At 72.0% G+C, this 56,383-nt stretch carries 52 protein-coding genes (1 of these 52 only partly in view); 35 read left to right on the top strand and 17 right to left on the bottom strand.

Going from position 1 to position 56,383, the window contains the following annotated elements:
- The first annotated feature begins 100 nt into the window (after window positions 1-100).
- The 16 genes from ACWCRJ_RS15295 (at window position 101) to ACWCRJ_RS15220 (ending at window position 18,230) form a co-directional block, all read left to right on the top strand.
- A complete protein-coding gene (locus tag ACWCRJ_RS15295; RefSeq protein ID WP_450939726.1) occupies window positions 101-955 on the top strand; it encodes an SRPBCC family protein in 855 nt (284 codons plus the stop codon).
- 56 nt (window positions 956-1,011) lie between these two features.
- Complete coding sequence (locus tag ACWCRJ_RS15290) at window positions 1,012-1,806, top strand: aldose epimerase family protein (protein ID WP_450939725.1); 795 nt, start codon at window positions 1,012-1,014, stop codon at window positions 1,804-1,806.
- Window positions 1,807-1,939: 133 nt separating this feature from the next.
- On the top strand, window positions 1,940-2,494 hold the full coding sequence (gene pyrE, locus ACWCRJ_RS15285) for an orotate phosphoribosyltransferase (protein WP_013001905.1): 555 nt from the start codon (window positions 1,940-1,942) through the stop codon (window positions 2,492-2,494).
- A 167-nt stretch (window positions 2,495-2,661) separates the two neighbouring features.
- Window positions 2,662-3,684: a class II fructose-bisphosphate aldolase gene (gene fbaA / locus ACWCRJ_RS15280; protein WP_450939724.1), complete on the top strand. Its 1,023-nt coding sequence runs from the start codon at window positions 2,662-2,664 to the stop codon at window positions 3,682-3,684.
- A gap of 297 nt (window positions 3,685-3,981) precedes the next feature.
- The gene (locus ACWCRJ_RS15275; protein WP_450939723.1) at window positions 3,982-5,454 is read left to right on the top strand and encodes an MFS transporter; all 1,473 of its coding nucleotides are present in this window, start codon (window positions 3,982-3,984) and stop codon (window positions 5,452-5,454) included.
- Window positions 5,455-5,891: 437 nt separating this feature from the next.
- Window positions 5,892-6,305, top strand: a complete 414-nt coding sequence (locus tag ACWCRJ_RS15270) for a DUF3151 domain-containing protein (RefSeq protein WP_450939722.1) — start codon at window positions 5,892-5,894, stop codon at window positions 6,303-6,305.
- Window positions 6,306-6,567: 262 nt separating this feature from the next.
- The gene (locus tag ACWCRJ_RS15265; protein ID WP_005483732.1) at window positions 6,568-7,413 is read left to right on the top strand and encodes a tryptophan 2,3-dioxygenase family protein; all 846 of its coding nucleotides are present in this window, start codon (window positions 6,568-6,570) and stop codon (window positions 7,411-7,413) included.
- On the top strand, window positions 7,406-8,674 hold the full coding sequence (gene kynU / locus ACWCRJ_RS15260; protein WP_450939721.1) for a kynureninase: 1,269 nt from the start codon (window positions 7,406-7,408) through the stop codon (window positions 8,672-8,674). Before ACWCRJ_RS15265 ends, kynU begins: the two co-directional genes overlap by 8 nt.
- Window positions 8,675-9,328: 654 nt before the next feature.
- Complete coding sequence (locus ACWCRJ_RS15255; protein ID WP_450939720.1) at window positions 9,329-10,276, top strand: alpha/beta hydrolase; 948 nt, start codon at window positions 9,329-9,331, stop codon at window positions 10,274-10,276.
- A 357-nt stretch (window positions 10,277-10,633) separates the two neighbouring features.
- Window positions 10,634-11,536 carry an alpha/beta hydrolase gene (locus tag ACWCRJ_RS15250; RefSeq protein WP_450939719.1) on the top strand — a complete coding sequence of 301 codons (903 nt, stop codon included), beginning with the start codon at window positions 10,634-10,636 and terminating at the stop codon, window positions 11,534-11,536.
- Window positions 11,529-12,767 (top strand): acyltransferase family protein, encoded by a 1,239-nt coding sequence (locus tag ACWCRJ_RS15245; RefSeq protein ID WP_450939718.1) that lies wholly within the window; start codon window positions 11,529-11,531, stop codon window positions 12,765-12,767. The genes ACWCRJ_RS15250 and ACWCRJ_RS15245 overlap by 8 nt, the downstream gene beginning before the upstream one ends.
- A 10-nt stretch (window positions 12,768-12,777) precedes the next feature.
- Entirely contained in the window at window positions 12,778-14,133 is a 1,356-nt protein-coding gene (locus tag ACWCRJ_RS15240) for a sensor histidine kinase (RefSeq protein WP_450939717.1), read from the top strand.
- A complete protein-coding gene (locus tag ACWCRJ_RS15235) occupies window positions 14,130-14,804 on the top strand; it encodes a response regulator (protein ID WP_005483741.1) in 675 nt (224 codons plus the stop codon). Before ACWCRJ_RS15240 ends, ACWCRJ_RS15235 begins: the two co-directional genes overlap by 4 nt.
- Before the next feature lie 135 nt (window positions 14,805-14,939).
- Complete coding sequence (locus ACWCRJ_RS15230; RefSeq protein ID WP_450939716.1) at window positions 14,940-16,289, top strand: sensor histidine kinase; 1,350 nt, start codon at window positions 14,940-14,942, stop codon at window positions 16,287-16,289.
- A complete protein-coding gene (locus ACWCRJ_RS15225; RefSeq protein ID WP_028796421.1) occupies window positions 16,286-16,951 on the top strand; it encodes a response regulator in 666 nt (221 codons plus the stop codon). Before ACWCRJ_RS15230 ends, ACWCRJ_RS15225 begins: the two co-directional genes overlap by 4 nt.
- Before the next feature lie 61 nt (window positions 16,952-17,012).
- Window positions 17,013-18,230: a cytochrome P450 gene (locus ACWCRJ_RS15220; protein ID WP_450939715.1), complete on the top strand. Its 1,218-nt coding sequence runs from the start codon at window positions 17,013-17,015 to the stop codon at window positions 18,228-18,230.
- A gap of 131 nt (window positions 18,231-18,361) precedes the next feature.
- Here the strand turns inward: ACWCRJ_RS15220 and ACWCRJ_RS15215 are convergent, their stop codons facing one another.
- From ACWCRJ_RS15215 to ACWCRJ_RS15205, 3 genes are all read right to left on the bottom strand, one after another.
- On the bottom strand, window positions 18,362-18,625 hold the full coding sequence (locus ACWCRJ_RS15215; RefSeq protein ID WP_450939714.1) for a hypothetical protein: 264 nt from the start codon (window positions 18,623-18,625) through the stop codon (window positions 18,362-18,364).
- A gap of 291 nt (window positions 18,626-18,916) precedes the next feature.
- On the bottom strand, window positions 18,917-20,584 hold the full coding sequence (locus ACWCRJ_RS15210; RefSeq protein WP_450939713.1) for an ABC transporter permease: 1,668 nt from the start codon (window positions 20,582-20,584) through the stop codon (window positions 18,917-18,919).
- Window positions 20,581-21,507 carry an ABC transporter ATP-binding protein gene (locus ACWCRJ_RS15205; protein WP_450939712.1) on the bottom strand — a complete coding sequence of 309 codons (927 nt, stop codon included), beginning with the start codon at window positions 21,505-21,507 and terminating at the stop codon, window positions 20,581-20,583. Before ACWCRJ_RS15205 ends, ACWCRJ_RS15210 begins: the two co-directional genes overlap by 4 nt.
- Window positions 21,508-21,638: 131 nt before the next feature.
- Here ACWCRJ_RS15205 and ACWCRJ_RS15200 point away from each other — a divergent pair, with 131 nt between their 5' ends.
- Window positions 21,639-22,202 (top strand): GbsR/MarR family transcriptional regulator, encoded by a 564-nt coding sequence (locus ACWCRJ_RS15200; RefSeq protein ID WP_450939711.1) that lies wholly within the window; start codon window positions 21,639-21,641, stop codon window positions 22,200-22,202.
- 4 nt (window positions 22,203-22,206) lie between these two features.
- On the opposite strand, the gene ACWCRJ_RS15195 is transcribed toward ACWCRJ_RS15200, so the two are convergent.
- From ACWCRJ_RS15195 to ACWCRJ_RS15180, 4 genes are all read right to left on the bottom strand, one after another.
- Window positions 22,207-22,659 (bottom strand): DNA-binding protein, encoded by a 453-nt coding sequence (locus ACWCRJ_RS15195; protein ID WP_450939710.1) that lies wholly within the window; start codon window positions 22,657-22,659, stop codon window positions 22,207-22,209.
- Between the two features lie 150 nt (window positions 22,660-22,809).
- Entirely contained in the window at window positions 22,810-23,379 is a 570-nt protein-coding gene (locus ACWCRJ_RS15190; RefSeq protein ID WP_450939787.1) for a YciI family protein, read from the bottom strand.
- A gap of 279 nt (window positions 23,380-23,658) precedes the next feature.
- The gene (locus ACWCRJ_RS15185) at window positions 23,659-24,228 is read right to left on the bottom strand and encodes a hypothetical protein (protein WP_450939709.1); all 570 of its coding nucleotides are present in this window, start codon (window positions 24,226-24,228) and stop codon (window positions 23,659-23,661) included.
- A gap of 584 nt (window positions 24,229-24,812) precedes the next feature.
- Window positions 24,813-25,871, bottom strand: a complete 1,059-nt coding sequence (locus ACWCRJ_RS15180; protein WP_450939708.1) for a diacylglycerol kinase — start codon at window positions 25,869-25,871, stop codon at window positions 24,813-24,815.
- A 197-nt stretch (window positions 25,872-26,068) separates the two neighbouring features.
- On the opposite strand from ACWCRJ_RS15180, the gene ACWCRJ_RS15175 reads away from it, so the two are divergent.
- Both ACWCRJ_RS15175 and ACWCRJ_RS15170 read left to right on the top strand, forming a co-directional pair.
- Window positions 26,069-27,352 carry an adenylosuccinate synthase gene (locus ACWCRJ_RS15175; protein ID WP_046918153.1) on the top strand — a complete coding sequence of 428 codons (1,284 nt, stop codon included), beginning with the start codon at window positions 26,069-26,071 and terminating at the stop codon, window positions 27,350-27,352.
- Between the two features lie 207 nt (window positions 27,353-27,559).
- The gene (locus ACWCRJ_RS15170) at window positions 27,560-27,853 is read left to right on the top strand and encodes a DUF3303 family protein (RefSeq protein WP_450939707.1); all 294 of its coding nucleotides are present in this window, start codon (window positions 27,560-27,562) and stop codon (window positions 27,851-27,853) included.
- Window positions 27,854-27,892: 39 nt separating this feature from the next.
- Here the strand turns inward: ACWCRJ_RS15170 and ACWCRJ_RS15165 are convergent, their stop codons facing one another.
- From ACWCRJ_RS15165 to ACWCRJ_RS15150, 4 genes are all read right to left on the bottom strand, one after another.
- On the bottom strand, window positions 27,893-28,543 hold the full coding sequence (locus tag ACWCRJ_RS15165; RefSeq protein WP_450939706.1) for a hypothetical protein: 651 nt from the start codon (window positions 28,541-28,543) through the stop codon (window positions 27,893-27,895).
- A 98-nt stretch (window positions 28,544-28,641) separates the two neighbouring features.
- Entirely contained in the window at window positions 28,642-31,101 is a 2,460-nt protein-coding gene (locus ACWCRJ_RS15160; protein WP_450939705.1) for a dolichyl-phosphate beta-glucosyltransferase, read from the bottom strand.
- 122 nt (window positions 31,102-31,223) lie between these two features.
- Window positions 31,224-31,928 carry a GntR family transcriptional regulator gene (locus tag ACWCRJ_RS15155; RefSeq protein ID WP_450939704.1) on the bottom strand — a complete coding sequence of 235 codons (705 nt, stop codon included), beginning with the start codon at window positions 31,926-31,928 and terminating at the stop codon, window positions 31,224-31,226.
- A gap of 154 nt (window positions 31,929-32,082) precedes the next feature.
- A complete protein-coding gene (locus ACWCRJ_RS15150) occupies window positions 32,083-33,438 on the bottom strand; it encodes an aminotransferase class III-fold pyridoxal phosphate-dependent enzyme (RefSeq protein ID WP_450939703.1) in 1,356 nt (451 codons plus the stop codon).
- Window positions 33,439-33,694: 256 nt separating this feature from the next.
- Between ACWCRJ_RS15150 and ACWCRJ_RS15145 the strand changes: the two genes are divergently transcribed.
- From ACWCRJ_RS15145 to ACWCRJ_RS15135, 3 genes are all read left to right on the top strand, one after another.
- On the top strand, window positions 33,695-34,300 hold the full coding sequence (locus ACWCRJ_RS15145; RefSeq protein WP_450939702.1) for a DJ-1/PfpI family protein: 606 nt from the start codon (window positions 33,695-33,697) through the stop codon (window positions 34,298-34,300).
- Complete coding sequence (locus tag ACWCRJ_RS15140; protein WP_450939701.1) at window positions 34,297-34,782, top strand: MarR family winged helix-turn-helix transcriptional regulator; 486 nt, start codon at window positions 34,297-34,299, stop codon at window positions 34,780-34,782. Before ACWCRJ_RS15145 ends, ACWCRJ_RS15140 begins: the two co-directional genes overlap by 4 nt.
- Window positions 34,783-34,898: 116 nt before the next feature.
- A complete protein-coding gene (locus ACWCRJ_RS15135; protein WP_450939700.1) occupies window positions 34,899-37,097 on the top strand; it encodes a serine/threonine-protein kinase in 2,199 nt (732 codons plus the stop codon).
- A 133-nt stretch (window positions 37,098-37,230) separates the two neighbouring features.
- Here ACWCRJ_RS15135 and ACWCRJ_RS15130 read toward each other — a convergent pair whose 3' ends face one another.
- Window positions 37,231-37,998 carry an SLATT domain-containing protein gene (locus ACWCRJ_RS15130; protein WP_020113715.1) on the bottom strand — a complete coding sequence of 256 codons (768 nt, stop codon included), beginning with the start codon at window positions 37,996-37,998 and terminating at the stop codon, window positions 37,231-37,233.
- A gap of 254 nt (window positions 37,999-38,252) precedes the next feature.
- Between ACWCRJ_RS15130 and ACWCRJ_RS15125 the strand changes: the two genes are divergently transcribed.
- The 6 genes from ACWCRJ_RS15125 (at window position 38,253) to ACWCRJ_RS15100 (ending at window position 44,092) form a co-directional block, all read left to right on the top strand.
- The gene (locus ACWCRJ_RS15125) at window positions 38,253-38,600 is read left to right on the top strand and encodes a YbaB/EbfC family nucleoid-associated protein (RefSeq protein WP_450939699.1); all 348 of its coding nucleotides are present in this window, start codon (window positions 38,253-38,255) and stop codon (window positions 38,598-38,600) included.
- 109 nt (window positions 38,601-38,709) lie between these two features.
- Window positions 38,710-39,309 carry a recombination mediator RecR gene (gene recR, locus ACWCRJ_RS15120; RefSeq protein WP_450939698.1) on the top strand — a complete coding sequence of 200 codons (600 nt, stop codon included), beginning with the start codon at window positions 38,710-38,712 and terminating at the stop codon, window positions 39,307-39,309.
- Window positions 39,302-39,964 (top strand): DUF5063 domain-containing protein, encoded by a 663-nt coding sequence (locus ACWCRJ_RS15115; RefSeq protein ID WP_450939697.1) that lies wholly within the window; start codon window positions 39,302-39,304, stop codon window positions 39,962-39,964. Before recR ends, ACWCRJ_RS15115 begins: the two co-directional genes overlap by 8 nt.
- Before the next feature lie 125 nt (window positions 39,965-40,089).
- Window positions 40,090-42,387 (top strand): tetratricopeptide repeat protein, encoded by a 2,298-nt coding sequence (locus ACWCRJ_RS15110; protein ID WP_450939696.1) that lies wholly within the window; start codon window positions 40,090-40,092, stop codon window positions 42,385-42,387.
- A gap of 120 nt (window positions 42,388-42,507) precedes the next feature.
- Window positions 42,508-42,960, top strand: a complete 453-nt coding sequence (locus ACWCRJ_RS15105) for a hypothetical protein (RefSeq protein ID WP_450939695.1) — start codon at window positions 42,508-42,510, stop codon at window positions 42,958-42,960.
- A 196-nt stretch (window positions 42,961-43,156) separates the two neighbouring features.
- Window positions 43,157-44,092 carry a M56 family metallopeptidase gene (locus tag ACWCRJ_RS15100; protein ID WP_450939694.1) on the top strand — a complete coding sequence of 312 codons (936 nt, stop codon included), beginning with the start codon at window positions 43,157-43,159 and terminating at the stop codon, window positions 44,090-44,092.
- Here ACWCRJ_RS15100 and ACWCRJ_RS15095 read toward each other — a convergent pair.
- Together ACWCRJ_RS15095 and ACWCRJ_RS15090 are read right to left on the bottom strand one after the other, a co-directional pair.
- On the bottom strand, window positions 44,089-44,946 hold the full coding sequence (locus tag ACWCRJ_RS15095; protein ID WP_450939693.1) for an alpha/beta fold hydrolase: 858 nt from the start codon (window positions 44,944-44,946) through the stop codon (window positions 44,089-44,091). The genes ACWCRJ_RS15100 and ACWCRJ_RS15095 overlap by 4 nt on opposite strands.
- Entirely contained in the window at window positions 44,924-45,382 is a 459-nt protein-coding gene (locus ACWCRJ_RS15090; protein ID WP_450939692.1) for a hypothetical protein, read from the bottom strand. Before ACWCRJ_RS15090 ends, ACWCRJ_RS15095 begins: the two co-directional genes overlap by 23 nt.
- On the opposite strand from ACWCRJ_RS15090, the gene ACWCRJ_RS15085 reads away from it, so the two are divergent.
- A complete protein-coding gene (locus ACWCRJ_RS15085; RefSeq protein ID WP_450939691.1) occupies window positions 45,299-45,478 on the top strand; it encodes a DUF397 domain-containing protein in 180 nt (59 codons plus the stop codon). The genes ACWCRJ_RS15090 and ACWCRJ_RS15085 overlap by 84 nt on opposite strands.
- A gap of 168 nt (window positions 45,479-45,646) precedes the next feature.
- Window positions 45,647-46,147 (top strand): SgcJ/EcaC family oxidoreductase, encoded by a 501-nt coding sequence (locus ACWCRJ_RS15080; protein WP_275456905.1) that lies wholly within the window; start codon window positions 45,647-45,649, stop codon window positions 46,145-46,147.
- A 92-nt stretch (window positions 46,148-46,239) separates the two neighbouring features.
- Here the strand turns inward: ACWCRJ_RS15080 and ACWCRJ_RS15075 are convergent, their stop codons facing one another.
- Entirely contained in the window at window positions 46,240-47,625 is a 1,386-nt protein-coding gene (locus ACWCRJ_RS15075; protein ID WP_450939690.1) for a sensor histidine kinase, read from the bottom strand.
- Window positions 47,622-48,341 carry a response regulator transcription factor gene (locus ACWCRJ_RS15070; RefSeq protein WP_450939689.1) on the bottom strand — a complete coding sequence of 240 codons (720 nt, stop codon included), beginning with the start codon at window positions 48,339-48,341 and terminating at the stop codon, window positions 47,622-47,624. The genes ACWCRJ_RS15075 and ACWCRJ_RS15070 overlap by 4 nt, the downstream gene beginning before the upstream one ends.
- A 158-nt stretch (window positions 48,342-48,499) precedes the next feature.
- On the opposite strand from ACWCRJ_RS15070, the gene ACWCRJ_RS15065 reads away from it, so the two are divergent.
- The 5 genes from ACWCRJ_RS15065 to ACWCRJ_RS15045 all read left to right on the top strand — a co-directional run bounded on the left by ACWCRJ_RS15065 (window position 48,500) and on the right by ACWCRJ_RS15045 (window position 56,083).
- Entirely contained in the window at window positions 48,500-50,602 is a 2,103-nt protein-coding gene (locus ACWCRJ_RS15065; RefSeq protein ID WP_450939688.1) for a tetratricopeptide repeat protein, read from the top strand.
- Between the two features lie 319 nt (window positions 50,603-50,921).
- Window positions 50,922-52,202, top strand: a complete 1,281-nt coding sequence (locus ACWCRJ_RS15060; protein ID WP_005483785.1) for an aspartate kinase — start codon at window positions 50,922-50,924, stop codon at window positions 52,200-52,202.
- A gap of 31 nt (window positions 52,203-52,233) precedes the next feature.
- The gene (locus tag ACWCRJ_RS15055; RefSeq protein WP_450939687.1) at window positions 52,234-53,307 is read left to right on the top strand and encodes an aspartate-semialdehyde dehydrogenase; all 1,074 of its coding nucleotides are present in this window, start codon (window positions 52,234-52,236) and stop codon (window positions 53,305-53,307) included.
- A 449-nt stretch (window positions 53,308-53,756) separates the two neighbouring features.
- Window positions 53,757-54,434 (top strand): SigE family RNA polymerase sigma factor, encoded by a 678-nt coding sequence (locus ACWCRJ_RS15050; RefSeq protein WP_450939686.1) that lies wholly within the window; start codon window positions 53,757-53,759, stop codon window positions 54,432-54,434.
- A gap of 578 nt (window positions 54,435-55,012) precedes the next feature.
- On the top strand, window positions 55,013-56,083 hold the full coding sequence (locus ACWCRJ_RS15045; RefSeq protein ID WP_450939685.1) for a hypothetical protein: 1,071 nt from the start codon (window positions 55,013-55,015) through the stop codon (window positions 56,081-56,083).
- A gap of 182 nt (window positions 56,084-56,265) precedes the next feature.
- On the opposite strand, the gene ACWCRJ_RS15040 is transcribed toward ACWCRJ_RS15045, so the two are convergent.
- Window positions 56,266-56,383 carry the 3' portion of an SURF1 family protein gene (locus ACWCRJ_RS15040; protein WP_450939684.1) on the bottom strand. It continues 710 nt past the right edge of the window, so 118 of the gene's 828 nt are visible here — the last part of the coding sequence; its start codon lies beyond the right edge, outside the window; it ends in the stop codon at window positions 56,266-56,268.

Below are 56,383 nucleotides of genomic sequence, written 5' to 3'. Positions count from 1 at the left end.
TGCGGGGCAGGTGCGGCATGCGGGCCGAGTGGGACGGAACACGGGCGAGAACGCGTATGTACGGGTGCGGCGCCGTGCCACCTGGGTAGGCTCGGTTTCCATGGAGCATGAGGTGTTCGTTCCGGTTCCCGTCGGCCGCCTCCGGGAGGCCCTGTCCGACCCCGAACGGGTGGCCCGAGCCGTCCCCGGGCTCCAGCAGGAGGCGGGCGCCCCACCCGTCGCCGGCCGCATGAAGGTACGCGTCGCCGGCCACACCATCACCTATCGCGGCACCCTCCGCGTCACCGCCCGGGACGACGGTTCCTACGCCGTGGAGGGCGACGCCACCGAGGCCCGGGGCTCCGGCACGGTGAAGCTCACCCTCACCCTCCGCCTCAGCCCGGCCACCGAGGGCACCACCCTCGTCTGCGCCGGCACGGCCACCGCCGACGGCCGTATCACCGAACTCCCGGCCGATTCCGTCTCCTCGGCGATGACACGGCTGCTGGGGAGGTTCGCGGAGAACCTGGCGACGACGGCCGGGCCCGACACCGGGACCGGCACCGGGACCGACACCGACACCGGCACCAAGGCCGAGGTCGAGACCGACGTCGAGGCCGAACCCGGGCCCACGGCTGACGCCGCCGCAGAAACCGGGCCCCCGCCCCCCGTCGAGCCCGAGCCCCCCGCCTCCGTCTTCGAGACCGAGGTCCCGCCCTCGCCCCTGGAACCCTTCGACGAGGGGGACTTCGTCGCCGGGGGCGAACCGCCGGCGGAGGCCGCGCACGCCCGCCGGACGATGATCGGCCGAAGCGCCGAGGAGGTGGACCACGCGCCGCCGCGCGGCCGTTACGCCCCGGTCCCCGCCCCCGAGCCCGCCTCCGCGAGCGCCACCCTCCGCTGGGCGGCCCCCGCGGCGGCCTTCGCCGTGGCCTCGGCCATCATCGTCAGCCGGGCTTTGCGCAAGCGCCGCTGACGACACCCACCGTGGGCGACCAACTCCTCGGCGGGGTGGGCCAGTAGGGTCGAGGGGTGAGTAGCGAAGAGATCACGTTGGCCGCGGGTGACGCGGCGGTGGTGCTGGCGCCGGGGAACGGCGGCCGGGTGGCGGGCCTGCGGGTCGCCGGGGCCGAACTGCTGCGGCAGGGCGAGCGGTTCGGGTGCTTCCCGATGGTGCCGTGGTGCGGACGCCTCCGCGACGGACGGTTCCGCGACGGCGGCAGCGTGCGGCAGATGCCCCTCAACGCCCCGCCCCACGCCATCCACGGCACCACCCGTGAGGGAGCCTGGCGCGTCGCGAGCCACAGCGGTACCGAGGCCGTCCTCACCTACGACCTGGTCGAGCCGTGGCCCTACCCCGGCCGCGTCACCCAGGTGGTCACCCTCACCCCGGACGCCCTCACCCTCACCATGTCGGTGGAGGCGCACGACTCCTCCTTCCCGGCCCAGATCGGCTGGCACCCCTGGTTCAACCGGAGCCTGGCCGACGGCGGCGAGGACGTACGGGTCGACTTCACCCCCGCCTGGCAGGAGGAGCGCGGCGCGGACCACCTGCCCACCGGCAACCGCGTCGACCCCCGGCCCGGCCCCTGGGACGACTGCTTCGGCATGCCGGGCGGCGTGGACGTCACCCTCACCTGGCCGCAGCGGCTGGAACTGAAGGTCGCCTCCCGCGAGGAATGGGTCGTGGTCTACGACGAACAGGCAGAAGCCGTGTGCGTCGAACCCCAGACCGGCCCGCCGGACGGCCTCAACACCCACCCCCGCCTCGTCACCCCCATCGACCCCCTCGAAGCCACGACCACCTGGACCTGGCGCCGCCTGTGAGCGGGGCGCGGGGCGCGGGGCCGTACGGCGGGCGCGGACAGGGCCGTACAGGTCCGTAGGCGGGCGGACAGGTCCGGACAGGTCCGTACAGGTCCGTACGGCGGGCGGACAGGTCGCCTTTAAGCTGGCTGCCATGACTGACGTGGACGTACGTGGATCTTTGCTGCAGCAGATCAAGGACAAGGCCGTGGTGCACGGCAGGGTGACCCTGTCGTCGGGTCTGGAGGCGGACTACTACGTCGACCTGCGCCGCGTCACCCTCGACGGCGAGGCCGCCCCGCTGGTCGGTCAGGTGCTGCTCGACCTGACCGCCGACCTCGACTTCGACGCGGTCGGCGGTCTCACGATGGGCGCCGACCCCGTCGCCGGCGCGATGCTGCACGCGGCCGCCGCGCGGGGCCGCAGGCTGGACGCGTTCGTCGTCCGCAAGGCGGCCAAGGCGCACGGGCTGCAGCGCCGCGTCGAGGGGCCGGAGATCAGCGGCCGTCGCGTCCTCGTCGTCGAGGACACCTCCACCACCGGCGGCTCCCCGCTGGCCGCCGTGGAGGCCGTCCGCGAGGCCGGGGCCGAGGTCGTCGCCGTCGCCACCATCGTCGACCGGGCGACCGGTGCCGCCGAGAAGATCGAGAAGGGCGCCGGGGTGCCGTACCTCTTCGCGTTCTCGAAGGACGAGCTGGGCCTGGACTGACGGCGGCCGGTACCGGAGGGAACCCCGAGGTCAGGGTTACCGAAGAGTTCTGGACGCCCTGACCGGAGCATCGGGTCCCGTCTGGAAGGATGGGGCCGACGATGACGTCGCAACCCTAGGTCAGGGCTCGTAAGCACAACGCCACCCGCACATACAAGGAGCGGACCATGCCCATCGCAACCCCCGAGGTCTACAACGAGATGCTCGACCGGGCGAAGGCAGGCAAGTTCGCCTACCCGGCCATCAACGTGACCTCGACCCAGACGCTGCACGCCGCGCTGCGCGGCTTCGCGGAGGCGGAGAGCGACGGCATCGTCCAGATCTCGACCGGCGGTGCCGAGTTCCTGGGCGGCCAGTACAGCAAGGACATGGTGACGGGCTCCGTCGCCCTGGCCGAGTTCGCGCACATCGTGGCCGAGAAGTACCCGGTCACGGTCGCGCTGCACACGGACCACTGCCCGAAGGACAAGCTGGACGGCTACGTCCGTCCGCTGATCGCCGTGTCGGAGGAGCGGGTCAAGGCCGGCCGCAACCCGCTGTTCCAGTCCCACATGTGGGACGGCTCGGCCGAGACCCTCGCCGACAACCTCTCCATCGCGCAGGAGCTGCTCGCCCGCGCCGCCGCCGCGAAGATCATCCTTGAGGTCGAGATCACCCCGACCGGTGGCGAGGAGGACGGCGTCTCCCACGAGATCAACGACTCCCTCTACACGACGGTCGACGACGCGATCCGTACGGCCGAGGCGCTGGGCCTGGGCGAGAAGGGCCGGTACCTCCTTGCCGCGTCCTTCGGCAACGTCCACGGTGTCTACAAGCCGGGCAACGTCGTCCTGCGCCCCGACCTCCTCAAGCAGCTGAACGAGGGCGTCGCCGCCCGCTTCGGCAAGGAGTCCCCGTTCGACTTCGTCTTCCACGGCGGCTCCGGCTCCACGGAGGAGGAGATCCGCACCGCCCTGGAGAACGGCGTCGTCAAGATGAACATCGACACCGACACCCAGTACGCGTTCACGCGTCCGGTGGCGGCCCACATGTTCCAGAACTACGACGGCGTCCTGAAGATCGACGGCGAGGTCGGCAACAAGAAGACGTACGACCCCCGCACCTGGGGCAAGCTAGCGGAGGCGTCGATGGCGGCCCGCGTCGTCGAGGCCTGCGGCAACCTGCGCTCCGCCGGCACGAAGATCAAGTAGCCGGCCCGGACCGGGCGGCCCCGCCGCCGCCCGGCCCGAGACTCCGGCCCCGCTCCACCGCACCCGCCCGCAGTCGCGCACGCGACTGCGGGCGGTGTCGTCCCGGGACTGGCTCACACCGGCCCCCGCGGGTCCCCATTGGCCCGTCTCCAGTCCCCCGGCCGCCGTCCCCCGGTCGCCGTTCCCCCGGTCGTCGTCACCCGGTCGCCGTTCCCCCGGCCGTCGTCACCCGTCCGCCGGGCCCAGGTCATGTTCCGCACCTGGCCCGAACGGCTCCCGCGCGGCATGATTCCGACCATGGCCGACGTACGCCTTGCCTCCGCCCAGGGCAAGTGGATCCTGCTGACCACGGTGCTCGGTTCCAGCATGGCCCTGCTGGACTCGACGGTCGTCAACGTCGCGCTCCCGCGCATCGGCCTCGACCTGGACGCCGACCTCGCGGCCCTCCAGTGGACCGTCAACGCGTACATGCTCACGCTCGCCGGACTGATCCTCCTCGGCGGAGCGCTGGGCGACCGCTTCGGCCGCCGCAAGGTGTTCGTGGTGGGCGTGGTGTGGTTCGCCGCGGCCTCACTCCTGTGCGGCATCGCCCCGAACGTCGGTGTGCTGATCGCCGCCCGCGCCCTCCAGGGCGTCGGCGGAGCCCTCCTCACCCCAGGTTCGCTCGCCCTCATCCAGGCGTCGTTCCACCGCGACGACCGCGCGAAGGCGGTCGGTCTGTGGTCCGGCTTCGGCGGCATCGGCGCGGCCGTCGGCCCGTTTCTGGGCGGCTGGCTGGTCGACGGCCCCGGCTGGCGCTGGGTCTTCCTTCTGAACGTCCCCCTGGCCCTCCTCTGCGTCCCGATCGCCTTCCGCCACGTACCGGAGTCGGGGGACGGTCGCGCCCACGACCGGGGCTTCGACATCCTGGGGGCCGTACTCGGCGCCGCGTCCCTCGCGTTCCTCACGTACGCGCTGATCGAGGCGAGGGCGGGCACGCTCGCGGTCGCGGTCACCGCACTCGCCGGCGTGGCGACGGCCGTGGCCTTCGTCCACGTCGAGCGGCACCGGCCCGACCCCATGATGCCGCCGCAGATGTTCGCGTCCCGCCAGTTCACGGCGGTCAACATCGTCACCCTGTTCGTGTACGCGGCCTTCGGCGGTTTCTTCTTCCTCGTCGCCCTCCAGCTCCAGGTGGTCTCCGGGTACTCCGCCCTCGGCGCCGGCACGGCCCTGCTGCCCATCACCGTCCTGATGCTGCTGCTCTCCGCCCGCGCGGGCGCCCTCGGCGAACGCATCGGCCCCCGCATCCCCCTCACCGTCGGCCCCCTGCTGTGCACGGCGGGCGTCCTGCTGATGCTGCGGGTGGGCCCCGACGCCGCGTACGCCACCGATGTCCTGCCCGCCCTCCTGGTGATGGGCCTCGGCATGGTCACCCTCGTGGCCCCGCTGACCGCGACCGTCCTCGCTTCGGTCGCCACCGACCATGCCGGTATCGCCAGCGGCATCAACAACGCCGCCGCCCGGGCCGCGGGTCTGCTGGCCGTGGCCGCGCTCCCGCTGATCGCCGGCATGGGCCCGGAGGCCTACCGCTCACCCACCCAGTTCGACAACGCGTTCGACAAGGCCATGCTCGCCTGCGCCCTGGCCCTCCTGGCCGCCGCGGCCCTGGCCTACGCCGCGGTCCGCCGCCCCGCCCCCGACTGCCACCACCCCGAATGCCGCACCCACGGCTGCGTGACGGCTCCACCACTGGAGGGCCGACAGAAGGGGGAGACGACGATGGAGTAGCGGGCGGGGGTGGGTGCGGGGCAGGGGTGGGTGCGGGGGCGACGGGGGTGCTGTGCGGAGGCGGGTGCGGGTGCGCGTCCGGGTGGTCAGGGTCCGGCGTTTGGGTGCGGGCCTGTTGTGGCTGGTCACGGGATTGCCGGTGCTTCTCGCGGCTCAGGGGTGCGCCCGTGCTTTTCAGGGGCGCGGGGAACTGCGCGAGCAACCCCGTACAACCCGCACCCACCCACCCACCCATCCACCCTCCTCCCCACACCCCTCCCCGACCCGTAGCTCCCAGGGCGCAGAAGGGGGTCGAAGGGGCGCAGCCCCTGGGGATGGGACGGGTAGGGGCGGCGGGGGCGAGCAGAACCCGCCCCGACACCCGGCGGCCGAACCCCACCCCCCACCCCGACCCCACCCGACGTACCCCACCCCCCACATGGGCCAGACTGGAACCCATGACGATTCACGAGAACCTCCTCGGCGGCCCACCCCCCACGCACCTCCCCGACGACCCGGAACCCCGCGAGCTCCTCGCGAACGGCACACCCCCGGCCGAGGTCGCCGCCAAGTACCCCACCTCCTCCCTCGCCTGGGCCCAGCTCGCCGACGAGGCGTACGAGCGGGGCAGCGTCGTGGAGTCGTACGCCTACGCCCGTACGGGCTACCACCGCGGCCTGGACGCCCTGCGCCGCAGCGGCTGGAAGGGCCACGGCCCCGTCCCCTGGGAGCACGAGCCGAACCGCGGCTTCCTGCGCGCCCTGCACGCCCTGTCCCGCGCCGCGGGCGACATCGGCGAGCAGGAGGAGTACGAGCGCTGCTCCCAGTTCCTGAAGGACTCCTCCCCGACGGCGGCCCAGACCCTGAGCTGAGGCACGAGCCGAGGCACGAGCTGAGGCATGAGCCGAAGCAGGAGCCGAAGCATCGGCCGAGGCATGAGCCGAGGCACGAGCCGAGGCGTGAGCTGAGGCACTGAGCCGTTCGAAGGACTGTTCGTGCAGGTCCGCCTGGTGTGACCAGGCGGACCTTGCGGGGCGGGGGTGGTATCACCGACCATGCGGTGGGGACCGGGGCCCCCGTGTCGGAATTCGGCAGGGGCGGACCGCTACCCGGAGTACACATCAGGAGACAGCGATGTCCCTTCCGGCTCAGCCCCACGAGGCTTCGGAGCCCGAGACCCCGCATCTCGACTTCCAGGGCACCACCCCGTACGAGGACTACGTCCAGGCGGACGTGCTCACCCACCTCCAGCACCCCCTCTCCGACGACCCCGGCGAGATGGTCTTCCTGGTCACCACCCAGGTCATGGAGCTGTGGTTCACCGTCATCGTGCACGAGTGGGAGACCGCGACCGCCGCGATCCGGGGCGACGACGTGGCGAGGGCGAAGGACGCCCTGAAGCGTTCCGTCCGCGAACTGGAGGCCCTGACCGCCTCCTGGAAGCCCCTCGGCCAGCTCACCCCGGCCCAGTTCAACTCCTACCGCGCCGCCCTCGGCGAGGGCTCCGGCTTCCAGTCGGCGATGTACCGCCGGATGGAGTTCCTGCTCGGCGAGAAGTCCGCCTCCATGCTCGTCCCGCACCGGGGCGCCCCCCGCGTCCACGCCGAGCTGGAGAAGGCGCTGCACGAGCCGAGCCTCTACGACGAGGTCCTGCGGCTCCTGGCCCGCCGCGGCCACGCGATCCCCGAGTCCGTCGTGAGCCGTGACGTCTCCCAGCGCTACGAGCCCTCCCCCGAGGTCGAGGCGGTGTGGACCGAGCTGTACTCCGGCGACCCGGACCACGAACTCGCCCGCCTCGGCGAGGCACTGACCGATGTCGCCGAACTGGTCTGGCGCTGGCGCAACGACCACCTCGTCGCCACCCGGCGCGCGATGGGTTCCAAGGCCGGCACGGGCGGCTCCGCCGGCGTGGCGTGGCTGGAGAAGCGCGCCCGGAAGAACGTCTTCCCCGAGCTGTGGACGGCGCGCTCCCATGTCTGACATCACCGCATCCAGCGGCACTGAACTGGCCGCTCTGGCAAAGGAGTTGGACGCGGCCGACGAGCTGTCCGGTCTGCGTGCCCGCTTCGTCCTCGACGACGCCGTGTACCTCGACGGCAACTCGCTCGGCGCGCTGCCGGCGTCGGTCCCCGGCCGGCTCGCGGACGTCGTCCACCGCGAGTGGGGCGAGCTGCGCATCCGTTCCTGGGACGAGAGCGGCTGGTGGACCGCGCCCGAGCGGATCGGCGACCGTATCGCCCCGCTGGTGGGCGCGGCGCCGGGCCAGATCGTGGTCGGCGATTCCACGAGCGTCAACGTCTTCAAGGCGGTCGTGGCGGCGGTACGGATGGCGGACGAGGACTCCGGCTCCGGTGACGGCCGCCGCGACGAGATCCTGGTCGACGCGACCACGTTCCCGACGGACGGCTACCTGGCCGAGTCGGCGGCCCGGATGACCGGCCGCACCCTGCGCCCGGTGACCCCGGCGGAGGTTCCGGCCGCCCTCGGCGACCGTACGGCCGCCGTCCTGCTCAACCACGTCGACTACCGCTCGGGCCGCCTCCACGACCTCCCCGCCCTGACGGCGGCGGTCCATGAGGCCGGTGCCTACGCGGTCTGGGACCTGTGCCACAGCGCGGGCGCCCTCCCCGTTGACCTCGACGAACACGGGGTCGACCTCGCGGTCGGCTGCACCTACAAGTACCTCAACGGCGGCCCGGGATCCCCGGCGTACCTCTACGTCCGCCGGGACCTGCAGCCCCGCTTCGACTCCCCCCTGCCCGGCTGGACCTCCCACGCCGCCCCCTTCGCCATGGACCCGGCCTACGAGCCGGCGGCGGGGGCTCCGCGAGGCCGGGTCGGCACGCCCGACATCCTGTCGATGCTCGCTCTGGAGGCGGCACTCGACGTCTGGGACGGGGGTGGTGACGGCGGTCCCGCCGGGACCGGGGTGCCGATCGAGTCGGTCCGCGCCAAGTCCCTCGCCCTGACGGACTTCTTCCTGCGCTGCGTGTCGGCGTACGTCCCCGAGGGCCGGGTCGAGTCCATCACGCCGGTCGCCCACGCGGAGCGCGGCAGCCAGATCGCCCTGCGCTGCGACGACGCCGGTGACGTCATGAAGCGCCTCATCCACCAGGGCGTCATCGGCGACTTCCGCCACCCCGACGTCCTCCGCTTCGGCTTCACCCCTCTCTACGTCACCTTCGCGGACACGGAGCGGGCGGCCCGGGTGTTGGGGGAGACGCTGGGGGAGATGGGGTAGCGCGAGCGGTTCGGTCGTCCCAGCGGCGGGGGCTCTGCCGCTGGGGCGCCGGGCGCCGGGCGGCTGGGGTGCGGGGGCGGCGGGCCGCCGGGGGCGCTGGGCCGCCGGGGTGCCGGGGGCGCTGGGGGAGGGAGGCCGGGCTCCGGGGGCCGTCGGCGGTCCGGCGGCGGGCGCTGACCTGGCCGCCCCGGTTGTTCCGACCGTTCCGGTTGTTCCGACCGTCCCTACTGTCCCGACCGTCCCCGCTGTCCCGACCGTCCCCGCCGTCCAGCGGCGGCGGCCGTCGTTCCGCCGGGACGGTGGCGCGGGTTCGGGCTCAGGTCCGCCGGCCGGTGGTGAGGGCCGGGCGCGGCGGCATCCGGTCGGGCCGGTGTGCGCGTCGGTGGGTGTCGATGAGCGTCGGTGAGGGCCGGTGGGCCGAACCCGCCCCCGCCCAGTCTCCCGCCCAGTCTCCCGCTCAGCCCCCGGCACGGGCTCCGCTTCGGCCCCGCTCCGCGGCCGTCCCGCCCCGCCGCGGCTCCTGACCCGGCGTCACATCCCGGTGTCGACGCACGTCACGGGCCTGATACCGTCCCCGCCAACGGCAGGCGCCCCTTTCCCCGGCACCCGCCCACCCAAACCCTTCCAAATCCGTTTCACCCGAGAGGTTGGCGCATGCCGGACGACGACGCCGCAGCCCGCGATGCCGCCGAAGAGGCATCCGCCTTCTCGCACCCCCCGGTCGCCCCCGACGCCACGGCGGCCTACGGCGACCACCCCGACCAGGTGATCGACTTCTACGCCCCCCGCACCTCCGACACGGGCATCGGGACCATGGGCGTAGGCGTCGGCGCACCCTCCGGGCCCGGCGCGGCCACGGGCCCCGCCCCCGTGATCGTGGTCCTGCACGGCGGTGCCTGGCGGGCCCCCTACGACCGCCACCACATCACCCCCTTCGCGGACTTCCTCGCCCGCCACGGCTTCGCGGTGGCCAACATCGAGTACCGGCGAGGAAGCTCGCTCCCCGCCCAGACCGGCCTCAACGGCACCCCTGCCCCGACCGCGGGCCGCTGGCCGGAGACGTTCGACGACATCGCCGCCGCCCTCGACACCCTGCCGGACCTCGTCCGCGTGGCCCTGCCCCAGGCGGACCCCCGCCGCATGGTGGTCACCGGTCACTCCGCCGGCGGCCACCTCGCCCTGTGGGCCGCGGCCCGCCATGTGCTTCCGCCCGACGCCCCGTGGCGAACCTCCCGCCCCGCCCCGCTCCGCGGAGTCGTCGCCCTGGCCCCCATCGCCGACTTCGCCGTGGCCGAGAAGCTGGACGTCTGCGGCGGCGCGGCCACTCAACTCCTGGGTGGTCAGGGCAAGTTCGCTGAGCGTCGCCCCTGCGCCGACCCCGCGCTCCTCCTCCCGACCGGCATCGCCACCACGCTTGTGCAGGGCCGCTCCGACATCGTCGTCCCCGAGGCCGTCGCCGAGGCGTACGCCGACGCCGCGGCCAAGGCGGGCGAGGTCGTGGGCCTGACGCTGCTGGAGGACGTGGGCCACTTCCCCCTCATCGACCCGGCGGCGGACGCGTGCGCGGTGGTGGTGGAGGAGATCGCCCAACTGGCCTGGTGAACGGGGCCCGACGCGGCCCCGACCCGTCCCGGGGCGCCATGCCCACCCTCCCCGCTGATACCCGTAATACCTGAGAGCTACATCCCAGGTGAGCTCCCCGGCGGGACGCCGACGACGGCCCTCGTTCCATAACTTCCTTGCCAGGGCGGCCCGATGGACGGGCTGTCCGGCAGGGAAGGGGTGGGTGACATGGGGGTCGCGACATGGCCGGAGGCAGATCACCGGCCACCCACGGAACCGCGCCCCACGGCGCAGCCACTGCGACCGTTCCCCACACCGAAGGGCCTTCGGCGCCTCACGTCCCGGCTCCGACCGTCGTGGTCGTCCCGGCTGCGCCGCACACTGCTCGCCCTCCTTGTGGCGACGGCCGTGGTCGCCCCGGTCTCCGCCGCGGCCAGACCGCGGATCCCGGCCCCGCCCCCGGCTCCGCTCGCCCCGCCGACCCCGACGACACTCCGGTCGACGTACGAGGCCAACCGTGCGAACGCCGCGGAGGCGGCCCGCATGGCCGACGCCCACGGCGACCACAGCCGAGCAGCGACCGACCGGTGGCTCGCGGCACCCACCCGCAGGCTCCTGATGTTCGACGGCCGAGGCCCCGGCCAGGCCGTGGAGGTCCTGGGCGACCTTCTGAAGGCCGACCATCTGGCGGTCCTGGTCCCGGGCTCGGACACGAGCCTGGACACCTACGACCGCTTCCACAGAGCCGCGCAGGCCCTGCACGACCGCACGGGCCCGGACACCGCGGTGATCGCCTGGCTCGGCTACGAAACCCCGGGGACGATCAGCACGACGGTCCTCACCCCCACCCGAGCCGAACAGGCGGCCCCGCACCTGCGCACGTTCCTGCGCGAACTGCGCGCCCTGGTGGGCGAGTCCGCCGGCCTCACCGTCGTGTGCCACTCCTACGGCACGGTCGTCTGCGCCCGCGCCGTCACCGGTCTCGACGACGTCGACGACATGGCCCTGATCGGCAGTCCCGGCACGGGCGCGGACAGCGCGGCCCGCCTGCGCACCTCGGCACGCGTATGGGCGGCCCGAGGCACGGACGACTGGATCGGCAAGGTCCCCCACACCCGGACCGACCTCTTCGGCACGACCGTCGGCTTCGGCCCCGACCCCACGTCCCCCTCCTTCGGCGCCCGCGTCTTCACCGCGGGCGCGGCCGGCCACAGCGGCTACTTCACCCCCGGCTCCACTTCCCTGGAGAACCTCGCCCACATCACTCTGGGCGCCCGCGCGGAGGTCACCGATGCGTGACCGCACCCTCAGGCCCACGGCTCTCCGTACGGCCGCCCGCCGGGCCGTCCGGCACATCGACGCCGCCACCCCACCCCACCGGGACCGCGCGGTGGACGCCCTGCGGGCCCTCGCGATACTCGGCATCATCCTGGGCCACTGGCTGGTCACCGCCCTGGTCGCGGACGGCAGCACGCTCCACACCACCAGCCCGCTCCAGCACATGCCCCAACTGGCCCCCGTCTCCTGGATCTTCCAGACCCTCGCCGTCTTCTTCCTGGTGGGCGGCCATGTAGCCGCCAAGAGCTACACCTCGGCCCGGGCGCGCGGCATCACCTACACCCCGTGGCTCGGCGCCCGCCTGACCCGTCTGTTCCTCCCGGTCGCCGCCCTCCTGACCCTCTGGACGGCGGTCACGATCGCCCTCCTGGCCACGGGCACCCGCATGGACACGGTCGAGACCCTGCTGAAACTGGCCCTGTCGCCGCTGTGGTTCCTTCTGGTCTTCGCCGCCCTGACGGCGGCGACGCCCTTGCTGCTCCGTCTCAACCCGCTCTGGCCCCTGGCCGTCGTCCTCCATGTGGATCTCATTCGTTTCGGCCTCGGCGGCCCGCAGGGCCTCGGCTGGATCAACCTGGCAGCGGGCTGGCTGGTCCCCTACACGCTGGGCGCGGCCTGGACCCGGGGCGAGCTGGAGCGCCGGCGGGCGGGCTGGGCCCTGTTGGTGTCCGGCACCGCGGCGACGGCGGGGCTGATCATCTGGGGCGGCTACCCGGCGTCCATGGTCGGCGTTCCCGGTGCACAGATCTCCAACCTGAACCCGCCCACCTTGGCTGCCGTCACCTTCGGTCTGGCCCAGTGCGGCCTGGCGCTCCTGCTGCGCGGCCCCCTCCGTCGCACCCTGCGACGCCGGCAGGCGGCCTGGGCCGCCGTGGCGGTCGTCAACCTCTCGGCGATGACTCTGTTCCTCTGGCACCAGACGGCGATGATGGCGACGACCGCCACCGGTCTGACGGCAGGCCGACTGCCCGGCCTGCACACCCTCCCCGACGACCTCGGCTGGGTGGTCGCCCGTCTCGCCTGGCTGCCGGTGTTCGCCCTGGCACTGCTGCTCTGCCGATCGGCCTTCCACAGTTACGAGAACCGCCGTCCCCGTACCCGCGAGGGCTCCCGCGTGGTGCGCGTCCAGCGGCGGCCCGACAGCACACGGGCGTCGAGGAATCCGGAGACCGAGGGGGTTCCTCATGCCTAGGGTGGTGCGGATGAGTGCGGTGGAGAAGCGGCTGACCAGGGGCCTACGGGTGCTGCGCGAGGACCTGTGGGACGGCACGGTCCACCCGCTGCCCCCGTCGGTCTGGCTTCGTTGGCTGCCGCACGGCATGGTCTTCCTGGTTGCCTTCGGAACCACGTTGGCCGGCGCCGATCACATGGTCGACAGATACCAACTGGGCTCGGAGTACGGCCTGTTGTGTGCGGCCGCGCAAGGAGTGGCGGTGTCGCTCGCGCTGTGGTGGCCCGTCCCGGCGTGGTGGCTGTCGACCACGGTCATGGTCGTTTCGGCCTTGGGCGCCCGCGTCCTCGATGCGGCGGCGGACGAGCCCTTCTGGCCGTGGAGCGGGCCCGGGATCTTCGCTCACGCCATGGTGCTGTTCCTGCTCGCACTGCGGCTGCCCACCCGTGTGACCGCCGAGGTGCTGGCCCTCACCGCGCTGGTCACGTATGTCCTCCAGGATGTCGTCGGCGGTCGGAACCACGAACCGTCGGGCGCGCTGTCGATGGCGATGTTCGCGGGCGTCACCCTCCTCGGCGGAGCCCTGCGCGGCCGCCGCGAGGCCCGTACCCAACTCGTCGAGCAGACGAGCATCACCGCCGAGGAGCGGGCCCGCCGCACCGTGCTGGAGGAGCGCAGCCGCATCGCGCGCGAGCTGCACGACGTGGTCGCCCACCACATGTCGGTGATCTCCATCCAGGCCCAGGTCGCCCCGTACCTGGTGGAGAACCCGTCCGAGGAACTGAAGGAGAACCTCCACGGCATCCGGCAGAACGCGCTGGAGGCGCTCACCGAACTCCGCCGCGTCCTGGGAGTTCTGCGCTCCGAGTACCCGCCGGGCGCCGGCCCCGACGATCCGCACGCGAGAGCGGGCGTCACCGAGGGCATCGCCCCACACGCCCCGCAGCCCACCCTGGACCGTCTCGACGCGCTCATCGACAACACCCGCGCGGCGGGACTCGCGGTCGTCACCGAGATCCACGGACAGGTGCGTCCGCTGCCGCCGGGCGTGGAGCTGTCGGCGTACCGGATCGTGCAGGAGGCGCTCAGCAACGCCCTGCGCCACGCGCCCGGTTCCACCGTCCGCGTGGAGCTCACCCATTTCCCGCGGGGTCTGCAGGTACGGGTGATCAATTCCCGTCCCGCCCGCAAGGCCCCACCGTCCCCCGGCGCCGGCCACGGGCTTCTCGGTATGCGCGAGCGCGCCGCGATGCTCGGTGGCACCCTCACGGCGGCCGAGACCTCCCACGGCGGCTTCGCCGTCGTGGCCTTCCTTCCCCGCGACGGCGACCCCGGCGGCCGGCTCTCACAGCCGGCACCGGACACGACAGGAGACACGAGTCCATGACGAGCAGCACCATCCGTGTACTGATCGCCGACGACCAGCAGATGGTCCGGCAGGGCTTCTCGGTGCTGCTCAACACCCAGCCCGACATCGACGTGGTCGGCCAGGCGGTGCACGGCCTCGACGCGATCGACAAGGTCGCCGAACTCACCCCGGACGTCGTTCTGATGGACATCCGCATGCCCGAGCTGGGCGGCATCGAGGCCACCCGTCGCATCACCACCGAGCGCCCGGACATCAGAGTCCTCGTCCTCACCACCTTCGACCTCGACGAGTACGTGTACGAGGCGCTGCGCGCCGGCGCGTCCGGCTTCCTCCTCAAGGACGCCTCGGCCGACCAGCTCGCCGAGGCGGTACGAGTCGTCGCGGCGGGGGACGCCCTGCTCGCGCCCGGCATCACCCGCCGCCTCATCGCCGAGTTCTCCCGCCTCGGCACCACACCCCGCGCCCCGCTCAAGGCCCGCGTCGGCGACCTGACCGAGCGGGAGACCGAGGTGCTCACCCTGATCGCGCAGGGCCTGTCCAACGCCGAGATCGCCCAGCGCCTCGTCGTCGCCGAGCAGACCGTGAAGACCCACGTGGGCCGCATCCTGGTCAAACTGGGCCTCCGTGACCGCACCCAGGCGGCGGTCTTCGCCTACGAATCGGGGCTGGTGCGCCCCACGGGTTACTGAGCCGTGCGGGCCGGACGGCGCGGAAAGGCTCTCCGGGCCGTCGCCCCGGGCGACCCGTAGTACCTGAGACGGACCTGGGCAGACCCTCCTCACTGGTGACGACGGCACACCCGCCCTCCGCCTACCGTTTTCATCGTGACCGAGACGACCCAGATGCAGACGATGCCCTCACGCGGCGGGGGCAGCCCGAGCAGCCCGGAGTTCCGGGTGGCGATGGACGCGTGGCGCAGGCTGCGGCAGGACCTGTTCCATGACGGGTTCGCCTACCGGCCGATGCCCCCGATGAAGATGGACGGCCTGTTCACCAGCCGGCTCTCCGGCCGCGTGCGTGACTACGTGGCCTGGGCCCCGCACGCGGCCGTGGTGACGGCCGGCCTGCTCTCGATGGCCATCGCCGTCTCCTCCAGTGACCGAGGCGGACTCGGCGCGATGGTGGCTGCCGGTTTCGCTCTGCTTCCGGTCCTGCTGACCATGATCAGACCCGTGGCGGCCTTCTGGGTGTCCCTGACCGCGGCGCCCTTGACCGCGGTGGGCAGCGGTCTGTGGGACGACTGGCCGTGGACGGCCGGCAGCTTCGCGGCCCACCTCGTGGTCATGACGGTCGTGGCCCTGCGCACGCGGCCGCGCGTGGCTGCCTGGATGTGGTGTCTGACCGCGGCGTACGGGGCGTTCCTGGAGACCATCCTCGGTGACAGTCACTACGCGTCGAACAACACGGTCCCGCTGCTCGTCGTCTCCGCCATGTCCTTGCTGGCGGCCTCCGCGCTGACCATACGCCGCACGGCCCAGCGCGAGGTGACCGCCCAGCAGACGGTGACCGAGCACGAGCGCTCCCGGCGCACCCTCCTGGAGGAGCGCACCACGATCGCCCGCGAGCTGCACGACGTGGTCGCCCACCACATGTCGGTCGTCGCCATCCAGGCCGAGGCCGCGCCCTACCGCGTGGAGAACCCGCCGCCGGAGCTGGAGCAGGCCTTCGCCACCATCCGGGAGAACGCGGTGGCCGCGCTCACCGAGCTGCGCCGCGTGCTCGGAGTGGTGCGCGCCGAGGACTACGAGGCCCCGGACGCCCCGCAGCCCACCCTCGCCGACCTCGACGGCCTGCTCGCCAACGTGCGGGAGGCGGGTCTCACGGTCGACAAGGCGGTCACCGGAGCGGTCCGTGAACTTCCGCAGGGCGTGGAGCTGTCCGCCTATCGCATCGTGCAGGAGGCCCTCAGCAACACCCTGCGGCATGCGCCGGGCGCGGCGGCCCGCGTGGAGATCGGCTATGTCCTGGGCGGACTGGGCCTGCGCATAGTCAACGGCGCGTCCCCCGAGGTGAGCCTGGTGAAGTCCACGCACGGCACCGGCCACGGCCTCACCGGCATGCGCGAGCGCGTCACGATGCTGAACGGCGAGATGACGACGGGTGAGACGGCGGACGGAGGCTACGAGGTGACGGTGTTCCTGCCGGTGTCCAGTGTGAGCGAGACCGACGCATGACGATTCGCGTGCTGATCGCCGACGACCAGATGATGGTCCGCGAGGGCTTCTCGGTGCTGCTCGGCGCGATGCCGGACATCGAGGTGGTCGGCGAGGCGGTGAACGGCCGGGAGGCGGTCGACCGGGTCCGGGAGCTGTCCCCGGACGTCGTCCTGATGGACATCCGGATGCCCGAGCTGAACGGCATCGAGGCCACCCGGGAGATCGTGGCGTCCGACGGCGGGGCCAAGGTGCTGGTCCTGACCACGTTCGACCTCGACGAGTACGTGTACCAGGCGCTGCGCGCGGGAGCCTCCGGCTTCCTCCTCAAGGATGCATCCGCCCGCCAACTGGCCGACGGAGTACGCGTGGTGGCCGCCGGGGAGGCGCTTCTCGCCCCGTCCGTGACCAAGCGGCTGATCACGGAGTTCTCCAAGCTGGTCCAGGCCCCCCGCCCCTCGGCGGCCACCCAGCTGGCGTACGGCGAGCTCACCGACCGCGAGACGGAGGTCCTGGTCCTCATCGCGCAGGGCCTGTCCAACCTGGAGATAGCCGAGCGCCTGGTGGTCGCCGAGTCCACGATCAAGACCCATGTGAGCCGGGTCCTGGTCAAGCTGGGCCTGCGCGACCGTACGCAGGCGGCGGTGTTCGCGTACGAGGCGAGACTGGTCACGCCGGGCTGACAGACCCCTGGTCGGCAGGACACCCCTGGTCAGAACGGGGGAACCGGGCTAGCGTCGCTCCATGGCAGCTGCTTTGGACCTTGCTTTCGACCCGTGGGACCCCGACTTCGTGGCCGATCCGTACCCGGCCTACGCGGAGCTGCGGGCCCGGGGCCGGGTGCGGTACTTCGAGCCCACGAACCAGTGGCTTGTCCCGCACCACGCGGACGTCTCGGCGTTGCTGCGGGACCGGCGGCTCGGGCGGACGTACCAGCACAGGTTCACGCACGAGGACTTCGGCCGGAGTGCTCCGCCTGCGGAGCACGAGCCGTTCCACACGCTGAACGACCACGGGATGCTTGACCTGGAGCCCCCGGACCACACACGGATCCGGCGGCTGGTGTCGAAGGCGTTCACCCCGCGCACGGTGGAGCAGCTGAAGCCGTACGTGGAGGGGCTGGCCGGTGAGCTGGTGGCCGGGCTGGTCGAGGCCGGCGGGGGAGACCTGCTGACGGACGTCGCGGAGCCGCTGCCGGTGGCGGTGATCGCCGAGATGCTCGGCATCCCCGAGTCGGACCGGGAGCAGCTGCGGCCGTGGTCGGCGGACATCTGCGGGATGTACGAGCTGAGCCCCTCGGACGAGACGGCGAAGCGGGCGGTGCGGGCGTCGGTGGAGTTCTCGGAGTTCCTGCGGGAGCTGATCGCGCACCGCAGGGCCGAGCCCGGCGGGGACCTCATCTCGGGCCTGATCGCCGCGTACGACGAGGGCGACCGCCTCACCGAGCAGGAGATGATCTCCACCTGTGTGCTGCTGCTGAACGCGGGCCACGAGGCGACGGTGAACGCCACGGTGAACGGCTGGTGGGCGCTGTTCCGCAACCCGGAGCAGTTGGCGGCCCTGCGCGCGGACCACTCGCTGGTGCCGACGGCGGTGGAGGAGCTGATGCGGTACGACACCCCGCTGCAGCTGTTCGAGCGGTGGGTACTGGACGACATCGAGATCGACGGGACGACGGTTCCGCGAGGCGCGGAGATCGCGATGCTGTTCGGCTCCGCGAATCATGACCCGTCCGTGTTCGCGGACCCCGAGAAACTGGACCTCACCCGTCAGGAGAACCCGCACATCTCCTTCAGCGCGGGCATCCACTACTGCATCGGCGCCCCCCTCGCCCGTATCGAACTGGCCGCCTCGATGACAGCCCTCCTGACAAAGGCCCCGACGCTCGCCCTCGCCACCGAGCCGACCCGAAAGCCGAACTTCGTGATCCGGGGCCTGGACGGCCTGACCGTCGAGATCTGAGAAACCCCCACCCGTCAGACTCCGGCCCCAGGCCCCGACCGCCAGACCCCGACCCCGGCTCCCGCTCCGGTCCCGACCCTGACCCCGACCCCCGCCCCCGACCTCGGCGCCAGCTCCGGATCCGGACCAGGTCACGCTCCCGGACCCTGATCCGGACCCGGACCCGGACCCTGATCCGGACCCGACCGAGACTCCGATCCGGCTCCCGACCGCCGTCGCCGAGCCCACAGCCACGCGATCGCCAGGCAGACGGCGGCCGGGAGGGCGGCTCCGGCCAGGGCGACGAAGGGGAGTTCGGTGGCGAGGACGGTGTAGTCCGTGCCCTCGCCCTCGAAGCCGCCCCCGAGGTGGCGTCGCGTGCGGTCGGAGGTGCTCCAGGCGAGCGTCGCGGCCACCGCGCCCACTGCCGACAGCGCGCACCCGCCACACCCCGCGACGCTCTCCCGATCCAACTCGTTCCCCTCGCCCCGCCCACCCGCTGCTCCGGGTTGCCCCGGCCGGTCCATGACCGAAGGGACGCGTCTTCTCCCGCCCTGGTTCTCCCGGCCGGAGGCACGCGCTCCCGGCACCGCGCGGCACACGTCTCCACCCGCCCCGAAGCCGTACGAGCGACCCCCGGCCCGATGCCGCCGCCCCACCGTCCCACCGCCCTGCCCCCCCGCCGCCCCACTGCCTCCGACACACCCTCAGCTGCTGAGATCCCGTCGCCGTAGTCCGGCCAGACCTCCGGCGACCAGCAGCACCGCGATCCCGGTCAGGACCAGCACCGGCGTCCACTCCATCTCCCCGCCCGGCAGCTTCGGGAGGTGACCGAAGGGGGAGAGGTCGAGGACGGCGCGGGGGGCGTCGAGCGCGGGGCCGATCCAGCCGATGAGGAGGACGGCTCCGGCGAGGCCCCACGCGGCCGGTGCCGCTCGGGGTGTGAGCCCGTAGAGCAGTACGGCGGCGCCGCCGATGACCCACACCCCGGCGACCTGGACGAGGCAGCCGCCCAGGATCGGGCCGGCCCCCTTGCCGTGGCCGAGGGCGAAGCCGAGACCGGCGAGAAGCATGATCCAGACGGTTCCGCCGAAGGCGACGGCCAGATGCCCGGCGGCCCAGCGGACCCGGCCCACGGCGTTGGCCAGCAGCGGTTCGGCGCGGCCGGAGGTCTCCTCGCCGTGCAGGCGCAGCACGGTGGCGACGATGTACAGCGCGGCGATCAGCCCGAGCATGCTGATCATCGAGGCGAGGAACGCGTCGGTCAGACCGGACCGGCCGCCCATGCGCTCGAAGATCTCGCGGGCGCCTCGGTTGTCACCGACGAAGTCGGCCGCGCCCTCGGCCAGCCCGCCGTAGACGAGCCCGGCGAGGAAGAAGCCGACGCTCCAGCCGAGGACGCTGCCGCGTTGCAGCCGCCAGGCCAGCGCGCCGGCCGTGCCCAGTCGGCCGGCCGCGGGTCCCGGACGGGTCGGCAGGAAGCTCATGCCGACGTCGCGGCGCCCGGCGAGTTCGTACGCCACCGCGCCCTGGAGCGCGGTCGCCGCCACGAACAGCAGCAGCACCCACCATCGCTCGTCCGCGAACGAACGCTCGTTCTCCAGCCACCCCAGCGGTGACACCCACGTCAAGAAAGACGAACCTTCGTTCGCGGAAGCATCACCGGCCGCCCGCAGCACGAACGCCCCGCCCAGCACCCCCGCCGTCAGCCCCCGCGCCAGTCGGGCGCTCTCCGTCAGTTGCGCGACGACCGCCGCCATCGTCGCGAAGACCATCCCGACGCCCGCGATCCCCAGCCCGAAGGCGGCCGCACCCACCGCCCCCTGTCCGGCCAGGCCGAGCGTGACGAGCGCTGCCAGGCCGCCGTTCGCGACGGCCGACGTGAGCAGGGCGGCCGTCAGCGGCGCCCGGCGGCCGACCGTGCCCGACGCGATCAGTTCCTGCCGACCGCTCTCCTCCTCGTCGCGGGTGTGGCGGATGACGACGAGGAGGCTCATGACGGCGGCGAGGAGACCGGCGTAGACGCCGACGCGCCAGGCGGTCAGGGCGCCGAGGGAGTCGTCGAAGACGGGGCCGACCAGGGCGCGCAGCGACGGGTTCGTGGTCATCTGGCGCATGAGGTCGGCGCGTTCGGCGGCGGTGCCGTACAGGCTGCGCAGGCTGTTCGGCATGGACAGGACCATCAGCCCGGTCACCGCGACCCAGACCGGGACCATCACACGGTCGCGCCGCAGGGCGAACCGCACCAGGGTTCCTGTGCCGGCCAGTGGCCGGGCCCCGCCGGACCGGACGGCGAACGGGGCGGTGGATGCGGATGGTTCGCCGCGCCTGCCTGGTCCAGCGGGGTCGGCCGGTTCGGTGGTGACGGCGGTCATCGCTTGACCGCCTCCTCCCGGGTGCCCTGCGTGTCGTCCTGGTAGTGCCGCAGGAACAGTTCCTCCAGAGTCGGGGGAGTGGAGGTCAGGGAGCGTACGCCGGAGTCGGTCAGGGAGCGGAGTACGGCGTCGAGCTTGTCGGTGTCGACCTGGAGGTGGACGCGATGGCCCCGCACGTCGAGATCGTGGACGCCGGGGAGGCCGTCCAGGCCGCTCGGTGGACCGGCGAGTTCGGCGGTGACGGTGGTGCGGGTGAGGTGGCGCAGTTCGGCGAGGGAGCCGCTCTCGACGGTGACGCCCTTGCGGATGATGCTCACCCGGTCGCACAACTCCTCGACCTCGCTGAGGATGTGGGACGACAGCAGGACCGTACGGCCCCGGTCGCGCTCCTCCCGCACGCACCGCTGGAAGACCTCCTCCATCAGCGGGTCCAGGCCCGAGGTCGGCTCGTCCAGGATGAGGAGGTCCACGTCGGAGGCGAAGGCGGCGACGAGGGCGACCTTCTGGCGGTTGCCCTTGGAGTAGGTGCGACCCTTCTTGGTCGGGTCCAGCTCGAACCGCTCGACCAGCTCCGCCCGGCGCCCCGCGTCCAGCCCGCCCCGCAGCCGCCCGTAGAGGTCGATGACCTCGCCGCCGGACAGGTTCCGCCACAGGGTCACGTCGCCGGGGACGTACGCGATGCGGCGGTGCACCTCGACGGCGTCCGCCCACGGGTCGCGGCCCAGGACCCGTACTGCGCCGGAGTCGGCGCGGAGCAGGCCGAGCAGGACGCGGATGGTGGTGGACTTCCCGGCGCCGTTGGGGCCGAGGAAGCCGTGGACCTCGCCGGTCTCGACGGTCAGGTCGAGGCCGTCCAGCGCGTGGGTCCGTCCGAAGGACTTGTGGAGTCCGGATACCTCAAGAGTGGGAGGGGCCTTCGTCATGTTCAGAACGTACGCTTACTTCAGAAATTTGTGAAGTTAAGGAAGGGCGTGAATGGCCGGTAGGCTGGCCGTGCTGTCTGACCAGGGGAGATCAGATACCAAGAGGACGACCGGCGAGGGAGTGATCAGGGATGACGGACCCGCAGGCCGGAGCGGAGAGCGGAGCGCAGACCGGGGCGGAAGCCGCTGTGGGGGCCGGGTCGGAGGGCTTGGGGCTGGGGCGTGACGTCGAGTCGGTCTCTCGTTTCGTCGAGAACTTCGCGGCGCAGCTCGTCGAGGCCGGGGTTCCGCGCATGCCGGCCCGGGTCTTCGCCGCGCTCCTCGCCTCCGACACCGGCGCGCTGACCTCGGTCGAGCTGGGCGAACAGCTGCGGATCAGTCCGGCGGCCGTGTCCGGAGCCGTCCGCTACCTCGCCCAGGTGCACCTGGTGTCCCGTGAGCGCGAGCCCGGTTCGCGCCGCGAGCGCTACCGCGTCCACAGCGACCAGTGGTACGAGGCTCTCACCAACCGCGAGGCCATCATCAAGCGCTGGGAGGAGTCGTTGCGCGAGGGCGTGGCCAGCCTGGGCGCCGACACCCCGGCGGGGCGCCGGCTCGCCGAGACCCTCGCCTTCTTCGAGTTCGTCGAGATCGAGGTCGAGGCCATGATGCGGCGCTGGCGCGCCCGCCGCGACGAGCTGTTCCCCCGAGGCTGACCGGCTACCCGGCCGTCTTCTCCGGGCCCGCCTCCGTACGGCTCGCCAGACGCTCGTAGCGCTGCCTCGCCGCCTGGGGGGTCTGGAGTCCGAGGCCGAAGGCGATCTCCGGCCAGGTCATGCCGCGCCCCCGGGCCATGTCGAGAAGGCCGACCTCCAGCTCGTCCATCTCGCCACGGGCCAGGGGGATGAGGGTCAGCGCGGCGGTGATGTCGGCCCGGTCGACCTCGGCTTCGCCGTCGTCGAGCAGGGCGGCACCGCTGAGCAGGAACGAGACCAGCCTGATCGCCTCCTGCGGATGGAGGACGTGCGGGTGGACCTGGCGCCGGCGCTGCTCGTCCGTGACCGCGTGCCGCTCGGCGATGCGGAACAGGGAGGCATAGACGCGTTGGGCCCGGGCCTCGTCCGCGCTCGGGGGTGAGAAGGGGTCGTGGGGCTGCGGAGGTGTTGGCGGCATGCGAACAGCCTGCAATGCAAACAACTTGTTGTCAACGAATCATTGTCCGGCGCGGTGCGGCGGCGCCCGTCTCACCCTTCTCCTGCCTGCCTGCCTGCCTGCCTGCCCCCTGCCCCCCTCTCCCTTCCCCCTTCCTCCGCCGCGCCCGCGTCAGCGCCGCCCGCCGAACTCCCACAGATGCACCTCGATGTCCGCGTACCGCTCCCCGGCCAGTACGGCGCGCGCCGCGTCCGCGTCCGGGGCCCGGACCAGCGCGGCGGTACCCAGCCAGGCCGTGCCGTCGTCGGACAGCAGCGGCCCGTACGCGATCAGCTCGTCCCGCCACGCTGCCGGTACGACGAGATCCGCCGCGCCTGCCGAACCGGGGCCGGTGCCGGGACCGAGGCCGAGCACCAGATACCGGTTCCCCCCGCTCCGACCGCCCGGGAACTCCCACATCGTGCGGCCCAGCAGATTCCGCCACCGCCGCAGCAGCACGTCCCGGAACACACCGGCCTGCTGGTTGGGCTCGTCGAACGCGAACGCCCGCGCAGCGGGGGAATCCGGCAGGTCGACGATGTGCACACTCCCGGATGGTGTCTCTCCGTCCTCCGTGAAGGTCGGGCCCCGGGCGATCAGCTCCTTCGCGTACCCGTCCATGTAGGACCAGTGCGCCTGGACCAACCCCTCGCGCAGATCGAGGGAACCGGGGCGGTCGCGGTGATAGCAGAAGAACTCCATGGCCGAAGCCTCGTCTCCCGCCGACGCCACCTCAACAGGATTTCGGGTCTCCCCTCGCCGTGGGCGAGGGGGAATACAACCCGGCGACAACCTGGAGACACCCGGCGACAACCCGGCAGGAGTAACAACAGGAACTGCGAATGGTCCGCGCGGATGAATGCGGATTAATGTGGGGAGGTCATCTCCCAGCGGGATGCCACGTGCCGGAACCCCGGCTCGATTACGGCGAGCCGGGGTTTCCGCTGGTGCGACGAGGCCTTCAGGCCTCCGTTTCCGGATTCAGTGGTGTCCGTTGTTGATCACACGGAAGCTGCCTACGATCGCCAGATTCCGCAGCTGCTGCTGTCCGGCCACCGAGTGGCTGGAGCTGCGCGGGCCGACCGTGGCGACGGGAGCGCCGTTGTCGCAGGTGACCCCGTTGTAGAACTCGACGGTCCGGTCGCTTTCGTTCCGGATGTTGAAGCTGGTGCTGTTGAGCGGCGGGATGATCAGGCTGTTCACATTGACCACGGCGATGCAGGAACCCGGGTCGGCGGAGTAGGACCGCTCGTTGATGTAGATCCGTCCCTCTTCCCGGTGGTCACCCCGGTTGTCACCGCGGCTCTCACCCCGGCCCTCGCCCCTCTTGCCGCCCCAGTTCTCCTTGCCCCCGGGGTCGGAGGAGGCGTTCGAGCCGGCCTCGGTACCGGTGCCGTTGCCGCCGCGGGGGGCGACGGGGGCCGCGTCCTGGACGAGCGAGGTGGACTTCGGGGCGGACTCCAGAGCGGAGCTGGCGTACGTGACACCTGTGGCGGCCGCGACTGCCACGCCGACGGAGGCGGCGATCACCGTGACTTTACGAGTGCGCAATGCACTTCCCCTTCTCTTCGTTCTCGTCGACAGGACCTGCCGACGAGTACGAACGTAATGACGGCCATTTCGGCTGTCATTTCGAGAGGGTCGGGGGCGGAGGCGAATATTGGACTGAACGGCCGCATGAATTGTCACCCCGGAGAGTGACGATCGGCGCGCCTGACGACCCATCAAAATATGGCAATGAGCTGGTACTTTGAAGCGAGGGGGGTCGTTGTTCGAAAAGCGGTGACGCGTCGTCACCCTCTTGGAGGTGCCGAGGGCGGACCGCACCCTGATCAGTCGTCAGGTCGCGCCACCGCCCGCACAGCTGACGGTCACTCAACAACCTTCGGGGCGCGGCGAATGGGCCGTGCGCCCCGTCGCGTGAATTCCGGCCGGAAAGTGATCGGCAACGGCGTGTCGCACGCTTTCAAGGGATTCGCCTGCACTATCGTGATCGGCCCTTCGGCGTGCACGGGGCGTGCATCCGCGTGCATCCGCCTGCATCCGCGTGTATCGGTCGTGCGCCGCGACCTGAGCGGCGCGCACCGCCCCGGCACTCGCCTGAGCGCGCGCACCGCCCCGGCACTCGCCCCGCATCACCCCGGCAGCGTCAGCCCCCACGCCCCCTCCCGCACCGTCCACGTCCGCGTCCGCACCGGCCCCGCCACCAGGGAATCCGCCCGGTAGCGGAAGTCCGCGCCGGACACTGTCACCCGCTGGCCGACCGCGTGCAGCGGGGCGGCCTCGGCGCCCACCGACACCGGCCGGATCTCGATGTCGGCGCCGCCGTCCATGCCCGGCGTGATCGACACCGCCTCCACGGGCTGGTCGAGGTCGACGAGCAGCACGCCGTCCACCTCCACCCGTAGCCGCGAGGGCCCGGCACCGCCCCCCGCGGCGACCCGTATGCGGGCCGGTCGCAGCGGACGGGACAGCCGGGCGGGCCGCGCCGGCCGCGTCGACAACGTACGGGCGAGGGACTGCGGCCAGGCGCGCAGCCAGTGGCTGGGGCCGGGCGAGGAGCCGTCGTCGTCCGCGGACCCGCCCTCCGCCTCCGACACCCGGTCCGTTCCCGCGCCCGCACCGGTCTTCGGCCCGGCACCTGCGCCAGGACGCGGCCCCGGACCCATTCCCGAGCCCGCACCCGGGCCTGCGCCGGCCGCCGCTCCCTTCGCCCCGTCCGCCCCCTCAGCCCTCTTCGTCCGCTCCGGAGGGCACGCGCCCGGCAAGACCGGTATGCGCAGGGTGCCCAGCACCACCCCGTCGCTGTCGTCGACGAGCAGATCCAGCCGTCGCTCGACGCCGTCGAGGGCGGCGCGGGCCGCCGCGACCGCGCCGGTGGGCACGCCGAGGGAGTGGGCCAGGCCCAGGGCGGAGCCCACGGGGACCAGGGAGAGGGCGCACGCCCCCAGCTCCCGCCGGCGGTGGAGCAGAGCCACCGCCCGCAGCAGCGCGCGGTCGTCGCCGACCACCACCGGCCGCCGTGAACCACGTCGTGCGAGCGCCCGCGCGAATTCCTCGGGCCCCTCCGGAAGACACACTTTCGTACTCGCCGCACCCGCGCTGAGCACGTCTTTCGCGATCCGTACGGCCTCGCCGTCCGTGCGACGGGCGAGGGGGTCGATGACCACGAGGAGCTGGTCGGGAGTCACCACCTCGGTCCTGCCTCGCTTCCTCGGGTAGCATCTTTGTGCAAGAGCCCCTTGCGCTATTGCGCCAGGGGCTTGGTCTATTCCGGGGCATCCGGGTCCGACAGGTGCGACCAACGGCGGTCGCGGTGCACGCGGCGGTAATGAGCCACCGCGTACGCCCCCGACCTTGGACATGCCCCGCCCGGAAGGGGTGTACGCGCGTGCCCGCACTTGTGCTGCTCGGTGCTCAGTGGGGTGACGAAGGTAAGGGAAAGGCGACGGACCTGCTAGGTGGGTCTGTCGACTATGTGGTGCGCTACCAGGGCGGCAACAACGCCGGCCACACGGTAGTCGTGGGCGACCAGAAGTACGCCCTCCACCTTCTCCCTTCCGGGATCCTCACTCCGGAGTGCACTCCGGTCATCGGAAACGGTGTCGTCGTCGACCCGTCGGTCCTGCTCTCCGAGCTGAGCGGTCTGAACGAGCGCGGCGTCGACACGTCCAAGCTCCTGCTCAGCGGCAACGCCCACATCATCACGCCGTACAACGTGACCCTCGACAAGGTCACCGAGCGCTTCCTCGGCAAGCGCAAGATCGGCACGACGGGGCGGGGCATCGGCCCGACCTACGCGGACAAGATCAACCGCGTCGGTATCCGGGTCCAGGACCTCTACGACGAGTCGATCCTGACGCAGAAGGTCGAGGCGGCCCTCGACGTCAAGAACCAGGTCCTCACCAAGCTCTTCAACCGCCGGGCCATCTCCACCGACCAGGTCGTCGAGGAACTGCTCGTCTACGCGGACAAGCTCGCCCCCTACGTCACCGACACGGTCCTGGTCCTCAACCAGGCCCTGGAGGACGACAAGGTCGTCCTCTTCGAGGGCGGTCAGGGCACGCTCCTGGACATCGACCACGGGACGTATCCCTTCGTGACGTCGTCCAACCCCACCGCGGGCGGCGCCTGCACGGGCGCGGGTGTCGGTCCGACGAAGATCAGCCGGGTCATCGGCATCCTCAAGGCGTACACGACCCGGGTCGGCGCGGGCCCGTTCCCGACCGAGCTGTTCGACGAGGACGGCGAGGCGCTGCGCCGCATCGGTCACGAGCGGGGCGTCACCACCGGCCGTGACCGTCGCTGCGGCTGGTTCGACGCGGTCATCGCCCGTTACGCGACCCGCGTGAACGGCCTGACGGACTTCTTCCTCACCAAGCTCGACGTCCTCACCGGCTGGGAGCAGATCCCGGTCTGCGTCGCGTACGAGATCGACGGCAAGCGCGTCGAGGAACTGCCGTACTCGCAGTCCGACTTCCACCACGCGAAGCCGATCTACGAGAACCTGCCCGGCTGGTCCGAGGACATCACGTCGGCGAAGTCCTTCTCCGACCTGCCGAAGAACGCGCAGGCGTACGTGAAGGCACTGGAGGAGATGTCCGGCGCGCCCATCTCCGCGATCGGCGTCGGTCCGGGCCGCGACGAGACGATCGAGATCAACTCGTTCATCTGACGGTTCACGGGTGACACACCTCGGGCCGGGCGCGCACACGCGTGCCCGGCCCGCTGTGTTCCGGCTGAGCCGCAGCCGCAGCCGCAGCCGCAGCCGATGCGGCTGATTCGGCGGGCCGGTCTGGCCGGGCCACGCGCACGTACCGGGCATATCCTGAAATGGCGCGCTATCCGCGCACGTCACACGGCCGGAGGGAAGGTGAGTGCGATGCGCGTTCTGTTCAAAGCACGCTTCGACACCGAGAAGTCGAACGAGGCCATCCGCAACGGCACTCTCGGGAAGCTGATGCAGGCCGCCATGGAGCAGGTCAAGCCGGAGGCGGCCTACTTCACCACCGACAACGGGCGGCGTACCTGCTACATGGTCTTCGACATGCAGGACAGCTCCGCGATGCCGGCGATCGCCGAGCCGTTCTTCCTCGACATGGGCGCCGAGGTCACGTACACCCCGGTCATGAACCCCGAGGACCTGCAGAAGGGCCTCGCGGCACTGGGACGCTGAGCCGTCGGTCGGCGGTCGTGGGTCGTCCGTCGGCGGACCTCAGCTGAACACGATCATCGACCCCTGCGCCAGACTCCGGGTCGCCGCCGCGTGCAGGCCCAGCCAGACGTGCCGTTCGCGGGCGAACGGGCTGGGGTCGTAGGGCGCCGGAACGGCCGGCTCCTCCAACTCCGTGGGCGCGAGCGGTGCCTCGGGGCGGGCCGGCGGGTTCGCCGGGTCGATGCCGATGGCCGCTGCCACGAACTCCAGTTCCCGCAGCAGTCCCTGGGACGAACCCAGGGGGCCGCCTCCGGCGAGGAGTTCGTCGCTGGACAGGGGCTGCGGGAAGTCGACCGGTACGTAGGCGCCGGCGTGGTCGTAGTGCCAGACCAGGTGGGACTGCTGGGCCGTGGTCTCGAACATCTCCAGCAACTGCTCGTAGTCGCCGCCCAGCGCGTCCACCGGGGTCACCTCCAGGCCGCACACCTGGAGCAGATACGCGCGGCGCAGGAAGTGCAGCGCGTCGTAGTCGAAGCCGGCGACCGGGGCGACCTCGCCGGTCAGTCCCGGCATGTACTGGTACACGGGGACCGGTGGCAGCCCGGCCTCACCCAGCAGCTTGTTGTAGAGCGCGAGTTCCTCGGCGAAGGGGTTGTCGGGCGTGTGGCACAGCACGTCGACGAGCGGGACCAACCAGAGGTCACAGGCCAAAAGAGAGCTCCTCGGTCATCCGGCACGCACACGGACGGTAGGGACGCGTTCGCGCACGGCGCACAGTGGTCAGGGAAGCGTAGTCGCTGGACGCGTCTTCAGTCCCCTGCGTGCAGGTCCCATACCCACACTCCGCCCACCCACTTACCCGGTCGCCCGACCAGCTTGTCCACGGCCTCGCGCAACCGCTCGTCGTACGGCTGCGGACGCAGCACCAGGGCGCCCGCGTGCCAGTACGCGAAGTCCTTGCGGGCCTGCGCCCGCCAGTTCTCCCCGATCGCCGGGACCTTGCCGGTGTAGCGGACGTCACGCAGCAGGTTGGAGGTGTGGCGGGGGACCGCGCCGTAGATGCCGACGCGGTCCTCGCCGAAGGGGCCGTTGAAGTAGCCGCCGGGCATCCGGAAGCCGAACCGGGCCGTGCTCTGCCAGCGCAGGGCCTCCGCGTTGCCCGGGTCCGGCAGCGGCACGGGCACCAGGGTCTCCCCGGCCTCGGTGTCGACGTACGACGTCCAGGTGCCGTCCGCGATGAACGCCGGCACCTCGGCGCGCTCGACGGACCTCAGCGGGGCCGGGACGATCGGCAGCAGGGCCAGGGTGACCGCCATGAAGCCCACGTACCGGGTGCCGAGGCTCGGCACGGCGGCGAGCCTCGCGCAGGCGAGCGCCAGCAGCATGCCGAGGACCGGGGCGCAGATCATCGCCACCCGGCCCTCGATGACCGACTCCAGCAGCGGCTTCTCGGCGAGCAGCGCCCAGGGGCCGGGCAGCACGAGGTCCGTCCGCGGGAGGCGGATCTCGGGGCCGAGGGAGAGTACGGCGGCGGCGACCGCCGTGCAGGCCAGCGCCTTCACCAGGGCGCGGTCCCACATACGTACGACGATGCCGAGCGCCAGGAGGGCCAGCGGCCAGCCGTAGAAGGCGTTCTGTTCGGTGGGGTTGAGGGAGAGGGCCTCCGCCCGTTCCTTGTCGCCCGCGAGGGAGCGTTCGGCGAAGGAGAGGAGCGCGAGCGGGCTGTTGCCCGAGTTGCTTCCGTGCGCGATGTTGCCGTAGCTCTGCGGGCCGAGGAACTGCCAGCTGAGCGGGAGGGCGACGAGGGGGAGCACGACGAGGACCGCGATGCCGAGGCCCTTGAGCAGCGGGCGCCAGGCGTCCCGGGCCACGTCCCGCCGCAGGAGCCCGTACGTGACGGCGAACAGCAGCATGCCCATCGCGGCGAGGAGAAGGGCCTCCTCGCCGAGGAAGATCTGGTAGGCCGCCATCAGGCCGAGGACGACCCCGTCCCGCTGGGTCCGGGCGCCCGTGCACAGGCGCAGTGCCCGGTCAATGATCAGCGGGATCATGAACAGGACGACGAAGTTCGGGTGCGCGTTGGCGTGGCTGACCATCGGCGGCGCGAAGGCGGCGAGGGCCGCTCCGGCGAAGGCCGCGCCCCGGTGCCGTTCGACCCGTCGGACGATCAGCCAGTACCAGGCGCCGGCGGTGGCGGCCAGGCCGAGGGTCATCACCAGGGCCAGGGTGACCGCCGGTCCCAGGGCGAGGGTGACGGGGGCGAGGGGGATCGACAGGCCCAGCATGACCGTGTTGGCCATCAGGTTCACGCCGTCGGGGAAGCCCTGGAAGGTGGTGAAGAGGGGGTTGCGGAGATGGACGAGGTTGTCGGCCGTGACCGCGAAGAACCACTCCCACTGGTTCTGGTCCTGGAGGGAGTCGGGCAGATAACGGCCGTTCGGGTCGCGCCAGCGGCCGATGTGCAGGGCCACCGCCATCACCAGGAAGAGGGCGACGGCGAGGACGTCGGCCCGGCGGACCGAACGGGCCCGCAGGAGGGCGAGTTCACCGAGGACACGGGCGTAGTCGCCCGGCCGGATCTTCGAGCCCGGTTGGTGGGACCAGCGGACGGGGACCTCGACGACGGGCCAGCCGCTGCGGCGGAAGTACCGCAGGATCTCCACGTCGATGCCGAACCCGTCGAGCCGGGAGGCGGCGAACGCCTCCCGGGCGCGGTCGCCGTCGAACAGCTTGAAGCCGCACTGGGTGTCGCGGATACCGGGCACCGCGACCCCGCGTATGAGCAGGTTCCCGGCCCGCCCGAGCGCCTCGCGCAGCCGGTGCTGGTGGCGGTCGATGGTCGCGCCGGGCGCCTCGCGCGAGCCGATCGCGGCCGTGTACCCGTCGGAGAGCGCCTTGTCGAGCCGCTCCAACTCCTCGATGGGCGCGGCGAGATCGGCGTCGGTGAGCAGGACCCGGCGGCCGTGCGAGGCGAGGACACCGAGCCGCAGGGCGTGGCCCTTGCCCCGGTTGCGGGGCCCGCCGGAGACGAGCTGGACCCGGGCGTCGCGGGCGGTGACGGCGGCCACGACCTCGGCCGTGCCGTCCGTCGACCCGTCGTCGACGACGATGACCTCCCAGCGGGCCGCGGCCTCGGTGTCCGCGAGGTGGGCGATGATCGCGTCGAGGGTGGGGGCGAGCCGGGCCTCCTCGTTGTACGCGGGGACGACGACGGAGAGGTCGACGCTCAGCTGCCCGCCGCCCGTCTTCGGGGTCGTGCTCGTCGTCAAGCCGCGTGCCCGCGGGACCGTGCGCGTCTGTCCGCCGGGTGTCTTCGGGGCCGTGCGCGTCTGTCCGCCGCGTGCCTGCGGGGCCGTGGTCATTCGTTCGCCGCCCGCCTCGGGGACCGTGCTCATCCGTCCGCCAGGCGTTCCACCAGCGTCAGGGACCGCTCGTCGTAACCGGCGATGATCTCCTGCGCGGTCTGCGCGTCCCGGCGGGTGAGGGCGTCGACGAGGTCGGTGTGGTCGGCCCACAGCCGCCCCTTGAGGTCGTCCGTCCAGTCGCTTCCCTGCCGCAGGTGCTGGACCGCGCCCACCCAGGACTGGACGCGCAGCCGGTGCAGGAAGTCGGTGAGGTACGGATTGCCGAACAGGGCGCTCAGTTCGCGCCAGAACCGCAGGTCGTAGCCGATCAGGATGTCCAGGTCCCCGGCGGTCGCGGCCCGCCGCGCCTCCTCGCCGCGTCGCCGGACCCCGGCGAGGGCGGCGGCCGTACGGGGATCGACCTTGCGGTCGCCGAGCCGCCGGAACATGCCGTCGGTGACCAGGATGCGGGCCTCGACCATGTTCCGGTAGTCGGCCAGGGAGTACGCGTGGACCTCGAAGCCGCGGTGCTGCACGGCGTCCAGCAGGCCCTGCGCGGACAGGTCCACCAGCGCCTCGCGCACGGGCGTCGCCGAGACGCCGTACTGCTCGGCGATCTCCTTGACCGTGAACTCCTGCCCCGGCTTCAGCCGTCCGGCCAGCACCTCGTCACGGAGCGCGTCCGCGAGCTGTTGCCGCAGGGTGCTACGGGTCACGGCGCCATTGCCGCCGCCGGTGCCGGTGCCGGGCATCGTGGTCTGGATCCCCCATCCGCGTACGCGTACGCATTCTGTGCGTGCTCTCCGAGTTCTCTTACGAGCACGTCACCTTACGCGTTCGGGTTACGGGGAGGAGTTTTCGCCCTTCTGGCTCACACTCCGCTCGGCACCGGGGACGACGACGGCCTCAGACCGTGTGCTCGTCCGCCACGGACAGGGCCGCGTCGAGGGCGGCGATCCCCTCCTTGACCTCGGTCTCCGTGATGTTGCACGGGGGGACGACGTGGGTGCGGTTCATGTTGATGAAGGGCCACAGACCGTTCGCCTTGGCGGCGGCACCGAAGGCGAGCATGGGGGCGCCTGCCTCACCGGTCGCGTTGTAGGGGACGAGGGGTTCGCGGGTCTCCTTGCTCTTCACCAGCTCCAGCGCCCAGAACATGCCCGTGCCGCGCACCTCGCCGACGCAGGGGTGGCGCTCGGCGAGTTCGCGCAGGGCGGGCTCGACGACCGAGCCGCCGACGGTGGCCGCGTTGGTGACGACGCCCTCCTCCTCCATGACGTTGATCGTCGCGACGGCGGCGGCGCAGGCCAGCGGGTGCCCCGAGTATGTGAGACCGCCGGGGTAGGGGCGCCGGGCGAACGTCTCGGCGATCGCGGGGGAGATGGCGACGCCGCCGAGGGGGACGTAACCGGAGTTCACGCCCTTGGCGAAGGTCATCAGGTCGGGTACGACGTCGAAGAGGTCGGCGGCGAACCAGGTGCCCGTGCGCCCGAAGCCCGCCATGACCTCGTCCAGGACGAACACGATCCCGTACTTGTCGCACAGCTCGCGGACCCCGGCCAGATAGCCCGGCGGCGGGACCATGATCCCGGCCGTGCCCGGGATCGTCTCCAGGATGATCGCGGCGATGGTCGACGGCCCCTCGAAGGTGATCGTCGTCTCCAGGTGCTCCAGCGCGCGGGCGCACTCCTGCTCCTGCGTCTCCGCGTGGAAACGGGTGCGGTAGAGGAACGGCGCCCAGAAGTGCACGACCCCTGCCGTGCCGGTGTCGGAGGCCCAGCGGCGCGGGTCGCCCGTGAGGTTCACGGCCTGCTGGGTGCCTCCGTGGTACGAGCGGTAGGCGGCCAGCACCTTCGGGCGGCCGGTGTGCAGCCGGGCCATGCGGACGGCGTGCTCGACGGCGTCGGCGCCGCCGTTGGTGAAGAAGATCTTGTCCAGGTCGCCGGGGGTGCGCTCCGCGATCAGCCGGGCCGCCTCCGAGCGGGCCTCGACGGCGAACGCCGGGGCGAAGGTCGTCATCGTCGCGGCCTGCTCCTGGATCGCGGCGACGACCTTCGGGTGCTGGTAGCCGATGTTCGTGTAGACGAGGCCGCTGGTGAAGTCGAGGTAGCGCCTGCCGTCGTAGTCCCAGAAGTACGAGCCCTCCGCGCCGGCGACGGCGAGCGGGTCGATGAGTTCCTGCGCGGACCAGGAGTGGAAGACGTGCGCGCGGTCCGCGGCCTTCACCGCGGCGCCGGCCTGGGGGTTCGGCTGAGGGGTCATGGGGGCGAGGGTAGGGGGCGGGGAGGGCGAGGGGGTATTGGCGACGTGTATGGGCCGGCCTGCCCCCGCACGACACAGTGTCGCCCCACCGCCGGCCCTCGCGCGCAGGCGCGTGGGGCTCCTCTTCAGGGGCGCGGGGAACCGCGCGAGAAGCCCCACCGGGCCGCAGCCGGCATACGACCTCGCCGTGATTGACAGGAGGCTGTCGAAATGACAGCCTGTTGTCAACAGGGGCCGAGGTACTTCAGGAGGAGCCATGACCGATCGCAAGGCTGTTCATCTCGCCGTGTACGACACCTACGCCGACTGGGAGACCGGCCACACGACCGCCTGGCTCGCCCGGGCCGGACGGCAGATCCGTACGGTCGGGCCGACCCCCGACCCCGTGCGGACGATCGCCGGCGTACGCATCCAACCGGACGGCGTCCTCGACGACCTGCGCCCGGAGGACAGCTCGCTGCTCATCCTCACCGGCGCGGATCTGTGGGACACCGGTGACGACCTGGCCCCGTTCGCCCGGAAGGCGCGGGAGTTCCTGGAGGCCGGCGTCCCGGTCGCGGCGATCTGCGGAGCGACCGCCGGGCTCGCGAGGGAGGGACTGCTGGACGACCGGGCCCACACCGGCGCGGCCCCCTTCTACCTGGCCGCCACCGGCTACAAGGGCGGCGAGCGGTACGTGGAGGCGGACGCCGTCACCGACGGGCCGCTCGTCACCGCGGGCCCCACCGAACCCGTCGCCCTCGCCCGCGAGGTCTTCCGCCTCCTCGGCGTCTACGAGGGCGAGGTCCTCGACGCCTGGTACCGCCTCTTCCACGACTCGGACGCCGAGGCGTACGCCGTCCTGGAGGCGGCGGGACGATGAGCCGCGACCAGCAGGACCTCCTCAGCCGTGCGGCCGTCGGGACCTTCCGGCTGAACGGGCAGTTCCTCGCCGTGGCCGAGGAGCTGGCACGCCCGGCCGGGCTGACGGCCGCCTGGTGGCAGGTGCTCGGCGCGGTGCTGCCCGAGCCGCTGCCGGTCGCCGGGGTCGCCAGGGCCATGGGCATCACCCGGCAGAGCGTCCAGCGGGTCGCCGACCTCCTCGTCGGCCGGGGCCTCGCCGAGTACGTCCCGAACCCGGCCCACCGCCGCGCCAAACTCCTCGCCCCCACCCCGGCCGGCCGTGCCGCGATCGAGCGGATCGAACCCGGCCACGCGACGCTGGCCGCCCGTCTCGCGGAGGCGCTGGGCGAGGAGGAGTTCGCGGAGACCGTACGGCTGCTCGAACGGCTGTCGGGTGTGCTGGACCGGCTCGCGACCTCACCGGGGGCCGACGCGGCTCCGGCCGCTGTTACGGAACCGTAGACACCGCTCCATCCGCCTCCCCGCGCCGCCGCACTACGATCGGTCCGTTGCGCACGTACGCGACGTACCCGTACGTACGCGTACACATATGCAGGGGGAGACGGGGGACGGTGGCCATGGAGAAGCTCGGGCCCGGGGATCCGCAACGTATCGGGGCGTACCGGCTGCTGGCGAGGCTGGGGTCGGGCGGCATGGGGAACGTGTACCTGGCCCGGTCCGAGCGCGGCCGTACCGTCGCCGTGAAACTGGTGCGGCAGGAGCTGGCGGAACAGGAGGAGTTCCGGGCCCGGTTCCGGCAGGAGGTGCAGGCCGCACGCCAGGTGGGCGGGTACTGGACCGCGCCGGTGCTGGACGCGGACACCGAGGCGGGCATCCCGTGGGTCGCCACCGGGTACGTCGCCGGACCGTCCCTGCAGTCCGTGGTCGGGCGGGATCACGGGGCGCTCCCCGAGCGGTCCGTACGGATCCTCGCGGCGGGCCTCGCGCACGCGCTGGAGGACATCCACGCGGCCGGCCTCATCCACCGCGACCTCAAGCCGTCCAACGTGCTGGTGACCATCGACGGGCCGCGCGTCATCGACTTCGGCATCGCGCGGGCGCTGGAGACCGTCACGGACGGCGGGCTCACGCGCACCGGCGCGCTCGTCGGCTCGCCGGGCTTCATGGCGCCCGAACAGGTGCGCGGCGACCGCATCACCCCGGCCTGCGACGTCTTCTGTCTCGGCTCCGTCCTCTCCTACGCCGCCACCGGCAACCTCCCCTTCGGCGCCGCCAACTCCGGTGTCCACGCCCTGATGTTCCGCATCGCCGAGGAGGAACCGGATCTGGAGGGGCTGCCGGAGGGGCTGTACGACATCGTCCGCGAGTGTCTGCGCAAGGACCCCGCCGCCCGTCCGACCCTGGCCCAGATCCTGCAGCGCACCGGCGCCGAGGACACGGTCTTCGCGGGCCGGTCGCGGGACCCCTGGCTGCCGAGCGCCCTGGTGGCCCAACTGGGGCGCCACGCGGTCCAGTTGTTGGACGCCGAGGACCCGGAGGAGCCGACGGCCGGGACGGAGGCGTCGCAGGACGCGGCGACCGAGGGCGGGTCGGGAGGGCCGGCGGACGGTGGCGGTCCGGGGGCGCCCGATCCCGCCGGGCAGCCGGCCGGGGCTGCTGCCCCGACCGCTCCCGCGCCCCCGGCCCTGACCGCTCCCGCGACCCCGCCCCCGACCGCTCCGGCGCTGCCGCCCTCGACCCCGCCCGTGTACCCGCTGGGCGCACCCGACGCTCCGTACGGCGGGTCCGGCGCCGCCGCGTCCCCCGGCGCCGGCGGGGCGGCGACCCCGCCCGGCCATCCGGCCACCGCGCCCGAGGCGGCCGGACCGCCCTCGCCGGGCGCGCCGGGCGCCGCGCCCCTGGACCGGATGCCGACGCAGATCGCGGGGACGGGGGCCGGTGCGCAGCCGCCACCGCCCAGCGCCCCGCCGGGCCCCGCGCCCGCCGGGTACGGCTTCCCGCAGCAGTACACCCAGCGACCCGCCGGCGGGTACGGGCAGCAGCCCGCCGCCGCATCCGGGTACGGCTACCCGCAGAGCGCGCCGTACGGGGCGTACGGGCAGGGGCCGTACGGCGGCGGGCAGGGTGCCGGTGCGGCAGCGGGGGCGGGGCTCGGCCCGACCCCGCCGTACGGACCGAACCCCGTCTACGGGCCCGGGCCCGGGACGCCCCCCGCCGGGCAGCCCGAGCCGCAGCGCGGAAGCCGGCGCTCCTCCGTGCTCCTCGTCGCCGTCGCGCTGGTCGTCGCGCTCGGTGCGGGCGGCTCGGTGTACGCGTTGATGACGAAGGGCGACGACGGGGGCAAGGAGGACGACGCGAAGGGCGGGCCGACGACGAGCGCGCCCGAGACGCCGGGGCCGTCGTCGCCCGAGCCGACGGATCCGGGGACCTCCCCGGTGGAGACCACCGAGTCGCCCGACGCCGGCACGGTCCCGGAGGGCTTCGTCGGCACCTGGAACGCCAGCATCGGCGGTTCCGGGGGCGACACCCGCCAACTCGTCATCCAGCAGGGCGAGGTCGGCGACACGGTGCTGACCCTGACGGCGGACGGGCCGCTCGAAGGCGGCGGCACGTACCACTGCGTGTTCGAGGCGGCGCTGACGGAGGAGCCGGGCGACGACGGGCCGCTCCGAATCGGCCCCTCCACCGTCAGCACCGGTGAACCGGCCACGTCCTGCTCCCCGGGCGCGGCGACCACGGTCACCCTGCTGCCCGACGGCCGGCTGCGCCGCGTCGACACGGCGGGCAAGTCGGTCACCTACACGAAGGCGGACTGAGCGGCCCCGCTGAAAAGCAGCGGGCGCAGCCCGCGCTTTTCAGGGGCGCGGGGAAGTGCGCGACCAGCCCCCACTCACCCGCACCCGACAACACACCGACCCACCCGCCACGGCTCCGCCGCTACCGCTACCGCTACCGCGCCTCCGGAGGCCGCTGCCGAGGCATGTTCGGCCGCGCCCCCGGCGGCATCGGCACCCGCCCGTTCCCGTTCGCCTCGGGACGCCCCACGCTCCCCCCGGCCTGCACACCGAGCGGAGCCGACCCCGTCCGGAACTCCACCATCCAGTCCGCCGTCTCCGCCCGCACCAGCTCCGTGACGTCCTCGGAGAACCGCCGCAGCACCCCGAGACACCGCTCCGCGGCCTCCCCGGCCGTCCCCTCCGCCGGCCCCAGCACCTCCCGCGCGCTCTCGGACGCCCAGTCGAACCGCAGCATCTGCAGCCGCCGCTGCACCGCCTGGGCCGTGGCGACGTCCCGCATCCACCCGGAGGTGACGCCGAAGAACCGGTCCACCCCGACACACGCCACACAGGACAGCAGCGCGAGATACCCCCAGGGAGCCACCCCGCCCACCGCCCCCGTGAGGTCGAGCAGTGGCAGCGCGGCCCCGGCGAGCGCCCCCGCAGCCGCCCCGATCCGCAGGACCCGTGCCGCCACCCGTTTCCACACCCGGTCCGCGAGATACCACGCCGCGGTCTCCAGCGCCGCCCGCTCGACCCAGTGGTACAGCTCCTCCAGCCGCTCCGCCGGCGCCCCCCAGTCCCCCTGCGGAAACGGCCGCCCGGCCAGATCCCCCGCCCACGGCCCGGCCGCCGACGTCCACGGCTCCGCCCACAGCCCGGACCCCTCACCCCGCCCGTCCTGGGTTCCCCCCTCGGGCTGCATCTCCGGCTGGCTCACCAGGCACTCCCTACGTACGTACGGCGCTCACGCACCACCCTGACGCGGCCGGACCCTTCCTACCGCCCAATGGGTGGCGAAGATGGTGTTTTCACCGCTTATCCCCTGGAAGATGCCCTTGATCAGATATACGAATCCCCGCCGACTCACTCGAAAGAGTGGCGCGGCACAGGCCGTGCCGACCACGTAGGCTCGTGAGGACCGTAAGAACGTGAACGGCGACGTCCGTTCGTACTCGTGCGAGGGAGCTGAACGTGATCCCCGGTGGTGGCCAGCCCAACATGCAGCAGCTGCTCCAGCAGGCCCAGAAGATGCAGCAGGACCTGGCGAGGGCACAGGAGGAGCTCGCGCGGACGGAGGTCGACGGCCAGGCGGGCGGCGGCCTGGTGCGTGCCACCGTCACCGGCTCCGGCGAACTGCGCAACCTGAAGATCGACCCCAAGGCGGTGGACCCGGAGGACACCGAGACCCTCGCCGACCTGATCGTCGCGGCCGTCCAGGCGGCCAACGAGAACGCCCAGACCCTCCAGCAGCAGAAACTGGGCCCCCTCGCCCAGGGTCTGGGCGGCGGTGGCGCGGGCATTCCCGGCCTGCCCTTCTGAGCGCCTCCGCGACCCCCTCCGACCCCATCCGTGCCCGGTACCGCCTTCCTCGGAGCGGCGGCGGCCGACTACGGTACGTACTGAAAGACACCAGGAAGGACGGCAGTCCGTGTACGAAGGCGTGGTCCAGGACCTCATCGACGAGCTGGGGCGGCTGCCCGGCGTCGGTCCCAAGAGCGCGCAGCGGATCGCCTTCCACATCCTGCAGGCGGAGCCGACGGACGTACGGCGCCTCGCGCACGCCCTCCTCGAAGTGAAGGCGAAGGTCCGTTTCTGCGCGACCTGCGGCAATGTCGCGCAGGAGGAACTGTGCAACATCTGCCGTGACCCGCGTCGCGACCCGACGGTCATCTGCGTCGTCGAGGAGCCCAAGGACGTCGTCGCGATCGAACGCACCCGCGAGTTCCGGGGCAAGTACCACGTCCTCGGCGGCGCGATCAGCCCGATCGAGGGCGTCGGCCCCGACGACCTGCGCATACGGGAGCTGCTGGCCCGCCTGGCCGACGGTACGGTCACCGAGCTGATCCTGGCCACGGACCCCAATCTCGAAGGCGAGGCCACGGCCACGTACCTCGCCCGCATGATCAAACCCATGGGCCTCAAGGTCACCCGCCTGGCCAGCGGCCTCCCGGTGGGCGGCGACCTGGAATACGCGGACGAGGTGACCCTCGGCCGCGCCTTCGAGGGGAGACGATTGCTGGATGTCTGACGCCACGCTGCACGCGACGGACCTGAACCCGGACGACTTCGCGGTCCAGATCGCGGACCAGATCGAGAGCTTCCTGGTCGCCGTCACCGAGGTGGCCAAGGGCGACGAGCCGGACTCGGCCGTCCCCTTCCTCCTGCTGGAGGTGTCCCAGCTGCTCCTGGCCGGCGGCCGCCTCGGCGCGCACGAGGACATCGTGCCCGACGAGCGCTACGAGCCCGACCCGGGCCCCGAGACGGACGTCGACGAGCTGCGCGAACGCCTCGCCCTGATGCTGGAGCCGGTCGACGTCTACTCGGAGGTCTTCGACCCCTACGAGCCCCGCAAGGCGCCGGTCCCGGCCCGGATCTCCGACGACCTCGCCGACGTCATCGCCGACCTCCGCCACGGCATGGCCCACTACCGCGCCGGCCGCACCAGCGAGGCCCTGTGGTGGTGGCAGTTCTCCTACTTCTCCAACTGGGGCTCCACCGCCTCGGCGACCCTGCGGGCCCTGCAGTCCCTGGTCGCCCACGTCCGCCTCAACCAGCCCCTCGCCGAGCTGGACGGCCTCGACACCGACCAGGAACTGATGGGCGACGAGACCCTGGAGTTCGAGGCGGGCCAGGTCATGGCGGAGGAGATCGCGGGGCCGCTGGGGCTGCGGAAGGTCAAGTAGCCGCTCACCTCGCGGTGGAGATGGGCGAACGAGCGACGGCGGGAGCCGGGCGGCGTGAGGTCGTACGGTGCCCAACTCCCGCCGTAGGCATGACGGTTTTCGCCACGACAGTCATCATGTGACGTATGAGTGCCGTGTTCGAGGAGCGCCCCGGTGCCGAAGCCTCCGGCGCGGGCGCCGTTGCCGCCGGCGGGAACATCGCGCAGGCGTTCACTGGTGCGGGTTCCGTGGGCCTGCACATCAACAGCGTCGGGGTGCTGGCGCCGCACGCGTGTCCACCGGCCGAGTCGGTCGACTGCCCGCCGGAGCTGACGAACCTCCCCTCACGGGCGGCGTTGTTCGTCGGCCGGGGGACCGAACTCGCCGTTCTGGACGAGGCGTCCGCGGCCCCCGGCCAGGCGTTCGCTCATGTACTGCACGGTCTCGGCGGAATCGGGAAGTCCACGCTCGCCGCCCGCTGGGCTTCCGGCTACAGCGCGGCGCACGCTCCCGTCTGGTGGATCACTGCCGACAGCCGGGCGGCGATCGAGACGGGTCTCGCCGACCTCGCCCGCGCCCTCCAGCACTCGCTCGCCGCCCTGCTGCCCCAGGAACAACTGGCCGAGTGGGCTCTGCGCTGGCTCACCTCCCACACCGGTTGGCTGCTCGTCCTCGACAACGTCACCGCTCCGGGCGACGTCAACCATCTGCTCTCCAGGGCACGTTCTGGCCGCTTCCTGATGACCAGCCGCCAGTCGACGGGGTGGGCCGGCATCGCGGAGACGGTGCCCCTGGACGTCCTGTCGCACCAGGAGGCGGTGGACCTCTTCACCCGGATCCGCGGCGAGGACCCGGACACCCCCGAACTCTGCGCGGAACTGGGCCGTCTTCCGCTCGCGGTGGCCCAGGCGGCGGCGTATTGCGTGCAGACGGACTGTGCCGTCCGCGTGTACCTGGACGACCTCGCGGCGCATCCGGTCGAGATGTACGCGGCGAAGGACGAGAGCCGCGACCACGAACGCACCGTCGCCCGTGTATGGCACGTCACGCTCGACCGTCTCGCCGACGACCGGCTGACCGTAGGCATCCTGCTGATGCTCGCCTGGTACGCCCCCGACGGCATCCCGCGCTCCCTCCTCTCCTCCCTCGGTACCCGGCCCGCCGTACGCGGTGCGCTCGGCCGACTCGCCGCGCACAGCATGGTCACGCTGGCCGGAGAGGACGTGTCCGTGCACCCCCTGGTGCAGGCGGTCTCCCGTACGGAGGACCTCTCCGACCGGCACCGGCACCCGGCGGCCATCGAACAGGCACGAGCGGCGGCGGCCGAGGCGTTGGCGGCGGCGTTGCCCCCGGACCTCGATGACACCTCGGCCTGGCCGGTCATGCGGATGCTGTTGCCGCACGTCGAGAAGCTGGCCGAGCACACCCGATCTCACGAGGACTCGGGGGTGATGGCTCGGCTGCTGGTACGGACCGCCGACTTCATGCTCACCGCCGGCATGCGGCTCGCCCCTCGCGCGGCCGACCTCCTGGAGCGTGCCGAGTCCGCCTGTGTGCGACTGCACGGCCCCGACGCCGAGGAGACCCTGGACGTGCGCACCCTGCTCGTCCAGGCCCGCCGGGTCACGTTCCACACCGAGCAGGAGGTCGAGGCCGCTGAGCGGACCCTCGCGGACTGCGAGCGCGTCCTGGGCGCCGAGCACGAGATCACGCTCTCGGCCCGGGTGAACGTGTACCACGCCGCCAATCGGGCGGGGGACTTGGCGCGGGCCCGGCGGCTGGTCGAGGAGATTCTCGCAGGAAGTGTCCGTGTGTTCGGCGCGGAGCATCCGCGGACCTTCGCGGCACGGGAGAAGCTGATCTCGAGCGTCGCCGAGGGCGGGGACCTGACGCGAGCGCGCGAGATGGCCGACGAGTTGGTCGACGACTGCGTGCGCGCGCTGGGCGACGAGCACCCGGCGACCCTCGCCGTGAAAGGGCTGGTCACCCTGCTGGCCCGCCGGGCAGTCCTCCCGGTGTTTCCGGTCCCGGGCACCTTCATGGCCAGGGTCCTCGCCGCCTCCCAGGACGGGCAGGAGGCTCTGGTCGGTGTGATGCGCGGTCTGGTGGCGGAGATCGAGTCGCTGGAACCGACCCTCCCCGCGCCGGCCACGGAGGACGACCTGGCGGAGGCGGAGCGCAACCTGGAGACGTGTCTGCGCGTGCTCGGCGACGACCACGCCGAGACCATGCTGGCCCGGCTCGCCCTGGTGCAGACGTACATGTTCGCCCAGGACGACCGTTACGCCGAGTCGGCGGTCCGTCTGCTCGTGGAGATGTTCTCCGCCCTGGGCGAGGAGCATCCGGTGGCGACCTTGATGTTCGACATGTTCAAGGCGATGTTCACGGTGGCGCGGGAACACGGGGAGGGCGAGGACGATGGACCGCGGCCACCGGCACCGTGACGGGAGCGGTTCGTCCGGGTGTGGGGCGTCACCCGCCGGTAGGGACGAGGGACCGTCACAGGTTGGTATCCCCGTCCCGTCACAAGTGTGATCGAGGGCTGGGGGCGGGATGATGTCGGCATGACCACGGGGCAGACGGGACAGAACGGCAACCGGTCAAAAGTGTTGCTGTGGACGGGAATCGGCTTCTGCGCGGCCGGTGCGGTGGGGTTGCTCGTGGGTGCGGTGCTGGACGTCGACGCCGCCGACCCCTGGGCGAGTGTGGCGGGCGGAGTGGCCGCCCTCGTGGGTATCGCGCTCACCCTGGTTGCCCAGCTGGGCAACTCCTCACCGCCCCCCACCCCGCCGGTGCTGCCCGCGCCCAGCCCGGGCGTCGACGCGTCCGGCGCCGGGTCGATCGCTGCGGGCGGCAACATCGGGTCGGCTTCGACGGGCGGGGCGCCGCTGCCGCCAGCACCCCCGTCCCCGTCGCCGTCCCCGGCGCCCGTCTCGCCTCCCGGCGGTGTGAACGCGACCGGCCGGGGCTCCATCGCCGCAGGCGGGGACATCGGTACGGCGTCCACGGGCAACTGAGAGTGGCCGGAAGGCGAGTGCGTCGCCTGCGGCAAGGGTGACCGGGGATCGACGGAGAGTGAGTGCACTCATGGCTCACCGGACGACTGAAAAGTGCGAGTGCCGCCGGTAGCGTAGGCACCGTCCTACGACGCACGCTCCCGCACCGCCCTCCGCACCCCCGCCCGCCCCTCGCCCAGGAACCGGACCCAGTGACGTGACCGTTCTCCTGCTCCTTCTCGCCGCCGTGGCCGTGACCGCCGCGGTGCTGGGCCCCCGCACCCTGCTGAGGGCGAGGTGGCCCGAGCGGGAACCCGTGGTCGCGCTGTGGGCGTGGCAGTGCCTGGTGGCGGCGGCGCTGCTGAGCTGTCTCGCGGCGCTGGTGCTGGGCGCGGCGGCGGTGTTCGAGACGGTCCGCACGCGCGCCTTCGCGCCCGCGCCCCCGGCCGTGACCGCCGCGTACGACCTCACCGCCGCACCGCCCTGGACGGCCGTACTGACGCTGGCGCTGGCCCTCGGGGCGGCGTGGAGCGGCGCGATGCTGGCCCGGGAACTGGTCGAGGCCCGGCGCCGCCGGCACCTGCGCCGGGCGCACCTGCGGGAGCGCGCCCCCGACCTCCCGGCCGGGCTGCCGCAGACGAAGGGGCCGCTGCTGGTCCTGGAGGACGAGTACCCGGACGCGTGGCTGATGCCGGGCGCCCCGCCCCAACTGGTGGTCACCACCGGCGCGTTGGGCAAGCTGAGCGACCGCCAGCTGGACGCCGTGCTCGCGCACGAACTCGGTCACGCCCGTGCCCGGCACGACTGGCTGCTCCACCTCTCCACCGCCCTCGCCACGGGCTTCCCGCGCGTCCCCCTCTTCGCCCACTTCGCCGACCAGACCCACCGCCTCGTCGAACTCGCCGCCGACGACACGGCCTCCCGCCGCTGCGGCCACCTGACCACGGCCCTGGCCCTGATCGAACTCAACCAGCACCGGGGCGTGTTGAGCTGCTCCAACACCCGCCGCCTGCTGGGCGACCGGGTCGAGCGGCTGCTGGAGCCGCCGCCCCGCCTGGACCGCACGCGCCGCGCGGCCACCACCACGGCCGCCGCGCTTCTCGCCCTCCTTCCGCTCCTCATCGCGTTCGCGCCGGCGCTGGGGACGCTCTAGTCGGTCCGCTGGTCCGTCTGCTCCTCCTGGAGGAAGTCCAGGAGTACGGCGGTGAGTTCGGCGGGGGCGTCCTCCTGGACGAGGTGTCCCGCACCGGCGATCGGTTCGAACAGGGCGCCGGGGATGAGGCCGGCCAGCTCCCGCCCCTTCGCCAGCGGAATCCACCCGTCCTCCTCGCCCCAGCACACCAGCACCGGGATGCCGATCTCCCCGTACCGCCCCTGGATCTCGTCCGTGTGGGCCTGGTCCGCCTGGGCGATCTGCCGGTAGAAGGCGGGCTGCCCGTGCTCGCCCAGCCACGGCTGGACGAGCCGGTCGAGGACGGCGGGGTGCAGGCCGGGGCCGCCGGTGGAGGCGACGTACTCCCGCACGAGGGCCCGGTGCAACGCGGGCGGCAGCTGTTCGAAGACCTCCGCATGGCGGCCCAGCAGCCGGAACGAGGGCGTCCCCCACGGGGCGAGCGCCACGGGGTCGACGAGGGCGAGCGCGCGGTAGCGGGCCCCGTGCAGCAGGTGGGCCCGCAGGGAGACGGCCCCGCCGAAGTCGTGCGCGATCACGAAGGGCTTGTCCAGCCCCCAGTGCGCCAGCAGCTCGGTGAAGACCCGTCCCTGCGCGGCCAGGGACACGTCCTGGCCGGTGTGCATGTCCGACTCCCCGTAGCCGGGCATGTCCCACACGAACACCTGGTACCGGTCGGTGTCGGCCAGCGCCTGGGCGATGCCGCGCCAGACGTAGGAGGAGAAGGGGGTGCCGTGGCAGAGCACGACCGGTTCCTGCCCGGCCTCCCCGATCGTGCCCCACCGCACGGCCCCCGACGCACTACGGAAAGTCTCAGTCAGCAGCACTTCGCTCATGGCTGTCGGTTACCCCGCGGAACGCCGTCGTCACTGCGGTGAGCAGTGACTCCGGTTCCACGTACGGAGTTTGCGGCGTCGGCTCGGAGTACCAGCGCAGCGGATACGTGTTGCCGTCGAGGGCGGGGATGCCGACGTAGGTGACCCTGCGCGTGTTCGCGGAGTTCAGCCCGAACCGCTGCACGCCCGGCAGCCACACGTGTCCGTGCACCGTCCCCGGCCGCAGCAGGAAGTGCATCCATCGGAACCCGGCCTGTTCGAGAACGACCGGCCCGGCGTCCCCGCCGGTCACCTCGACCAGCCTGTCCGCGACCAGCTCCCCGCGCCGGCCCTCGATCAGTACGGCGTCGAAGTGCACGCCGATCACGCGCAGCCGGTGTCCCGACACCGGTACTGCGTCGAAGTCGCCCTGTCCGACGCGCGCTTGACGGTCCACGTTCGCGACTCGAAGAACCCCACCGGCCCCACCCTCACCCACCCCGCCCCCGCCTGGGCCACCTGCGTCGCCCAGGTCGGTGGAGGTCGGGACTGACCCCCTCGCCAAGTGACCGAACCGTCACCCTCCGTGCTTTGGGTGATCCCTGGCCGCCCCCTGTACGTCTCCTGCACGGCCCCTAACCGGCGTCACGCGAATCTGGAGTCACTTCCACCGCACACGAAGCGGAGGCAGTAACACCCCAACTTCGCACAGGAGATCGCGATGACCCGCAAGAACCGCATACGCGCCGCCATCGTCACCGCCACCGCACTCGTCACCGCCGGCACGGTCACCGCCGGGGTCAGCATGGCCGGCGCCGAGGCCGCGCCGAAGAAGCCCTCCAAGAAGGAGATCGCGGCTCTCTTCGACGGCTGGAACAAGACGCTGAGGACCGGCGACTCCAAGAAGGTGGCGGACCGCTACGCGAAGGACGCGGTGCTCCTGCCGACGGTCTCCAACAAGATCCGCACCGACCGCGCCGGCATCGTCGACTACTTCAACCACTTCCTGGAGAACAAGCCGGTCGGCAAGAAGACCAAGACGATCATCAACGTCCTGGACGCCAACTCGGCCATCGACACCGGCTCGTACTACTTCATCCTCACCGACCCCAAGACCGGCGAGAAGCGGCGCGTCGACGCCCGCTACACGTACGAGTACGAGAAGCGCAACGGCGTGTGGAAGATCGTGAACCACCACTCGTCGATGATGCCCGAGGGCTGAGCGGCGGCAGAACCCCCAGTCGTGGCTGGGCCACACCCCCCGGCCCAGCCACCCCACCCCGTCCCGAGGCCGGCTGAGCCACCTCTCCCGGCTCAGCCACCCCCGTGCCGCGCCGCACGCAACGTGAGCGCGACGCACAACCCGCCCCCGGGTGAGTCCTTGAGGGTCACGGTCCCGTTGTCGTCGGTGACGAGTTGCTTGACGACGGCGAGGCCGAGGCCCGAACCGCCCCTCCCGGTGAGGCCCTGACCGCGCCAGAAGCGGTCGAAGGCGCGGGACTTCTCGGCGTCCGACATACCGGGCCCCTCGTCCAGCACCGACAGCACCACCTCGTCGCCCCGGCTCTCCACCAGGACCGTGATGGTCGCACCGTCCGGCGAGACCTCCAGGGCGTTCGAAAGCACGTTGTCCAGGACCTGGTCCAGATGACCGGGACTGGCCAGCACAAGCGGCCGGCCGTCGGCACTTCCCCTGAGCGTGATGGTGACTCCGCGCTCGTCGGCGGCCGGTCTCCACACGTCGAGACGTTCCCGGATGACCTCCCGCAGGGACAGCGGTTCCGCCGCCGTCACCTTCGCCTCGGCTCGCGCCAGCACCAGCAGGCCGTTGACGAGGCGGCTCATCCGGACCACCTCGGCGGTGGCCTGCTCCACGTCCTCCCGTACGAACTCGTCGTCCGTGCCGTCCGCGATGTTGTCCAGGGACAGCCGCAACGCCGTGAGGGGGGTGCGGAGTTGGTGCGAGGCGTCGGCGACGAAGATGCGCTGCGACGCGATCAGCGTGTCCAGACGCTCGCCCGCCTGGTTCAGCGTCCGCGCCAGGGTCTGCGTCTCCTGGGGGCCGGTGACAGGGGAGCGGGCCGTCAGATCGCCGTCGCTCATCTTGCTCGCCATCTCGTTGAGCTGGCGGAGGGGGGCGGTCAGGCGCCGGGCGGCGAAGACGCCGATACCTGCGGCTGCCAGGAGGACGAGTACGGCCAGGCCCGCCCTGAAACCCCAGATCTGCCAGAGCCGGGCCGTGAGGTCATCCGTGGAGAACTTGACGCGGACGGCGCCGACGACCTCCCGCGTGTCGGTCTCCCCGTCCGGCGAACGCTCGAAGGCGGGGACGGTGAGCACCAGGTTCTTGCCCCAGATGAAGTCGGAGCCCCAGTCGATGGTGTTCTCGCCGTGCTCCAGAGCCTTGGCCAGCGCCGCGTCCGCCTTCGGCTCCTTCAGCCGTTCCGGCGCACACCTGTCGGTCGCGGTGACCTCGACCTTCTCCTTGGCCGGGTACGCCCCTGCCAGCTGCGCCAGGGCCTCGCAGGAGGCGGTGTCGCCCACGCCCAGCAGCCGGGCCATCGTCTCGGCCTCGCGCTGTACGGCTTCGCTGGTGTCGTCCCGCAGCTGATCCGTGAGCGTGAACGCCACGGGCACGGTGAACAGGGCGATCGCCACAGCCACGAGGAGCACGTAGCTGCGGATGAGCTGACGGATCATGACGTGCCGTCGCCCTCACGGGTACCGCCGGTCGGCTCGGTCTCTTCGTTCACCATCAGCCGGAACCCCACCCCCCGTACCGCCTCGATCGTGATCGCCCCGGCCAGCTTGCGCCGCAGCGCCGCCACGTGGACGTCGAGCGTCTTCGTCGGCCCGAACCAGTTCGCGTCCCAGACCGCCTCCATGATCTGTTCGCGCGACATCAGGGCGCCCGGCTCCTCGGTGAGGAAGGCCAGGAGGTCGTACTCCTTGGGGGCGAGCCCCACCTCCGTACCGTCGAGGTGGACGCGCGCGGCCTTGCGGTCGACGGTGAGGCGCGGGCCGTAGCGGTCGGGGCCGGCGGCGGGCGCGTCGGCGGCGCGCGGTTGCACACGGCGCATCACCGCCCTTATGCGGGCGATCACCTCGCGGACCCCGAACGGCTTGGACACGTAGTCGTCGGCGCCCAGCTCCAGGCCGACCACGCGGTCCGTCTCGTCGCTGCGGGCGCTGATCACGATGATCGGCACCTGGCTGCGGTCCCGCAGGGCCTTGCACACGTCGAGGCCGTCGGTGTCGGGGAGACCGAGATCCAGGAGGACGACGTCGTACGGCCCGCCGTACGACAGCGCGGCCCCGCCCGTGTTGACCCACTCCACCTCGAAGCCGTATCGCAGGAGTCCTCGTCGCAGGGACTCGGCGACCGGCTCGTCGTCTTCCACCAGAAGTACGCGCACAGGCGAACCATAATCGTTGAACTTTAAAGACGGTCCACTGCCGAGCCGGGGGTGCGGCGGTCGCAGGCGTCCAGGAGGGAGAATCCTTCGTATCGCCGGGTCGGGGAGCCTTCGCTCGGTGACGACGTCCGAGCAGCGAGCGACAACGGGGAGTGCCCATGGTGGAGGCGTCGGGGGAGCGGGCCGTCGCGTTCGGCGGGAGCGCGCGCAATGCCGCCACCGGGGATCACGTCACGCAGATCGACACGCAGATCGACCATGCGACCGTACTGCCGGCGGAGGCCTTCCGGCCGATGGGCGAACTGGACAACCGGCTGGTGAAACTGCCGGTCCCCACCAGACTCTTCGTGGGGCGGGAACTCGAACTCGGCCTGCTGGACCAGGCGGTGGGCGCGTCGGAGGTCGTAGCCGTGCACGGTCTGGGCGGCATCGGCAAATCCACGTTGGTGGCGCACTGGGTCCGGGCGGACACGGCCGACGCCAACCCCGTGTGGTGGATCGCCGCCGACAGTCCCACCGCGATCGACGCGGGCCTGACCGGGCTCGGTATGGCCATGCAGCCGGAACTCGTCGACGTACTGCCCCCACAGACCTTGCGGGAGCGGGCGGTGCAGTGGCTCGCCACACATGAGGGGTGGCTGATCGTTCTCGACAACGTGAGTGATCCGGCCCATGTGGCACCGTTGCTGGAGCGCGCGCCGGGCGGGAGGTTCGTGATCACCAGTCGACGGGCGACAGGGTGGCACGGGGCGGCCACCTGCGTGGACCTGGACGTCCTTGACACGGCACACGCGGCCGAACTGTTCGGGCGTATCTGTCCGGCGGGCAGGGCTGGGGCGCCCGAACTGGTGGGAGAGCTGGGCAACCTGCCGCTCGCGGTGGAGCAGGCGGCGGCGTTCTGCCGGGAGACGGGCACGTCGGCGGAGCGGTATCTGGAGATGCTCGCCGAGTACCCGGCGGACATGTTCGCGGCGTCGGCCGAGGGCGGGGACCCGGAACGGACGGTGGCCCGGGTGTGGCGTGTGACGCTGGACCGGCTGGACGAGGGTGACCTCACGGCGGGCGTTCTGCTGTCCGTGCTGGCCTGGTACGCGCCGGACGCGATTCCTCGGACTGTGCTGGAGGCCGGGGCCAGACCCCTGGAGGTCGCTCAGGGGCTCGGGCGCCTCGCGGCCCACAGCATGATCGCGATGCAGGGCGACACGATCTCCGTCCACCGCCTGGTGCAGGCCGTCGTCCGGACGCTCGGTGGGGAGCAACCGGCGGAGGCCGAGTTCATCGCTCTCGCCCGGAACCACGCGATACGACTGCTCCTCAAGGCCCTGCCGGAAGACTACGAAGACGTCGGTTCCTGGCCGACGTGGCGCTCCCTGCTGCCGCATGTCCAAGCGCTGGCCGACCAGGTGGCACCGGACGAGGACATCGAAGAGCTTGGCCGGCTGGCGAACGAGACGGGAATGTTCCTCTGCGGCCAGAAGGCTGTGCGGGAGGCGGTACCGCTGCTGGAGCGCGCTCACAACATCTGCGTACGGTTCCTGGGGTCCGAGAACCCCAACACGCTGACGGTGGCGAGCAACCTCGCCCAGGCATACGCGGAGGCCGGTGATCCAGGCCCCGCGATCGCTCTGCTGCAGCGGGTCTGCGAGGACGGCCGACGGGTTCTGGGCGTGGGCAGCCCCGAGTTCGCGGTGCTCCTCGGCAACCTGGGCTCGGTGCACTATGCGGCCGACGATCTGGACACGGCGATCGAGCTGCATGCCCGATCGGTAGAGATGCTGCGGAACACCGTGGGGAGAGATGACCCCCGCACCTTCCGGGCCCGGGGCAACCTGTTGAACGACCTGATCTCGGCGGGCCAGGGCGAGCGGGCGGTGACCGTGATGGAGGAGTACGTGGAGGACGCGGTACGCCGCCACGGCGAGGACCATCCGGCCACGCTGAACGCCCGCAACAACCTGGCCGGGGCTTACCAGGAATCCGGCCACCTCGATCAGGCCATCGCACTTCTGCGGCGCAACGTCGCCGATCGCGAGCGCCTTCTGGGCCGGAGCCACCCGCAGACCTTGCTGTCACTGAACAACCTCGGCGGCGCGTACCACCGGGCGGGACGAACGAGTGAAGCCATCTCCGCATACCAGGAGGCCTGGGAGGGGTACGTGCGCTCACTCGGCGAGGACCATCCCAGTACGCGCAAGGTGCGCGACAACCTGGTGGACACCACCCACGAGGCGGCCCACCTCGAAGCTCCACCCCTCCAGTGACCTCCGCGCTCGAGTGACCTCCCCCACTTTTGGACTGCCCCGCACTCCCACCGGGCAGGCACCACCCCGGAGCGGCCGAACCCCATGATCTCCGTCGAAGAAGCCGGGTGAAATTCGGTGGACGCCCGGAGAAAACCCAGGTGATCACAGGGTGAGCGGGACATCTCACCATGCGGTACCAGGGAAGGGATATTCGGCCGCTCGTTAGACTGAGCCGACCGCCGCAGCACGTTCGACGACGCGGGAACGACGTAGGAACCGCGTACGAGTGCGTGTGCATGTGCGGAAATTAGGGACTGAAACGGAGCGAGGAGCGCACGTGGGCCTTGTCGTGCAGAAGTACGGAGGCTCCTCCGTAGCCGATGCCGAGGGCATCAAGCGCGTCGCCAAGCGGATCGTGGAAGCGAAGAAGAACGGCCACCAGGTGGTCGTCGTCGTTTCCGCGATGGGCGACACGACGGATGAGCTGATCGATCTCGCCGAGCAGGTGTCACCCATGCCTGCCGGGCGTGAGTTCGACATGCTGCTGACCGCCGGAGAGCGTATCTCCATGGCGCTGCTGGCCATGGCGATCAAAAACCTGGGTCACGAGGCCCAGTCGTTCACCGGCAGCCAGGCAGGCGTCATCACCGACTCGGTCCACAACAAAGCCCGGATCATCGACGTCACGCCGGGGCGCATCCGTACCGCGCTGGACGAGGGCAACATCGCCATCGTCGCCGGGTTCCAGGGCGTCAGCGCGGACAAGAAGGACATCACCACCCTCGGCCGCGGCGGGTCGGACACGACCGCCGTCGCGCTGGCCGCCGCGCTGGAGGCCGAGGTCTGTGAGATCTACACCGACGTCGACGGCGTCTTCACCGCCGACCCGCGGGTCGTGAAGAAGGCGAAGAAGATCGACTGGATCTCCTCCGAGGACATGCTCGAACTGGCGGCGTCCGGTTCGAAGGTGCTGCTCCACCGCTGTGTCGAGTACGCCCGCCGCTACAACATCCCGATCCACGTCCGCTCGTCCTTCTCCGGACTGCCGGGCACCTGGGTCAGCAACGAGAAGCCAGAGTCGCAAGGGGACCACAAGGTGGAGCACGCCATCATCTCCGGAGTCGCCCACGACGTCTCCGAGGCCAAGGTCACGGTCGTCGGCGTCCCGGACAAGCCGGGCGAGGCCGCCGCGATCTTCCGCGCCATCGCGGACGCCGAGGTCAACATCGACATGGTCGTGCAGAACGTGTCCGCCGTGACGACCGGTCTGACGGACATCTCCTTCACCCTTCCCAAGACCGAGGGCCGCAAGGCCATCGACGCCCTGGAGAAGAACAAGGCGGGCATCGGCTTCGACTCGCTGCGCTACGACGACCAGATCGGCAAGATCTCCCTGGTCGGCGCGGGCATGAAGACCAACCCGGGCGTCACCGCCTCCTTCTTCGAGGCCCTCAGCGACGCCGGCGTGAACATCGAGCTGATCTCGACCTCCGAGATCCGCATCTCGGTCGTCACCCGCGCCGACGACGTCCCCGAGGCCGTGCGCGCCGTGCACACCGCCTTCGGGCTGGACTCCGACAGCGACGAGGCCGTCGTCTACGGGGGTACCGGGCGCTGATGGCCCTCATCCACGGAGGCGGCGGTCGTTGATGGCTGTCGATGCCGGGCGCGCCGGCAGGCCGACGCTGGCGGTCGTGGGCGCGACCGGTGCCGTCGGCACCGTCATGCTCCAGATCCTGTCCCATCGGGCCGACATCTGGGGCGAGATCCGTCTGATCGCCTCCCCGCGCTCGGCCGGCCGCAAGCTGGCCGTGCGCGGGGAGCAGGTCGAGGTGGTGGGTCTCACCGAGGGCGCTGTGGAAATTTTCGACGGGGTCGACGTCGCGCTGTTCGACGTACCCGACGAGGTCGCGGCGCACTGGGCGCCGATCGCCGCCGCCAAGGGCGCGGTCGTGGTGGACAACTCGGGCGCCTTCCGGATGGACCCGGAGGTGCCCCTCGTCGTCCCCGAGGTCAACGCGCACGCCGCCCGCGTCCGGCCGCGCGGGATCATCGCCAACCCCAACTGCACGACCCTCTCCATGATCGTGGCGCTCGGCGCGCTGCACGCCGAGTTCGGGCTGCGCGAGCTGGTGGCCTCCTCGTACCAGGCGGTCAGCGGTGCGGGGCGGGCCGGCGTGGAGACCCTGCGGCAGCAGATCGCCCTGGTCGCCGGTACGGAGCTGGGGACCACCCCCGGTGACGTACGGCGGGCCGTGGCCGACACCGGGCCGTTCCCCGAGCCGGTGGCGCTGAACGTGGTGCCGTGGGCCGGGTCGCTGCGCGCGGACGGCTGGTCCTCGGAGGAGATGAAGGTCCGGGACGAGTCCCGCAAGATCCTCGGCCTGCCGAAGCTGCCGGTCGCCGTGACCTGCGTACGGGTGCCGGTCGTCACCGCGCACTCCCTCACCCTGCACGCCCGCTTCGAGAACGAGGTCACGGTCGCCAAGGCCCGCGAGATCCTCGCCACGGCCCCCGGGGTCGTCCTCTACGACGATCCGGGCGCGGGGGAGTTCCCCACCCCCGCGGACGTGGTCGGCACCGACCCGACCTGGGTCGGGCGCGTACGCCGGGCCCTGGACGACCCGACGGCCCTGGAGCTGTTCGTCTGCGGCGACAACCTGCGCAAGGGCTCCGCCCTGAACGCCGCGCAGATCGCGGAGCTGGTGGCGAAGGGCGCCTAGCCCGGGCCCTCGGCCCTCACCTCCTCCACCCCGGCCCAGGGACCCTTGTCGGTGGCGGCGTGTAAGTTCTTCGAGTCGGCGGTTCGGCGGACGGAGAATTTCCGGCCGTGCCGTCGTCGGTTTCCGGGTTGATTCAGGCCTCCCGGTGATCGAGGATTTTTTCTCCCCGTCCGCCGCAACCGCGCGGCGGACGGGGAGCGTCTTTCACGGGCGCCCTTCGGCGGGGCTGGGCGCCGACACTCTGGCTTAGGGGAAGAGCTGGTACGCATGAGGGCGTTCGACGTGCTGTCCGGTGTTCGGCGGGCCGTACCGGCAGCTGAGCGCAGCGTGCCGTCGGGCGCGCCTGTCGCACCGGCTCGCGCATGGGTCACGCGGACACGTGTGCGATCTGACGCAAAAGAGATGGCTGCCACGTACAACCCCGACGGGGGGTCGCGGGTCCAACTGGCGTGGCAGAGGTACTCGAATTCACCGCGGCACAGACGAGGGGCACCACCCTTCGTCCACCCCGCCGTCCCCGCTTGCCCGGTTCGGCCGGCGGCATGCCGGTGATCGCGCCGATGCCCGCGGCGCGGCCGACCCGCATACCCGGCCAACGCGACGGCGCGGACGACACGTCGACGGTGCCGGCCTCCGGCACGACGGTCGACCATCTCACCGAGACCTACCGCGCCCACTACCGCTCGCTTCTCGGGCTCGCGGCGCTCCTCCTCGACGACACCGCCTCCTGCGAGGACGTGGTCCAGGAGGCCTTCATCCGCGTGCACTCGGCGCGCAAGCGTGTCCGCGAGCCGGAGAAGACGCTCGCCTATCTGCGCCAGACGGTCGTGAACCTCTCGCGCTCCGCCCTGCGCCGCCGCATCCTCGGTCTGAAGCTGCTGTCGAAGCCGATGCCCGACATGGCGAGCGCGGAGGAGGGCGCGTACGACCTGCTGGAGCGCGACTCCCTCATCAAGGCGATGAAGGGCCTGCAGCGCCGCCAGCGCGAGGTCCTCGTGCTGCGCTACTTCGCCGACATGACCGAGGCCCAGGTCGCCGAGACCCTCGGCATATCGCTCGGCTCGGTCAAGGCGTACGGCTCCCGGGGAATCGCGGCACTGCGCGTCGCCATGGAGGCGCCGGCATGAGCACGCACGGCAAGGGCGACGGACCCGACAGTCGCGACGGGCAGGACGGTTGCGACGGACGGGACGAACTCGGCGCCCGCAGGCGCGCCTCGTGGGGGCGCCGGGACGACGACGAACGTGCTGAGGAGCGCGGGGAAGCACCCGCGCGAGAGCGCGGGGAAGCACGCGCTGAGCGCGGGCAGGACGGGCGCGTCGGGGGGCGCGGGCTCGAAGAGCACGAAGAAACGCAATCGCACGCTGGGAACGGAACTGTGAATCACGGCCCCGAAGAACAAGGCCCCCACCCCAAGGGCCGGCATCTCGAAGGCCGCACTCCGGACGATCCGCCGGTGGTGGACTCGGCCGGGGCCGCGCGGTCCGAGGATGCGCGGTCCGAGGATGCGCGGTCCGAGGACCGGCCCGCGGAGGACCAACCTTCGGACGGCTCTCCTTCGGGGGGTACTCCAGGGAGTGCACCAGGGAGTGCACCGGGGAGTGTTTCGGGGAGTACGAAGGACTCGGGCGCGGACCTCTCGGCCGAGGGTTCCGCCCGCGCGGCCGACCCGGGGGCCGACGACTCGCTCCTGAGCGCCCTGCGGTTGGGCGGCGCTGGTTCCGGCGGCTCGGGGCCGGACGGCTCGGGGCCGAAGGCGACCGGCGGATTCGAGCCGGACGACGAGCTGGTGCTGCGCAATCTGCTGCAGCGGGCGGTGTCGGAGATCGAGCCCAGGGACGGCACGCTGGAGCATCTGCGGCGGGCGGTACCGGCGAGGCGGGCGCGCAAGCGGCAGGCCGTCGTCGGCATGGCGGCCGCCGCGCTCTTCATCGGCACGGCGATCCCCGCCCTGATCCACGTCTCCAACTCTCCCGGATCCGACCTCGACACCACCATCACCGGCAACGGCTCGCACACGCAGGGGAGCGACGGCGACACCAAGGGACAGACCGGCGGACAGAACGCCTCGGGCGGCACCTCCGGCGGCTCCAAGGACTCCGGCAAGGGCAGCGGCAAGGGCAAGGACGACAAGGGCAAGGGCGAAGGCAACGGCACCGTGGGCGGCGCCCAGCCGTCGCCCACGAGCGCTGCCTCCGCCCTGTGCACGTCGACCCAGCTCGGCGGTGGCGGCAGCGTGGGCGCACCGGACTCCAGCGGCGCCGTCTACGGCTCGTTCCGCGTGTCCAACGTCTCCGGCACGAGCTGTACGGTCACCGGCTCGGGCAGTGTGGGTGCCACCCCGCAGGGCGCCGCGGACTCCTCGAAGATCACCGTGGCGGCCCATGTCACCGGGGACGCGGCGGTCGCACTGCCCGACCCGTCGCTGTCCCCGACGCAGCTGACGCTGGCGCCGGGGACGGCGTACGAGGTGCGGTTCGCCTGGGTGCCTTCGGAGCCCTGCCCCACCAGCAGTGGCGGTACGACCGACGGCGGCGCCACCGGTGGCACGGATCCGTCACCGGACCCGACGCCCACGGGGGAGGCGACCCCTCCGGGCACCACCACCGACGGCACCAACTCCGTCTCCACGCAGCTCCTCACCGAGGACGGCACCATCGACGGCAGTGTCATCGTCTCGCACACCACCGCGGGCGGTATCGCCACCTTCACGACGGGCGTCGGCAACGCCTGCGCGGGCGTGCTCTACTACACGGGCCTGCTGGCGGGCGCCTGACCTGCCCGTACGGCCACCGGAGGAGCACCGCCGCCGAACCGCGCGGTGCTCGCCGGGTACGGCGGTGCCGTGGTCCCGTGCTCCGGTGGTGCGTGTCGGTACGTCGGTTCCAGCGGCACGCCGGTCCTGCATGGCCGGTCTTGCACGACCGGTCCTGCCTGGCCGGTCCTACCTGGCCGGTCCTACTTGGCCGGTTCCGCCTCCCGCGGGAGGGCTTCGTCGGCGCGGGCCTCGTCCGGGTCGTCCCCGGTCGTCTCGACGAGGCCCAGCTCCGCGTCCCGGATGAACTCGACCTCGCGG

The sequence above is a fragment of the Streptomyces sp. NPDC002324 genome, assembly GCF_053593335.1.
Note: the sequence above shows the minus strand (reverse complement) of the source record. Positions and strands in the feature narration are given on the sequence as shown.

What these genes read in the sequence shown, in the direction of transcription:
- ACWCRJ_RS15075 (WP_450939690.1), bottom strand. Translation starts at nt 47,625, where the DNA reads ATGATCCGTCAGCTCATCCGCAGCTACGTGCTCCTCGTGGCTGTGGCG.
- ACWCRJ_RS15145 (WP_450939702.1), top strand. Translation starts at nt 33,695, where the DNA reads ATGACCGATCGCAAGGCTGTTCATCTCGCCGTGTACGACACCTACGCC.
- ACWCRJ_RS15190 (WP_450939787.1), bottom strand. Translation starts at nt 23,379, where the DNA reads ATGGAGTTCTTCTGCTATCACCGCGACCGCCCCGGTTCCCTCGATCTG.
- ACWCRJ_RS15110 (WP_450939696.1), top strand. Translation starts at nt 40,090, where the DNA reads ATGAGTGCCGTGTTCGAGGAGCGCCCCGGTGCCGAAGCCTCCGGCGCG.
- ACWCRJ_RS15150 (WP_450939703.1), bottom strand. Translation starts at nt 33,438, where the DNA reads ATGACCCCTCAGCCGAACCCCCAGGCCGGCGCCGCGGTGAAGGCCGCG.
- ACWCRJ_RS15195 (WP_450939710.1), bottom strand. Translation starts at nt 22,659, where the DNA reads ATGCCGCCAACACCTCCGCAGCCCCACGACCCCTTCTCACCCCCGAGC.
- ACWCRJ_RS15235 (WP_005483741.1), top strand. Translation starts at nt 14,130, where the DNA reads ATGACGAGCAGCACCATCCGTGTACTGATCGCCGACGACCAGCAGATG.
- ACWCRJ_RS15155 (WP_450939704.1), bottom strand. Translation starts at nt 31,928, where the DNA reads ATGCCCGGCACCGGCACCGGCGGCGGCAATGGCGCCGTGACCCGTAGC.
- ACWCRJ_RS15240 (WP_450939717.1), top strand. Translation starts at nt 12,778, where the DNA reads ATGAGTGCGGTGGAGAAGCGGCTGACCAGGGGCCTACGGGTGCTGCGC.
- ACWCRJ_RS15265 (WP_005483732.1), top strand. Translation starts at nt 6,568, where the DNA reads ATGTCCCTTCCGGCTCAGCCCCACGAGGCTTCGGAGCCCGAGACCCCG.
- ACWCRJ_RS15095 (WP_450939693.1), bottom strand. Translation starts at nt 44,946, where the DNA reads ATGAGCGAAGTGCTGCTGACTGAGACTTTCCGTAGTGCGTCGGGGGCC.
- ACWCRJ_RS15255 (WP_450939720.1), top strand. Translation starts at nt 9,329, where the DNA reads ATGCCGGACGACGACGCCGCAGCCCGCGATGCCGCCGAAGAGGCATCC.
- ACWCRJ_RS15295 (WP_450939726.1), top strand. Translation starts at nt 101, where the DNA reads ATGGAGCATGAGGTGTTCGTTCCGGTTCCCGTCGGCCGCCTCCGGGAG.
- ACWCRJ_RS15200 (WP_450939711.1), top strand. Translation starts at nt 21,639, where the DNA reads ATGACGGACCCGCAGGCCGGAGCGGAGAGCGGAGCGCAGACCGGGGCG.
- ACWCRJ_RS15115 (WP_450939697.1), top strand. Translation starts at nt 39,302, where the DNA reads ATGTCTGACGCCACGCTGCACGCGACGGACCTGAACCCGGACGACTTC.
- ACWCRJ_RS15135 (WP_450939700.1), top strand. Translation starts at nt 34,899, where the DNA reads ATGGAGAAGCTCGGGCCCGGGGATCCGCAACGTATCGGGGCGTACCGG.
- ACWCRJ_RS15220 (WP_450939715.1), top strand. Translation starts at nt 17,013, where the DNA reads ATGGCAGCTGCTTTGGACCTTGCTTTCGACCCGTGGGACCCCGACTTC.
- ACWCRJ_RS15245 (WP_450939718.1), top strand. Translation starts at nt 11,529, where the DNA reads ATGCGTGACCGCACCCTCAGGCCCACGGCTCTCCGTACGGCCGCCCGC.
- ACWCRJ_RS15225 (WP_028796421.1), top strand. Translation starts at nt 16,286, where the DNA reads ATGACGATTCGCGTGCTGATCGCCGACGACCAGATGATGGTCCGCGAG.
- ACWCRJ_RS15275 (WP_450939723.1), top strand. Translation starts at nt 3,982, where the DNA reads ATGGCCGACGTACGCCTTGCCTCCGCCCAGGGCAAGTGGATCCTGCTG.
- ACWCRJ_RS15080 (WP_275456905.1), top strand. Translation starts at nt 45,647, where the DNA reads ATGACCCGCAAGAACCGCATACGCGCCGCCATCGTCACCGCCACCGCA.
- pyrE (WP_013001905.1), top strand. Translation starts at nt 1,940, where the DNA reads ATGACTGACGTGGACGTACGTGGATCTTTGCTGCAGCAGATCAAGGAC.
- ACWCRJ_RS15270 (WP_450939722.1), top strand. Translation starts at nt 5,892, where the DNA reads ATGACGATTCACGAGAACCTCCTCGGCGGCCCACCCCCCACGCACCTC.
- ACWCRJ_RS15055 (WP_450939687.1), top strand. Translation starts at nt 52,234, where the DNA reads ATGGCTGTCGATGCCGGGCGCGCCGGCAGGCCGACGCTGGCGGTCGTG.
- ACWCRJ_RS15205 (WP_450939712.1), bottom strand. Translation starts at nt 21,507, where the DNA reads ATGACGAAGGCCCCTCCCACTCTTGAGGTATCCGGACTCCACAAGTCC.
- fbaA (WP_450939724.1), top strand. Translation starts at nt 2,662, where the DNA reads ATGCCCATCGCAACCCCCGAGGTCTACAACGAGATGCTCGACCGGGCG.
- ACWCRJ_RS15065 (WP_450939688.1), top strand. Translation starts at nt 48,500, where the DNA reads ATGGTGGAGGCGTCGGGGGAGCGGGCCGTCGCGTTCGGCGGGAGCGCG.
- ACWCRJ_RS15210 (WP_450939713.1), bottom strand. Translation starts at nt 20,584, where the DNA reads ATGACCGCCGTCACCACCGAACCGGCCGACCCCGCTGGACCAGGCAGG.
- ACWCRJ_RS15105 (WP_450939695.1), top strand. Translation starts at nt 42,508, where the DNA reads ATGACCACGGGGCAGACGGGACAGAACGGCAACCGGTCAAAAGTGTTG.
- ACWCRJ_RS15140 (WP_450939701.1), top strand. Translation starts at nt 34,297, where the DNA reads ATGAGCCGCGACCAGCAGGACCTCCTCAGCCGTGCGGCCGTCGGGACC.
- kynU (WP_450939721.1), top strand. Translation starts at nt 7,406, where the DNA reads ATGTCTGACATCACCGCATCCAGCGGCACTGAACTGGCCGCTCTGGCA.
- ACWCRJ_RS15170 (WP_450939707.1), top strand. Translation starts at nt 27,560, where the DNA reads ATGCGCGTTCTGTTCAAAGCACGCTTCGACACCGAGAAGTCGAACGAG.